We start from the raw sequence: 54,281 nt of genomic DNA on the forward strand, positions 1-54,281 counted from the left end.
GGCCGAGGCCGAGCTGGCCGACGAGGAAGCCGAAGTAGCCCGAGATGCCGATCGCCACCACCGCCACGATCGCGGTGTACTCCAGCAGCAGGTCCCAGCCGATGAACCAGCCGACGATCTCGCCGAGCACGGCATAGCCGTACGTGTACGCCGACCCGGCCTTCGGGATCATGCCGGCGAACTCCGCGTAGGAGAACGCGGCGGCGGCGCTGGCGATGCCCGCGATGAGGAAGGAGATCACGACGGCGGGCCCGGCGGTCTGGTTGGCGACGGCGCCCGCGAGCGCGAAGATGCCCGCGCCGATGATGCCGCCCACCCCGATCGCGGTGAGCTGCCAGAGCCCGAGGACGCGGTTGAGCTCGCCCTCGTGCTCGCTGGCGATCTGTTCTACCGGTTTGCGGCGGAAGATCCCCGACCCGCCGCCGAAGCCTCGCGCTGACATCATGGCGAGGTCCTGCCCTGACAACATGCCCGCCATGCCTGACATGACGGAAGCCAGACGGGCCGGCCCCCAGGTGGACCGGCCCGTCCGCGACCTAACCGGCGCGTCCCACGGTGACCGGGGCGCGGGCCTCGGTGACGTTGCCCGCCCGGTCCACGGCCCGGTACGTGATCGTGTAGACCCGGTCCCGGCCGCCGTCCCGCTCCGCGCGCAGGGCGAAGGAGGTGTCGCCGGTGCCGTACGCGGCGTCGCGCACGTCGTTCGCCATCTCGCCCCGCGAGCTGGTGATCGAGACCAGCGTGACGGTGACGGGACCGGCGTCGGACGCCTTCGGCGTGACCTCGACCGGTACGAACTTGCGGTTCGGCGGCCACAGCCGGCTCTGGTCCGGCGTGACGGTCAGCTCGGGGGCCGTCGTGTCGATCCGGACGGTGACCGTCCTGGGCTCCTCGACGTTGCCCGCGTGGTCGGCGCTGCGGAAGGCCAGCACGCTCTCGCCCTCGGCGTCCACGCGGACCGGGGCGGTGTAGGGCCGCCAGGAGCCCTCGCCGAGCCGGTACTCGGTGCGCGCCACGCCGGAGCCGGCGTCGGCGGTGGTCAGCACCACCTCCACGGGCCCGTCCGACCAGCCGGAGGGCACCCCGGACGCGGTCGTCACGGGCGCCTCGCCGTCCTCGGAGGAGTCGGGGGCGGAGTGGATCTTGAAGCCGTCCACGATGAAGTACGAGCCGTCCTTCTTGACGCCCTTGAGCGTGTGCGGGCCGGGCGGCAGGCCGGTCCTGCTGTAGACGACCTTCTGGTAGACGCGGGTGGGGTTGTTGTTGTCGATCGTGGCGTCGAGCTTGCCGTCCAGGTAGAGGTCGACCTTGCCCTCGTCGGAGTTGACCTGGGCGATGTACTCGACGCCGGTGCCGTGGAAGGACAGCTCGAAGGCGTCCCCGTCGGTCTGGGTGGCGTGCAGGTCGTCCAGGGTCGAGCCCGCGCCGCCGCGCCGGTCGTTCTTCCAGTCCCAGCCGCCGCCGGTGTAGGTGACGCCGGACACGTTGTCGATCGTCTCCACGCCGTACGCCCTGGTCAGGCTCAGGTCGGTGAGCGCCTGGGCGCGCCAGACCTTCAGCGGCACCTGACGTCCGGCGGGGGTGCGGTTGTAGACCTTCCAGAAGCTGTCGCGGTCGGTCACCTTGGTCCCGGCGATCTCCCTGATCACGTCCCCGGTGCGCAGGCCCTGCCCGTGGGCGTACGAACCGGCCGGGACGGCGGCGAGGAACAGGCCGTCGTAGTCGGTGAGCCCCACCGAGGACTTCACCACGTCACTGTGGATCTCGGTGGCGGTCGCCCCCATCAGCGGTTCGGCCAGGTTGCCGATCGTCATGCCGGTCTCCGGCTCACGCCAGGTGAGCGGCGGCGGCGTGGGCGCGCCCGGCTTGCCGAACCCGGTCATCGGGAACGGTTCGAAGCCCAGTGCCAGGGCGGGGGAGCCGGCCTTGAGTGTGTAGTCGAGCTTGGCCGGGTCGGCGTACGGGCTCGGCCCCTCGAACAGCGGGTCGGCCACGACCGAGCGGGTGTCGAGCCCGCGGGCCCGCCAGGCGGCGGAGATGTCGGCGACGGGCCTGCCGTTGTTCCAGAACAGGTTGTCGTCGTAGACCGTGCGGGAGGTGGACGGGTCGCTCTGGATGAAGTCGTAGGGGTCGTCGGTGACGAAGATGTTCTTCTCGACGACGTCGTCGTTGTTCTCGTAGGAGACGTGGAAGTGGCCGCCGCCGTTGACGAAGATGTTGCCGCGCACGGTTCTGTGGAAGCCCTCGCGCAGCTTCACCCCGCCGTTGAGCAGCAGGTTGCCGGTGATCTCGTAGTTGGAGGAGCCGTCGTCGAGGTCGATGTCCCATTGCGAGGAGTGCCGGATCCGGTTGTGCCGGATCTTCGTGGTCTCCGTCGCGTCGAGCTTGGCGTACGCCTTCTTCTGGGCGTCGCCGGCCGACAGCGGCCAGAACCGGTCCCGGCCCCAGGAGTTGATCGGCCCGTGGTCGGAGGTCTCCTTGACGCAGTCGAAGATGTCGTTGTCCTCGATGACGTGCCCGCCCCACGTGCCGTCGTTGATGTTGACGCACGCGCGCGGGCCGTCGTGCACGGTGTTGCCGGAGACCGTGACCCGGCGGCTCATCGAGATCTGCACGCCTGAGCTCTGCTTCTCGAACCGCCCGTTGCGGGTCATGTGGTTGCCGCTGATGGTGATGTCGCGCGGGTAGTCCTCGGTCTTCGGGCCCGGCATGGTGTCGGTGATCGTCCGCCGCATGTCGTCCCAGGTGGAGGGCTCGCGGACGGCGGCGGAGGAGCCGACCACCGCGACGTCGCTGGCCCCGGACTCGCGGAACTCGCCGCCGGTGACGACGTTGCCCTCGGCGTAGCCGTCCATGAACACGGCGTTGCCGCCGACCTGGTCGAACCGGGCGTCGCGGATGGTGACGCGCTTGCTGTTCTTCAGGTAGACCGCGCCGGCGCGGACGATCGCCCAGTCGCCGAGCTGCAGTTTCTCGTACGGGCGGCTGAACAGCGTGCGGTGGGTCTGGGTGAAGGTGAACCCGGTGAAGGTGAGGTCCTGCACCGGCGCGGACGGCGCGTCGCCGACGACGCGGACGAGCTCCTCGCGTTCGGCGGTCTCGACGCGGGCCCCGGCCAGGTCGAGCCCGGCGGGCGGCTGGAGGTACAGGCGGCCCGCGTCCTTGTCGTAGAACCACTCGCCGGGCGCGTCCAGCTCCTCCAGGACGTTCTCCACCATGCGCTTCTCGGGGTGCAGCCCGTCGCCCCGGTTGTTGTCGCCCACCCATCGCAGCGTCGGCTCGCCGCCGGCGCCGACGCCGGTCACCCTGAAGGAGTTCCCGCCCCATTCGCCCTGGTGGAGGCCGCGGACCAGCGCGGTCGTGGGGTTCTTCCAGCGGGCCACGCGGGCGGGGGAGATCGCGTCGGCGGCGTACCCGTCGAGCACCGTGACGTTGGGGTCGACGTTGGGGTAGCGGGCCAGGACCTGCCGCGTGCCGTCGAGGAAGAGCTCGTCGAAGTCGAGTCCGGCGCCGATGTCGGCGACCAGGGTGGCGCCCTGGTAGGGGCTCCAGGCGGGGGTCAGCTGCCGGCCGCCGCTGAGCACGACCCGCTCCCCGGCGGCGGCCTCGTAGACGGCGCCGGAGTCGGCGGGGGTGAAGGTGAGGGGCTCGGCGAGGTGGTAGACGCCGCCGCGCACCCGTACCCGGGGCGGCTCGGACGCGCCGGGCAGGGCCGCGCGCACGGCGCGCTGGGCACGCGCGATCGTCCTGAACGGCGCCGTCTCGGTGCCGGCGGCCTCGTCGTCACCGCCGGGGGAGACGTGGAAGACGGTGCCGGCCGCGTGGGCGGAGGCGGGGGTGAGAGCGGTCAGTCCGCTCGCGGCGAGGCATGCCGCGAGGAGCAGCCGCCAGGGCTTGCCATGGCGCACAAGGGCCTCCAGTCGGGGGATGGCCCTCATTGTGGCCGCACCCCTCTTGTGAAGGCGATCACGTCATGGTTACGTTTCATCCGATCAATCAATGACTGGAGTCTCCGCATGAGGCGAAAACTGCTCTTAAGTCCCCTTTCTGGTCTCCTGATGGTCGGATCTCTTCTGGTCGCTCAGCCGACCGCGTACGCCGAGACGCCGCCCGCGTACGAGCCCACCACCGAGTCGCTGAACAGCCACCCCGTGCCGCGCTGGTTCGACAACGACAAGTTCGGCATCTTCATCCACTGGGGCGCGTACTCGGTGCCCGCGTGGGGGCCGCGGGGCAGCTACGCCGAGTGGTACTGGAACTACATGAACTCCCCCGGGAGCCCGACCAACGCCCACCACAAGGCCACCTACGGCCAGGACGCCGGCTACGACGACTTCCTGCGGCAGTGGAAGGCGGACAAGTTCGACCCGGACGACTGGGTCAAGCTCTTCAAGGACGCCGGCGCCAAGTACTTCGTGCTCACCTCCAAGCACCACGAGGGCATGGCCCTGTGGGACAGCAAGGTCAGCGGGCGCGACACCGTCGATCTCGGCCCCGGCCGCGACCTGGCCAAGGAGCTGTTCGCTGCGGCCCGCAAGGGCGAGGACAAGCTGAAGGCCGGCTTCTACTACTCGCTCTACGAGTGGTACAACCCCTCCTACACCGGACGCCAGCCGACCAACCCGTACACCGGGGCGCAGGTTCCGTACGCGGGGGCGCCGGTCGTCGGCGACTACGTCAAGGACTACATGCTCCCGCAGATGCGCGAGCTGATCGACGGCTACGACCCCGACATCATCTGGTGCGACGGCCAGTGGGAGAAGCCCGCCTCCTACTGGAAGACCGCCGGCGTGATCGCCGACTACTACAACAAGGCGCTCAGGAACGGCAAGGAGGTCGCGGTCGCCAACCGGTGCAAGATCGAGACCGGCAACCTCGACAGCCCCGAACTGGACTTCCAGACCCCCGAGTACGCCGTCAAGCCGGACATCGACCCGGTCAAGTGGGAGTCCAGCCGCGGCATCGCCCACTCCTACGGCTACAACCAGAACGAGCCGGAGGAGGACCACCTGACCTCCGACCAGCTCGTGGACTCCCTCGTCGACATCGTCAGCAAGAACGGCAACCTGCTGCTCGACATCGGCCCGAAGGCCGACGGCACGATCCCCGAGCTCCAGCGGCAGCGCCTGCTCGACATGGGCGCCTGGCTCAAGGTCAACGGCGAGGCCATCTACGGCACCACGTACTGGAACCGGGCCGAGGAGAAGGGCGGCCCGGACGACGTGCGCTACACGGTCAAGGACGGCACCCTGTACGCCACGGCGCTCAAGTGGCCCGGCGAGCAGCTCACGCTCGGCGCCGACCTGCCCGTGGACCACAGCACCCGCATCACCATGCTCGGCTCCGGCGCCCCCCTGACGTGGAGCCGCGACGAGCAGGGCCGCGTGGTGGTGAACACCCCGCCGGAGACCGGCCGGCACGCGTACGTCTTCAAGATCGAGACGCCCGGCGTGCGCGAACTGCTGCGCACCACCTCCAGCCTGGCCAAGGAGGTCGCCCCCGGCGGGACCGTCAGCGGCGAGCTGACCGTGACCAACCCCGGCACCCGGCAGGCCCCGGCCACCGCGCTCACCCTCACCGCGCCGCAGGGCTGGACGGCCACGCTCGGCGCCTCCCGGGTGCGCCCGCTCGGCCCCGGCGAGAGCGTACGGGTGCCGATCACCGTGACCGCCCCCGCGGACGTCACGCCGGACCCGTACACGCTCGGCCTGGGCATGCGCACCGGCCGCATGACGACCACGACCGCCCTGCCGCTGCGGGTCAACCTGCCCAACCTCTCGCTCGGCCGGCCCGCCACCCAGAAGAGCACCGGCTACGACGCCCCGGCCTCCCGCGCCGTGGACGGCAACACCGACGGCAACTGGGGCGCGGGGACGACCACGCACACCGCCGAGCCCGAGCGGCAGGCGTGGTGGCAGGTCGACCTCGGCGCCTCCGCCCCGCTCGATGGCGTGGACGTCTGGAACCGGCTCGACTGCTGCGCCGACCGGCTGAAGGACTTCTGGGTGATGGCCTCCGAGCAGCCGTTCACCGACGACGACCTGGACCGGGCCCGTACCGCGCCCGGCGTGACCGCCGTGCACGTGGAGGACCAGGCCGGCTCGCCCGGCACGGTCAAGTTCCCCGCGGGCACCACGGGCCGGTACGTCAGGATCCAGCTCGCCTCGCCGTCCAACCCGCTGTCGCTGGCCGAGGTGCAGGTCAGAGGGCGGCAATAGCGGAACGTACCTTGCCGCTTCGGGCCCTACGGTAAAGGAGGACCCACCGAGGAGGAATCTGTGATCGAACTGTCGTGGCCGCAGGTCAGCGCGAGGCGTCTGGAGCGCGCGCACCTGGCCGCCCCCGCCGGGGACAAGAGCCAGGCCGCCGTCGTGGCCGCCATGTGCGGGGCCCACGCGCAGGTCATGTCGGCGGCCGAGCTCTCGATCGGCCTGCGGCTCGACGGTGTCACCCGCGCCCACGTGCGCGAGGCGTTGTGGGGCGAGGGCGCCCTGGTCAAGACGCACGGGCCGCGCGGCACCGTGCATCTGCTCCCGGCGGGCGACCTGCCGATGTGGCTGGGCGCCCTGTCGTCGATGCCCGCCGGGCCCGGCCAGCCCGACGGCATCAGGCTGACGGCCGAGCAGACCGACCAGGTCGTCCAGGCCGTCCGCGACGTGCTGTCCGTGGCCGACATGACGATCGACGAGCTGAGCGACGCGGTCGTCGCGGCCACCGGGCCGTGGGCGGGCGACCTGGTCATGCCCGCGTTCCAGACGATGTGGCCGCGCTGGCGGCAGGTGATGCACGTCGCGGCCCATCGCGGCGCGTTCGTGTTCGGGCCGGTCAGGGGGCGCAAGGTCACCTACCGGGCCGCGCCCGCCGCGCCGCTGCCGCCGGGCGGGCGGGCCGGCCTGGTCAGGAGCTACCTGACGGCGTACGGGCCGGCGACGCCCGCGCAGTTCGCCCAGTGGATCGGGGCGCCGGTGCGGTGGGCGGCCGAGGCGTTCGCGTCGGTGGAGACCGAGGAGGTGCTGTTCGACGGCTCGCCGGCCCGCGTGCTGGCCGGGGACACGGCGGTGCCGGACGGGCCGCCGCGCGGCGTGCGGCTGCTGCCGTACTTCGACGCCTACCTGGTGGCGGGCCGGCCGCGCGAGCTGCTCTACCCGGGCCCCGCCTGGCAGCGGGCGCTGTCCGGCGGGCAGGCGGGCAACTTCCCGGTGCTGCTCGTGGACGGCGTCGTACGCGGGGTGTGGCACCAGCGGCGCTCCGGCAGCCGGATCGACGTCACCGTGGAACCGCTGGCCGGCCTGACCGCCGCGCAGCTCCGCGAGCTCGACGACCAGGTGGAACGGGTCGGGGAGATCCTTGAGGGCAGGCCGCGCCTGACCATCGGGCCGGTCACCGTGGGCGCGCACGCCTGACCTGGATTGGACGAAGTGTCCGGATTGGACGTAACATCCGGTACGTGACGGAGACAGATCACCGCGTACGGCTGTGGTCGCCGGTGTGCGAGGCGGCGGCGGCGCTGCTGGCGCCGTACGCCGAGGTCGTCCTGCACGACGTGCGCGACGACCGGGTCCTCGCCGTGTGGAACCCGATGTCCAGCCGGGGCCCCGGCAGCCCGTCGCTGCTCGGCGAGCTCGACCGGCTCGACCCCGCGCCCGGCGGCGTCTACGGCCCGTACGAGAAGGTGCTGGCCGACGGCCGCCGGCTGTCGTCGGTGAGCGCGGTGCTGCGCGACCCCGGCGGCGAGCCGTCCGCCCTGCTCTGCGTGAACCTCGACCGCACCCCGCTGGAGCAGGCGGCGGCGCTGCTGGCCGCCTTCGCCGCGCCGTCGGCCCCCCGCCCCGAGGCCCTGTTCGAGCAGGACTGGACCGAGCGCGTGCAGCAGATCGTCGGCGCCTTCGTCCGCGAGCAGGGCCGGCCGGTCGAGCGGCTGACCCGCGACGACCGCCTGGCCGTGCTGGCCGAGCTCGCCGGGGCCGGGATCTTCGCCGTCCGGCGCGCGACCGGCGTCGTCGCGGGTGTCCTGCAGATCTCCCGATCCACTCTGTACGCCCTGCTCGCCGAGCTCAGGAGGAGCCGACCGTGACCCGACTGCCCGACTTCCGGCTGGAGGTCTACTTCTCCCGCTGGGAGTTCACCGCCCGGTACCACCTGGCCGCCTCCGACGCCCAGACCATGACCATGGCCGAGCTGCTCGCCCTGGCCGACGACGAGGACAGGCACGCCTGGGAGACGTTGTCGCTCGGCTACACCGAGACCTTCGGCGACCCCGGGCTGCGCCGGGCCGTCGCCGCCACGTACGAGCACGTCGAGGCGGACGACGTGCTCGTCTTCGCCGGCGCGCAGGAGGCCCTGTACCTGGCCATGCAGGTGCTGCTCGGCCCCGGCGACCACGCCGTGGTGGTCACGCCCTGCTACCAGTCCGCCGAGACCGTGCCGATGGCGTTGTGCGAGGTCACCGGCGTCGCGCTCGACCCCGCGAACGACTGGGCGCTCGACCTCGACGCCGTGGCCGCCGCGATCCGGCCGAACACGCGCGTGGTGTCGGTCAACTTCCCCAGCAACCCGACGGGCAAGGTCATCGCGGCCGCCGACCTGGCCCGGCTGGCCGCGCTGTGCGAGGAACGCGGCATCCACCTGTTCAGCGACGAGGTCTACCGCGGCCTGGAGCTCGACCCCGCCCGTACGCTGCCGCAGGCCGCCGACCTGTCGCCCACGGCGCTGTCGCTGAACGTCACCTCCAAGTCCCTGGGCATGCCCGGCCTGCGGATCGGCTGGATCGCCTGCCGCGACCGCGAGCTGCGGTCCCGGCTGGAACGCGCCAAGCACTACACGACGATCTGCAACTCCGCGCCGAGCGAGATCCTCGCCCGGATCGCGATCAAGGCGCGGGAGCACATCCTGGCCCGCAACCGCGGGATCATCGCCGCGAACCTGCCGCGGTTCGAGGCGTTCTTCGGCGCGTACGGCGACCTGTTCGAGTGGCGGGCGCCCGACGGCGGCTGCGTGACCTTCCCGCGTTACCTGGGGGCCGACGGCGTCGAGGCGTTCTGCGCGGAGCTGGTCGAGCGGGCCGGCGTGCTGCTGCTGCCGGGGAGCGTCTACCGGTCGGAGCTCACGTCCACGCCGGACGACCGGTTCCGCCTCGGCGTGGGCCGCGCCGACCCCGGTCCCGCCCTGGAGGCCTGGGCCTCCTTCCTCGACGGGCGCTGACAGCCCGGACCGGCGGGGGTGTCAGGCGTCCCGTACGGCGGCCTCCACGCCGTCGAGCAGCACGGTCAGCCCGATCGTGAACGCCTCGTCCACCTTGTGCTCCAGGTACGGCTCGCCCTCGCCGGGCACGCCGGCCTCGCTCTCCACCCAGGCCACCATGGGGAAGCGGGCCGCGAAGCCCGGCGCGACCTCCTCCAGCAGGTGCGAGCGGGTACGCCACCACTCCTCGTCCGACACGCCGGTCGCCGAGGGGGCCTGCCGCGACTCGGTGACCGTCCTGGCCGCGCCGCGGACGAAGTCGAACACCAGCGACACCACCCCACGCAGCCGGCGCGGGCGCAGCCCGGTCTCGCGCAGGATCCCGACCAGGCTCTCCAGCAGCTCGAACTCGTTGGGGCCGAGCACCGGGCGCGCCTGCGAGACCTGGAGCACCCAGGGGTGGCGCTGGTAGAACTCCCACAGGTCCTCGGCCCACGCGGTGACCGCCGCCCGCCAGCCGCGCGACAGGTCGTGGGCGGTGGGCACCTCGCCCAGGGCCTTGTCGTACATGAGGTCCACCAGCTCGCCCTTGCTGGGGACGTAGGTGTAGAGGGCCATGCCGGTGCGGCCCAGCCGTTCGCCGACCTTGCGCATGGACAGCGCGGCCATGCCCTCGGCGTCGGCCACGGCGATGGCGGCGTCGACGATCACGTCGACGCTCAGGCCGGGTTTGGGGCCGGGACGCGACTCGCCCGGCTCCTCGGTCCGCCACAACAGCGCCATCGAACGGCGCGCGTCACCCTGCCCGGCGAAGACGACCACAGTACCGATCTCCCCCTGCCCAGATCTCTTTACGGCATAAGATATCAGCGGCCCGCCCTGAGAGGGGTCGGTGGAGGGGACAACGGTGGAGACGTGACGATCCCGGCACCCGTCAGGCGGGCGCCGGGATCGAGGTGGGTCAGGGAGCCGCCCTAGACGCCGCCTCCCAGGCCGGGACCGGACTCGTGGCCGATCCAGTTGCCGTTGCCGCTACCGGACCAGTCGTTGCGGCCCTTGTGGTCGTGGTCCCTGCCCCACGACTCCCAGGGGGCGAAGCCGTGGTGGTCCTTCTTCTTCTCGCAGGCGTCGGCGTCACGGGTGCCGGCGAACACACCGTCCCTCGTGACGTGGAGGTAGGTCGAGTCGTCGTTCGTTCCGAGGCTGCAGTTGTCCGGGTGCCAGTGCTTCTCGTCGCTCCAGGTGTCGGCGCCGGCCACGCCGGCCATGCCGAACACCGCGGCCGCGACGAGCAGCGCACCGCCAGTGGCGATGAGGCTACCTCTCATGAGCTCCCCCTGTAATCACGAAGTGACATCGGCCATCACTATACGTAGCGATCTTGGACGCCTTCCGCAGCGCCACACCAGGGTTGCCCCAACACCGGGCCCCCGACCGGCAAACTCGCGTGCGCCACCGGCCGGACTCGTGCTGGGGCGGCCGGCCGCGGCTCAGGCGAAGAACCCGGCCAGTACCGGCGCGAGCACACCCGCCTCGACGTCGTGGAACCCGCCCGCCAGGCTGCGCCGCCGCGCCCCCGGCACCGTCCCGGCGACCGCCTCCGTGGACGCCCGCAGCCTCTCGGGGCTGGCCTCGCTGTCGATCAGGAGCGTGGGCACGGTGACGGCGGCGTACCGGGAGAGCGTGTCCGTGCCGGTCACGCGCGCGTCGTAGACCAGCGTGGGCGCCAGGGCCTCCAGCGCGGGCCGGAACGGCGCCCCGGCCATCGAGGCGACCACCTCGGGCGGGATGCCGACCGCGAGCTGGAACGCCTCGACCGCCGCGCCGCGCCGCCCCTCCTCGACCAGCTTGTCCAGCTCGTCGGCCAGGCCGGCGTCGTCGCCGAGCGGCGGCGGCTCGAACAGCGCCAGCCGGGCGATCGGCACCCCGGCCACGGCCGCCTCCAGGGCCAGCACGGCGCCGGAGGAGTGGCCGACGGCGCCCGCGCCGCCGCCCGTACGCCCGATCACGGCGGCCAGGTCGTCCACCTCGCGCGCCACGGAGTAGGCGTCGTTGTCACCGCTGTCGCCGCGCCCGCGCCGGTCGTAGGTGAGGACGGTGAAGCCGCGGGCCAGCTCGGCGGCCAGCGGCGTGTTCGGCCCGGCGCCGCGGTGGCACATGGCGCCGTCCACCAGGACGACGGCGGGCCCCTCGCCCACCTGGTCGTAGGCGATGCGGGTGCCGTCACCGGAGATGACTGTGTTCATCGGTATCCCTTTCCCGAATTGGGTCGATGCCCAACCGACGAACGGGACCCGCGCGGACAGACACCTGCGTTCAATCGTCGTCCAGGACGAGCAGCGACTCGGCGCCCATCGGGAGGTAACCCGCGGCGAGGAAGGCCCGTACGCTGGCGGCGTTGCCCGGCGCGATCTGCGCCCACAGCGGACCGGGCGCCAGGTGCCTGGCCGCTGTGGCCAGCGCCCTGCCGAGCCCGCGCCCGCGATGTCCGGGCTCGACCTCCACCGCCACCTCCCAGCGACCCCCCACGCCCTGGCCCAGCGTGACCAGGCCGGCTTCGTCGCCGGTGACCCACACACGGACGGCGTCGCGGTACCGCCGGGCCCTGGCCACCCTCGGGTGGTCGCCGCCGGTGAGCTCCTCCAGCGGGAGCGGGGGAGGGCCGGGAAGAGGGGCGGCCAGCGCCAGCAGGTCGAGGTTGCCGGCCCGCCGGCCGGTCGCCGCCTCCATCGCGGTCAGGAACGCCGGCAGCAGCGGGGCCGACAGGTCGCCCGCGGGCAGCCGGGCGTGCACCCACGCCGGATCGACGTCGGCGAAGACCACCGTGTGGGCGGTGAAGGCGATGATCCCCGCGTCGCGCTCCGAAGGCTGGGGGAGGACGGTCACGGAGCAGTCGGGGGCGGGCGGGCGGCCCGCCGCCGCGTCCGAGAGAAGGTCGGCCAGGGTCTCCATGCCCCCATTCCAGCAGAACGTTCAGGCCGGGGCCGTGCCCCCGTCGGAGGCGGACCGCACGGCGGCCAGGTAGGCGTGGATGGCGTCCCGGTTGCGGGACAGGCAGTCGATGCGCTGCTGGATGCGGCCCGCCTCCGCCTGCAGCAGCTCGGCCAGCTCGGGCGTCAGGCACTCCGGATGCAGGTGGATCTCGTCCGGCCTGGTCAGGAACGGCAGGATGCGGCGGATGATCTCCGTCGTGAGCCCGGAGTCGAGCAGGCCGCGGATCTGCTGCACCCGGTACACGGCGGACTCGGGGTAGTCGCGGTAGCCGTTGACGGCGCGTTCGGGGTGCAGGAGGTCCTGCTCCTCGTAGTAGCGGAGCATGCGCGTCGGCACGCCCGTACGCTGGGACAACAGTCCGATCTTCATGCTCTCCTCGGGTGATTTGCCTTCACACTGATGTGAAGGTTTCAGCATAGGCGGCATGTCTCCTGTGAAACTCCCGTGGGCGGGACTGCTCGCGCTGTTCACGGCGGCGTTCACGGCCGTGATGACCGAGCTCCTCCCGGCGGGCCTGCTGCCGCAGCTCGGCCGGGCCCTCGACGTGCCCGAGGGAACGGCGGGCTTCCTCGTGACCGCCTACGCGGTCGCCTCCTTCCTGGCCGCGATCCCGATGACGGCGTTGCTGCGCGGGCTGCCCAGGCGGCAGGTGCTGGTGTCCGCGCTGCTCGGGTTCGCCCTGCTCAACGCGGTCACGGCGGTCTCGTCATCGTACGCGCTGACGTTCGCGGCCCGGGTCGGCGCGGGGGTGATGGGCGGGATCCTGTGGGCCATGCTCGTCGGGTACGCGGCCCGCATGGTCCCCGCCGAGCGTCGCGGGAGGGCCATCGCCATCGTCTCCGCCGGGATCACGGTAGCACTGTGCGCGGGCATCCCGGCGGGCGCGCAGCTCGCGGCGGCCGTCGGATGGCGGGCCGCGTTCGGGGCGCTGTCGGCCGTGGCGGTGATCCTCGTGGGCTGGGTCCTGTGGAAGGTGCCGCCGTTCCCGGGCGAGCCGGCCGCGCGGCGGGTGCCGTTGCGGCGGGTCGCGGTCATCCCCGGCGTCCGGATCGTGCTCTCGGTGACGGTGCTGGTGCTGCTGGGGCACCAGGCGATGTACACGTACCTGGCGCTGTTCGCCGAGCACGCGGGGTTCGGGCGGGCGGGGACCGTGCTGCTGGTGTTCGGCGTGGCCACGGTCGCCGGGATCTGGGTGGTCGGCGCGGTGATCGACCGGCGCCCGCGGGCGACCCTGCTCGCGGTGCTGGCCGTGGTGGCGGGGGCCATGCTGGCCCTCGGACTGTACGCCGGGTCGGCCGGGGTGCTGCTGGGCGCGGTCGTGTTGTGGGGCGCGGCGTTCGGGGGCGCGCCGACGTTGTTGCAGACCGCGCTGATCGCCGCCTCCGGACCGGACAACGCCGACGTGGCGACGTCCATGCAGACCACCGTCTACAACGCGGGCATCGCGGCCGGGTCGCTCACGGGCGGGCTGGTGCTGGAGGGCGCGGGGGCGGGCGCGCTGCCGTGGGCCGCGCTCCCGGCGGCGGCCGTCGCCCTGGCGGTCGTGGCCGTGGCCCGCCGGCACGCCTTCCCACCCGCTGGAACCCGTGCCGCTAGAACCCGTGCCTCGACAGCGGCGGCACCAGTTCGTGCTCTTCGTACGACAGATGGGACAGCAGCGCGTCGGTGAGCAGGTCGACGGCGGCGCGCAGGTCGTCGAGCCCGCCGGGGTCGCCGACGAAGGCGACCAGCGTGCGGTCGACCCGTTCGATGATCTTGTGGATCGCCTGGTGCTCCTCCTGGAGGCGGTCGAGCACGGGCGTCAGGCCCGGCTCGGCCCGGCGCAGCCGGGGGAAGAGCATGGTGTCCTCGCCGGTGTGGTGCATGGTGAGGAGCCGGCAGTACGACTCGCAGTACGCTCCCAGCGTCCAGTTGTTCTGCCGCATCGTCATGGTGGCGATCTGCGAACGGGCCGCGCCCGCGTCGATCGTCCCCGCGGCCACCTGCTCGACGAGGTCGCGGAGCTGGGCCAGCTCGGCGCGCAGGTGGTCGTGCACGTCCACGAGGTGCTGCCCGGCGGCCTGCTCCTGCGGGGTGTGGCGGCGGCCGGGATCGGGGTCGGGCGCGGTGGGCCGGGTGGCCTCGTCCCAGACCCCCGTCCCGGTGAGGCGCGCCGGGGCCTGCGGCTCCCGCGGTTGACCGCCCGTGCGCGCGGCGGCCACCAGCTCCCGTACGGCCGGGGCGGTCTCGGCGGCGAAGCGCTGGATCTGGCGCCGATCGCCGGACAGCAGCGTGAAGACGCTCACGCCGTGGACGAGGGCCAGCTCGGCCAGCCGCTCGACCGGCAGCTCCTCTCCCAGGTTGAGCAGCCGCCGGACGTCCGACGGCGACCGCCCGGCCTCCGTCGCGGCCTCGTCGATGACGGCGTTGCCCTCGGCGAGGGCGGCGACGTCCTTGAGGTAGGGCAGGGAGGGCAGCCAGCCGTCGGCCAGCCGCCCGGTGAGGCGGAGCATGCGCGGCTTGTACGCCCCGATCCAGATCCCGATGTCGTGGGCCGGTCGCGGACCGCGCTTGAGCCCGTCCATCCGGTAATGCTCGCCGCGGTGGTGGACGCCGCCGGGCGCGCCGGTGTCCCAGGCCGCGCGGATGATCCGGATGCCCTCCTCCAGCGCGGCCACGGCCTCGCCCGGGGTGCGCCGGGGGCCGCCCATGGCCTCGATGGCGTCCAGGAAGCCGCCCGCGCCGAGCGCCAGCTCGAACCGGCCGTGGCTGAGCAGGTCGAGGCTCGCGGCGGCCTGGGCGAGCATGGCCGGCGGGCGCAGCGGCAGCGGGTGCACGTTGCCCGCCAGCCGGATGCGCTCGGTACGCGCGGCGACGAAGCTGAGCAGGGTCCAGGTGTCGAGGAACGCGGGCTGGTACGGGTGGTCCTGGACGGTCACCAGATCCAGCCCGGCGCGCTCGGCGAGCTGGGCGAGGGCCACGACCTCGTCCGCCCGCGCGGCGGCCGGGACGAGACCGGCGCTGAACATCAGGTCGTGACCGTAGTCGGGCATGGGGGCTCCCCGGGGCGGATTTAGTTGGTATCGCGAACTGTTGGTGTCGTGAAGTAAATTAGTTCGTGGTGCCAACTACTGTCAACTACACTGGCCGCATGGTGGCGACTGAAGCGCCGGGCCTGAGCCTCACCGAGGCGCTCGTCCGCCTGGCGCACCTGGTCCAGCAGGTCTACGGCGACGTCAGCAGGGAGCACGACCTGACCCCGCAGCAGGCCCAGCTCCTGTGCCTGCTGGTCGACGGGCCCATCGGGATGTCCGGGCTGACCCGGGCGCTGCACCTGGAGAAGTCCAGCCTGACCGGGCTGGTGGACCGCGCCGAGAAACGCGGGCTGGTGGCCCGGGTGCGCGACGCGCGCGACCGCCGCGCCTGCCTGATCGAGCTGACCGGCGCGGGCGCGGAGATCGCGACGCGGGCCCACGACGGGGTGGCGGCCCGGCTGGAGAGGCTGGCCGCCGGGCTGCCCGCGCGACAGCGGGAGCTGCTGACCGGGGCCGTCGGGGCGATCCTGGCCGAGGACGCCGCCCGTACGGGCCGGACCTGGTCCCGTCCCGAGCCGGAGGAGCCCGTCAAGGCCGGCGTCAACGGCCGGTGAGGACCCCCGGGCTCACAGGTCGCCGTAGTCGGGGGTCATGACGGCGGCCAGGGTCAGGTGGGTGGCCGCCTCCTCGGGCCGCCCCTGCCGCTGGAGCGTACGGCCGAGCAGGTGGCGGACGTAGGAGTCGTCGGGCACGTCGGCGACCAGCTCCTCCAGGGCCGTACGCGCCCGTCCGAGCTGGGCCGAGGCGAAGTACGCCCGCGCGGCCAGCAGCCGCACTCCGCGGTCGGTGCCGTGCTCGTCGAGCAGCGGCCGCAGCAGCGTCAGCGCGCCGAGCGGGTCGCGCTGGTCGAGCAGCGACTCGGCGTGCCGCAGGCGCTCCACCTCGGCGGGCAGCCGCCTGACCGGCTGACCGGCGGCGTCGGCCAGGAAGTCCCTGATCGCGTCGGGCGGCTCGGCCCTGGCCAGGGCGCGCCCGCCCACCACGATCGTCGGCGACGTGCGCACGCCCTTGGCCTTGCCCATGAGCAGCAACTCGCGCACCAGATCGGCGCCGCGCCCGTCCCACGGCACCCCGGACTCGGCGGCGATCGCCGACAACACGCCCGGGTCGCCGATGTCGAGGGTCTGGACGAAGTGGGCCGTCAGCACCCGCTCGACCACGGCCGACTGCAGCGCCGCGCCGCCCGTCTCGTACGCCAGGGCGATCAGCCGGTGCGCGTCCAGCGTGTTGGGCCGCCAGGTCGCGCCCCACTGCGCCCCCAGCCCTTCGCCGGCGGCGATGCCGGCCGGCGCCGACGGGTCGATCTGGAACGGCCGCCAGACCACCTCGACCGGCTCGCCCTCCCACGACGCGAGGGCCTTCTCCAGCCGCCGCTTGCCGATGTGGGCCCACCCGCAGACCATGTCCGCCCAGATCTCGATTCGCATGACCGGCAATCTATGCGACAACTGTCGATTAGTCAACATGTGTCGTATAGTGGCGGCGTGAACCCGGACGATCCGCGCGCGCGGCGTACGCGCGCCCGCCTCAAGGCCGCCGTGCTGGAGCTGGCCGCCCGGCAGGAGCTGGGCAGCATCACCATGTCCGCCCTCGCCCAGCACGCCGAGGTCAACCGCGCCACCGTCTATCTGCACTATCCCGACGTGGACGCGCTGGTCACCGATGCCATGGAGGACGCCGTCGCCGCCGTGGCGCGCGCGGCGGCCCTGTGCCCGCTCGACGCCCCCCGCGACCGGCCGCCGGCCCCGCTGGCGGAGCTGTTCGACCACGTGGCCGCCAACGCCACCCTCTACGAACGCATGCTGGGCGGCCAGGGCAGCGCCCGCTTCGCCGCCCGGATGCGCGAGCGGCTCACCGTCGAGCTGGCCGGCCGGTTCGCCGCGGGCAACCGTCCGTCCGGGTTCGAGGACGTGCCCGCCGACGTGCACGCCGCCTACCTGGCCGGGGCGCTCATCGGCGTGATCACCCACTGCGTGTGCGACGGACGGCCGGACGCGGGGGCGGCCCTGGCGTTCTGGCGCCTGTTCCGCAGCCCCGGCCCGGCCCGTTGACCCGCCCGTATCCGACCCCTCCCGCCTGGCACGCTCCCGGCGGGACACACCCCCGTTCCAGGACGACACGATGACCTTGCTGCCCGACGACCTCAGGACCGCGCTCGACTCGGCCCTGGCCCGCTACGCGCCCCACGACCTGTCCCGCGCCATGGAACAGCTCGCCGAGCGCTACCGCACCGGCCCGTCCGCCGCCGCCCCCCACCTGCGCACCCCGGCCGACATCGCGGCCTACGCCGCCTACCGCATGCCCGCCACGTACGCCGCCGCGGGCGCGGCCATGCGCCAGGCCGCCGCCAGGACGCCGGGCTTCACGCCGCGGACCCAGCTCGACGTGGGCGGCGGCACCGGGGCGGCGCTCTGGGCTGCCGGGGCCGTCTGGCCCACGCTGGAGCGCGTCACCGTGCTCGAACACGACCCCCAGATCATCGACCTGGGCCGGCGGCTGGCCAGGACCGCGCCCGTGCGCGACGTCACCTGGCGGCACGCCTCGATCGACCCCGGGCTCGACCGGCCCGCGGCCGACCTGGTCACCATGTCGTACGCGCTGAACGAGCTCCCCTCGCGCCGGCACGCCGACGTCGTGCGGTGGCTGGCGAAGGACGCGACCATGGTGCTCGTCGTCGAGCCCGGCACCCCGGCCGGCTGGGCCAACATCGTCACCGCCCGGCAGGCGCTGTCGGAGTCGGGCCTGACCGTCGTCGCCCCCTGTCCGCACGACGGCCCCTGCCCGATCCAGCCGGGGCGCGACTGGTGCCACTTCTCCGTACGCCTGCCGCGCACGTCCCTGCACCGCAAGGTCAAGTCCGGCACGCTCGGCTTCGAGGACGAGAAGTTCTCCTACGTGGCCGCCGTACGGGGGGAGTGGTCGCGGGCCGCGGCGCGGGTGCTGCGCCACCCGCAGAAACGTAAGGGCGTGGTGTCGCTGCGCCTGTGCACCGGCGACGAGGGCGTACGCGACGTGATCGTCTCCAAACGGCAGGGCGAGCTGTACCGGCTGGCCCGCGACGTGGACTGGGGCGACGACTGGCCGGCCGCCGACTGACCCCCGCGCGCCGTGGTCCGCCCGCCGGTAGGGTCGGCGGAATGGATCAGGACGAGGTGCTGGCACTGTTCGACCGGCAGATGCGGCGGGAGGCGCGCCCCCCCGGGCCGGGCGTCAGGGTCGAGCGGGACGGCGACGTCGTCCGCCAGGTCGGGCCCGCACACGCCTGGAACGGCGTGCTCTGGTCCGGCCTCGACGAGGACGGCGCCGACGCGGCCGTCGCCCGCCAGGTGCGCTTCTTCGGCGAACGCGGCCTGGAGTTCGAGTGGAAGCTCTACGCCCACGACCGGCCCGCCGACCTGGCCGACCGGCTCCTCGCGGCCGGGTTCGCCGCCGAGCCCGCCGAGACCGTGATGGTCGCCCGCGTCGCCGACCTCGACGCCGCGGTCGAGCCGCCCGACGCCGAGCGCCTGGTGCAGGTCACCGACGCGGCGGGCGTGGAGTCGCTGGCCGAGGTGCACGAGCTGGCCTTCGGGACCAGCAGCCGCCGCCTCCGCGACCATCTGCTGGACCGGCTGTCCGACGACACCGTCATTCCCGTCCTGGCCGTGGCGGGCGACCGGCCGGTCAGCGCGGCCCGGCTGGACCTGTGCCCCGGCACGAGCTTCGCCGGGCTGTGGGGCGGCGGCACCGTGCCCGGCTGGCGGGGACGCGGCCTCTACCGGGCGCTGATCGCCTGGCGCGCCCGGGTGGCCACCGCCCGCGGCTACGACTACCTCCAGGTCGACGCCACCGACCAGAGCCGGCCGATCCTGCTCGGGCTCGGGTTCGTCCCGCTGACCACGACCACGCCGTACGTCCGGTCCTGACCACGCCGGTACCCTGGGCGTACCCCCGGACGCGAGAAGGAGAGCGTTGCCCGAGAGGACCCCGCGCGAGCTCGGCCTGCTGGCCGACTGCGAGAGCTGCTTCGGCCTGTGCTGCGTCGCCCTGCCCTTCTCCGCCTCGGCCGACTTCGCCGTCGCCAAGGACGCCGGCCGCCCCTGCGTCAACCTCCAGGACGACTTCCGCTGCGGCATCCACACCCAGCTCAGGCAGCGCGGTTTCCCCGGCTGCACGGTCTTCGACTGCTTCGGCGCCGGGCAGAAGGTCTCCCAGGTCACCTTCGAGGGCCGCGACTGGCGCCGGGCGCCCGAGACGTCCGGTCAGATGTTCACGGTGTTCCCGGTCATGCGGCAGCTCCACGAGCTGCTGTGGTACCTCGCCGAGGCGCTGACCCTCGACGCCGCCGCGGAGATCGTCCCCGAGCTGCGCGCGGCGTACGAGTCGACCGAGCGCCTGACCCGCGAGAGCCCCGGCGTGCTGGAGAAGCTCGACGTGGCCGCCTGCCGGGCCGAGGTCAACACGCTGCTGCTGCGCGTGAGCGAGCTGGTCAGGGCCGGTCACCGGGGCAGGGAGCACCGCGGGGCCGACCTGATCGGCGCCCGGCTCAAGGGCGCCGACCTGCGGGCGGCCAACCTGCGGGGCGCCTACCTCATCGGGGCCGACCTGCGCGGGGCCGACCTGCGGCTGGCCGACCTGATCGGCGCCGACCTCAGGGGCGCCGACCTGTCCGGTGCCGACCTCACCGGCTCCGTCTTCCTCACCCAGGCCCAGGTCAACGCCGCCAAGGGCAGCCGCGCCACGCGGCTCCCCGCCTCCCTGACCCACCCCGCCCACTGGACGACCCCCGACAGCACCCCCGACCGTGCTTCCGGCCGGGAGCCGGGGCCGCGGGGGCCCAGGAACAGGGCCGGATCGCGCAAGAGGCCGCCCCGCCGAGGCTGACCCGAACGGGACAGGTAATATCCCCTTTCATGCGCATGGGTGAAGGCGTCGAGTGGGGGCTCCACTGCTGCCTGGTGCTGGCGTGGCTGGAGGAGGAGGCCCCGCTGTCCACCGGGCGGCTGGCGGCGCTGTTCGAGCTGCCGCCCGTCTACCTCAAGAAGCGGCTCCAGGCGCTGGTCCGCGCCGGCATCCTGACCTCGGTGCCCGGCGCTCAGGGCGGGTTCAAGCTGGCCAGGCCACCCGCCCGGATCACGCTCATGGACGTCGTCGCCGCGGTCGAGGGCCCGGACGAGGCGTTCAGGTGCACCGAGATCCGGCGGCGCGGGGCGGGGGCCGAGGCGCCCGCCCGCGAGTTCGCGCACGCCTGCGGGGTGGCGGCGGCCATGCGCCGGGCCGACCTCGCCTGGCGTCGCGAGCTGGCCGCCCAGACCGTGGCCGACCTCATGGCCGCGGCCCCGGCGAACGCCCCCGACCGGGCCCGCCGCCACTACGCGCGCCTTCGCGGCTGAACCTCCGATGACCGCCCGCAGGGCGCACACGTGGAAGGAGAATCGGGATGTTGGATGTCCCGAACAAGACGGAGTCCCGAGGGCTCGCCCCGACGCTGGTGCTGGCGCTGGGGACGTTCGCGGTGGGGACCGACGCGTTCGTGGTGGCCGGGTTCCTGCCCGACCTGGCCGCCTCGCTGGAGGTCACCGAGGGCGCGGCGGGGCAGTCGGTGACGGTGTTCGCCGCGGCGTACGCCGTGTTGTCGCCGGTCCTGGCCACCGTCGCCGCCCGGGTGCCGCGGCGGGCCCTGCTGGTGGCGGCGCTCGTCGTGCTCGGGCTGGCCAACCTGGGGTCGGCGCTGGCGCCGTCCTTCCCGGTGCTGATCGCCACCAGGGTGCTGGCCGCGGCGGGGGCGGCGGCGTACACGCCGGGCGCGGGCGCGGTGGCGGCCGCCCTGGTACGGCCCGAGCTGCGGGCACGGGCGCTGGCCGTCGTGGTGGGCGGGCTGACGGTCGCCACGGCGCTCGGTGTGCCGCTCGGCGACCTGGCCGGCGAACGGCTCGGCTGGCGGTACGCCCTCGGCGCGGTGGCCGCGGCCTGCCTGGCGGTCGCGGCCGGCGTGTACGCGATCATGCCGGTGCTGCCGGGCGCGCCGCGGGTGCCGCTACGTACCCGGCTGGGCGTGTTGAGGCGGCCCGCGGTGATGGCCATCCTGCCGCTCACGGTGCTCGGGATGGGCGCCAGTTACACGGTCTACGCCTACAGCGTCCCCGCCCTGCGCGCAGTGGGCGTCGAGGGCACGGCGGGCATGTTGTTCCTGTACGGGCTCGGCGCCGTCCTCGGCAACCTGGCCGCCGGTTACGCCACCGACCGGTGGGGCGCCGGGCGGGTGCTCCCGGCCGCGTACCTGGTCATGGCCGTGAGCCTGGGCCTGCTCGCCTGGACGGCGGCCGGCGGCGCGGCGATCGGCGGCGCGGCGATCGGCGTGCTGGTGCTCGGGTGGGGCGCGAGCAGCTGGTGCCAGACGCCGCCGCAGCAACACCGGCTGATCGCCGCCGCGCCCCGGGAGGCGCCGCTGGTCGTCTCGCTCAACTCCTCGGCGATCTACGCGGGCATCGGCGCGGGCACGCTGCTCGGCGGCCTCACCCTGCCGTCGGGGGCGGCGTTCACGTACGGGACCGGCGCCGCGCTGGCGGTCGTGGCCCTGGTGTTCGCGCTGGTCACCCGGTCAGCCGGTGGTGTCGCCGAGTGATTCGAGCAGCTCGCGCAGCGTGGCGGCCAGCTTCTCGCGCCGCTGCCCGCTGAGCGCCGACAACAACCGCTGCTCGGTGGCCAGGTGGTCGGGCAGCACGCGGCCGATCAGCGCGAGGCCCTCGTCCGTGAGCGTCACGTGCACGGCCCGGCCGTCGGAGTCGCTGGGCGTGCGCCGGACCAGCCCCCGCGACTCCAGCCGGTCGAGCCGCTGGGTGACCGCCCCCGAGGTGACCATCGAGGCGCGCATCAGGGCGGCGGGGGTCAGCCGGTGGGGCGGGTCGCTGCGCCGCAGGGTCGCCAGCACGTCGAACGAGGCCCGGTCGAGCCCGTGCCTGGCGAACGTGCGCGTCAGCTCCGCGTCGATCAGCCGGGACAGCCGGGACAGCCGCCCGATCACCGCCATGGGGGAAACGTCCAGGTCAGGGCGCTGCGCATGCCACTGCCTGAGGATGTTGTCGACCTGGTCAGCCACCCTGGCAGCCTACAAGTGTCTTAGTGGTGAGGAAAATCACCTGGCAGCACGGCCCGGCGCTGAGCTAATTTGTCTTAGTGCTAAGTAATCGAACGGGAATCGTCCTGCTGACCGCCCTCACCCCCGCCATCTGGGGGACCACCTATCTGATCACCACCGAACTGCTGCCGCCCGGCCGGCCCCTCCTGGCCGCGTTGATCCGGGCCCTGCCCGCGGGACTGATCCTGATCGCGCTCACGCGCAAGCTGCCCCAGGGGAACTGGTGGTGGCGTGCCCTGGTGCTCGGAGCGCTCAACATCGGGTTCTTCTTCGCGTTGTTGTTCGTGGGCGCGTACCGGCTCGCCGGCGGGGTGGCCGCGACCGTCGGCGCCATCCAGCCGCTGCTGGTCGCCCTGTTGTCGTCGGGACTGCTGGGTGAACGGCTGACCTGGCGGGTCGCGGTCGCCGCGGCGGCGGGCGTGGCCGGGGTGAGCCTGCTGGTGTTGCGCGCCGACGCCCGGCTCGACCTGCTGGGCGTGGCCGCCGCGCTGGGCGGCGCGGTGGTGATGGCGTTCGGGGTCGTGCTCAGCAAGCGCTGGAGGTCGCCCGCGCCCCTGCTGGCCACCACCGGCTGGCAGCTCACCGCCGGCGGCCTGCTGCTGGCCCCGGTCACCTTCCTCGTCGAGGGCCCGCCGCCCGCCCACCTGACCGGCGAGAACCTCGCCGGGTACGCCTACCTCGCGATCATCGGCTCGGCCCTGGCCTACACCCTGTGGTTCCGCGGCATCCGCGAGCTGTCGGCCACCAAGGTCACCTTCCTCGGGCTGCTCAGCCCCGTGGTCGCCACCGCGCTCGGCTGGCTGGTGCTCGGCCAGCGGCTCACGCTCGCCCAGGTGATCGGCGCGGTCGTCGTGCTGGCCGCCCTCGTCGCGGCGCAGGTCCAGCCCGTACGGCGTCGCGCCGAGCCGCAGCCGCAGCCGCTGCGCGGCGTGCCCGCCGGAGATGACCTGACCGCGCGCCGATAAGATCGCGACGAGGAGGCCGGTATGAACATCGTCGCGCACCCCGTGACCGAGCCCGTCGCTGAGCACGGCGAAGGGCCCGTGTGGTCCGGCCGCTGGGGCGGGCTGCGCTGGGTGGACATGCTCGCGGGCGACGTGCTCGCGCTCGACGCCTCCGGCCGGGTGCGCCGGCGGCACGCGGGCGCGGTCGCGGCGGCCCTGCGCCCTCGCGCGTCCGGCGGCTACGTGGTCGCCGGCGAACGCGAGCTGCTGCTGGCCGACTCCGACGACCTCGACGCGCCGCTGCGCTCGCTCGGCCAGGCGTGGAACGACCCCACCGTACGCATGAACGACGGCGGTTGCGACCCCGAGGGCCGCTTCTACATCGGCAGCATGGCCTACGACGGGGCCCACGGACGCGGCTCCCTCTACGTGGCCGGGCCCGGCGGCGCCCTGAGCCCGGTGCTGACCGGCGTGACCGTCTCCAACGGCCTCGACTTCAGCCCCGACGGGAGCCTGGCCTACTACGCCGACACCGACACCGGCCGGGTGGACGTCCTCGACCACCACCCTGTGCGCGGGCTCACCGGGCGCAGGCCGTTCGTGACGATCGAGCCGGAGCGGGGCGCGCCCGACGGGCTGACGGTCGACGCGGAGGGCGGGGTGTGGGTGGCGCTCTGGCAGGGCTTCGCCGTCCACAGGTACACCCCGGACGGGCGGCTGGACGCCGTCGTCAGGCTGCCGGTCGGCAAGGTCACCGCGGTCACCTTCGGCGGCGCGGACCTCGACCGGCTGTACGTCACGACGTCGAGGCTCGACGTGGACCCGCGGGAGCAGCCGCAGGCGGGAGCGCTGTTCGCGGCCGACCCCGGCGTACGCGGACGCCCCGTGCTGCCCACCACGCTCTGACCGGACGCCCCTCCGGCCCGGTCGGTGGTCAGCGGGGGTGGTCGCCGGTGGCGCCGTCGATCAGCTCGCGCAGGATGTCCATGTGGCCGGCGTGGCGCACGGTGTCCTCGATCATGTGGATGAGCACCCAGCGCAGGGTGACCCGCTCGCCCGCCCATGAGGTGCCGGGCTCGTCGAGACCCAGGTCGGAGATCACCTCGTCGGCGGCGGCGCGGGCGCGGCCGTAGAAGGCGGTGATCTGCTCGGTGGTCTCCTCCGCGCCGATCTCGAAGTCGTCCTCCGGGGCGAACCACAGCGGCTCGCCCGCCCGGCCGAACGTCGTGCGGAACCAGCCGTACTCGACGGCGGCCAGGTGTTTGACGATGCCGAGCAGGGAAGTGCCCGACGGCGTCATCGGGCGCCTGACCTCCTCCTCGCCGAGGCCCTGGAGCTTCCACAGGATGACGTCGCGGTGACGGTCGAGGCTGGCGCGCAGGCTCTCCTTCTCGCCGCCGGACGGCGGAACCCTTCTTCCCATGCCCGCGACCGTAACAGCCGGGACCGACACATTGCCGCGCCCCGACGGGGACCGCGATACTCCCTGCATGATCGGTCATATCGGCATCAACGTCCCCGACATGCGGGCGGCCAAGGACTACTACGACGCCCTCCTGCCCTACCTCGGTTTCAAGGAGTTCTTCAACAGCGAGGAGGAGATCGGCTACATGCCGGCGGACGACAAGCCCGGCACGTACCTGTTCCTCTACCCCTCGCAGGAGCCCGGCGGCTACTCGCGGCACCGTACGGGGCTGCAGCACCTCGCGTTCGCGGTGCGCGGCCGGTCCGCGGTCGAGCAGGTCCACGCCCAGGCGGTCGCGCTCGGCTCGGAGGTGCTGCACGAGCCCAAGGAGTTCCCCGAGTACCCGCCGCCCTACTACGCCGCGTTCTGGCTGGACCCTCACGGCGTCATGCTGGAGGCCGTCTGCCACTACGACCGCGACTGACCCGCCGATCCCGGTCCCGCGCCCGGGGGCTGGACGGCCTCCGAGGGGGAAGGCTCCTTGTCGGTGCCGCCGTATAACGTGCGGGCGTGGACCGGTGTGCGATCTTCAGGTGCGAGGGGGCGAGGGCTAGCCTGGAGCGTGTCGTCCCGCGCGGGCGCGGCGGCGGGCGCGGCGCTTACGACGCGCGGCCCGATGTCATGATGTCCCCGACGCTCGACCGGGAGGAAACGATCGTGGGGCCTTTCGCGGGCGGTGGGCTTCCCCCGGACGACGTCGTCGTCGCGGCGTTGCGGGCCGGGGACGAGTCGATGTTCGCGGCGCTCCTCGACACCTGGTCGCGCGGGATGTTGCGGGCGGCCAGGTCCTACGTGTCCACCGACGACTCGGCCGAGGAGGTCGTGCAGGACACGTGGCTGGCGGTCATCGGCGCCATCGACGCGTTCGAGGGGCGTTCCTCGGTCAAGACGTGGATCTACCGCATCCTGGTCAACACCGCCAAGAAACGCGGCCTGCGCGAGAGCCGTACGCTGCCGTGGAGCGCGTTCGAGCCGCCCGCCGAGCCCGTGCAGAAGGAGCACGGCGCGACGCCGGAGGGCGCGGTGCTCGCCTCGGAGGCCCGCGGGCTCATCGGCGAGGCGCTGGCCGGGCTGCCGGCCCGGCAGCGGATCGTGATCACCCTGCGTGACGTGGAGGGATGCACGTCGGAGGAGGTTTGCGAGATCCTGGAGATCTCCGCCGCCAACCAGCGGGTTCTTCTCCATCGTGCCAGGGCGACGGTACGCGACCGGCTCGAAGGCTACTACCAGTCCGTCAAGCGGTCAGAATAGGTTAAACGGTTCAACGTGCAGAGGTAAGGCGGTCAACGTCGTGAAGCGGTTCACCTGCGACGAACTGGTGGAACTCATCACCGCCTACCTCGACGGCGCCCTCGACCGGGCCGAACGCGAGGGGTTCGAGGCGCATGCGGGCTCCTGTCCCGACTGCGGGCGGCAGCTCGACCAGTTCCGCGAGACGGTCCGGGCCCTCGGCGAGCTGCCGCCGGAGCGCAAGTTGTCCGACGGCACACGCGACCGCCTGATGTCCGCCTTCCGCGCCCGCCACCGCCACTGACCCGCCACACCGCCACCGCCACTGACCCGCCACACCGCCACCGCCACCCGCACCGGTCCGCCGCACTGACCCGCCGCCGCTGATCCGCGCCCCCCGGGGGCGGCCCGGTCCGGGGGAGGGGGCGAAAGGGGCAAATTTCAACAAGTCCCCAGATTTCGTGTAACGCTCTCGGGGCTCGCGGGTCTGTAAGACCATGCGCCACGCGATGACCGGCCAGACGGCCGGCGGGTCCGGCGCCTCGCGAGCGGCCGGCGAGCCGCTCAGGGGCGTGCCGGAGGTGGAGGAGTTCGCACGCCGGTGCTTCGCCCCCGCCCCGGGGGACCAGGTGGGAGCGGAGCTGGAGTTCCTGATCTTCGACCGGGCGGACCCGGCGCGGCAGGTGCCGATGGACCGGGTCGGGCGGGCCGTCCCGGCGCTGACCGGCGGGAGCCGGGTGACGTACGAGCCGGGCGGGCAGATCGAGTTGTCGGGCCCGGCCGGGCCGCCGGCCGAGGCGATCGACCGGCTGGCCGCCGACGTGGCCGCCGTGCGTACGGCGTTCGCGGAGGACGGGCTGGTGCTGGGCGGGGTGGGGCTCGACCCGCTGCGCCCGGCCAGGCGGCAACTCCGCCAGCCCCGCTACGACGCCATGGCCGAGTTCCTGGGCCGCCCGTACGGGCCGCTGATGATGTGCTCGACCGCGTCCGTCCAGGTCAACGTGGACTTCGGGGAGCGACCCGGGGTCCGGTGGGAGCGGGCGCGGCTGCTCGGCCCCGTCCTGACCGCGGCCTTCGCCAACTCGCCGCTGAGCCGCGGCCGTCCGTGCGGCTGGATGTCGGGCCGCCAGGCGGTCTGGGAGAACCTCGACCCGACACGCACCGCCTCCGTGCCCGCCTCGGGCGATCCGGCGGCGGCCTGGGCGGCGTACCTGCTCGACGCCCGGCTCATGCTCGTCCGCGAGGACGAGCACCACTACCGCGCGGTCGGCGACGGCTCGACCTTCCGCGACTGGCTCGGCGGCGCGGGTGAGCGCCCGCCCACCCCCGACGACCTGGCCTACCACGCCACCACCGTCTTCCCTCCGGTCCGGCCGCGCGGCTGGCTGGAGATCCGCTACCTCGACGCCCAGCACCCCGACGACTGGCCGGTGTGCGTCGCCGTCACCCACGCGCTGATCGCCGACGACCGCGCCGCCGACGCCGCCCTGTCGGCCGCCGAGCCCGTCGCGGGCCTGGCCGAGGTGGCCGCCAGGTGCGGCCTGACCGACCCGCGCCTGGCCCGTGCCGCCGAGGCGTGCTTCCGCGCCGCCGTCGAGGCGCTGCCCCGGCTCGGCGCGTCCCCCGCCCTGGTCGCCGCCGTGTCCGGCTTCGCCGCCCGGTACGTGAGCGCGGGCCTCTCCCCGGCCGCCGACCTGATGGACCTGATGGCCGACCCGGGACGGCGCCTGCCGGCCTGGCTGAGCGGAGAAGGACGGGCATGAACGACATCAAGGAACGCATCGCCGCCGAGCTGATCGCGGTGCGCGACCGTTCGCTGACCTATACGGAGGCCGAGGACGACCTGCTGCTGCGTCAGCACTCCCCGCTGATGTCCCCGCTGGTGTGGGACCTCGCGCATGTCGGCAACTACGAGGAGTTGTGGGTGCTGCGCGAGGCCGCCGGAATCACCCCGCTGCGCCCCGAGATCGACGACATCTACGACGCCTTCAAGCACCCCCGCAAGGACCGTCCCACCCTGCCGATCCTCGGCCCGGACGAGGCCAGGACGTACATCGGCGGCGTACGGGGCCGCGTGCTCGACGTGCTGGCCGCGATCGACCTGGAGGCCGCCGCGCCGCTGCACCGCGACGGGTTCGTGTTCGGCCTGGTCATCCAGCACGAGCACCAGCACGACGAGACGATGCTGGCCACCTGGCAGCTCTCCCGCAGCCCCGGCCTGGTCCGCGACGGCGACCTGCCGCCGGGCCGCGCCACGGGCCCCGCCGAGGTGTACGTCCCCGCCGGCCCCTTCCAGATGGGCACCGCGACGCTGCCCTGGGCCTACGACAACGAGCGCCCCGCGCACCGGGTCGAACTGCCCGCCTACTGGATCGACCGCCTGCCCGTCGGCAACGCCGCCTACGCCGCGTTCATCGAGTCCGGCGGCTACGACGACCAGCGCTGGTGGCATCCGGCCGGCTGGCGCTGGCGGCAGGAGAGCGGCGCCGTCGCGCCGCTGTTCTGGACGCGGGAGGGCGACACCTGGTGGCGCACCCGCTTCGGCCGGACCGAGCCGGTCCCGATGGACGAGCCGGTCCAGCACGTGAGCTGGTACGAGGCCGACGCCTACGCCCGCTGGGCGGGCCGGCGGCTGCCGACCGAGGCCGAATGGGAGAAGGCCTGCGGCTGGGACCCGGCGGCCGGGCGGACCCGCAAATACCCGTGGGGCGACGAGGATCCCCGTCCCGACCTGGCCAACCTCGGTCACCGGGCGGCCCGGCCTGCCCCGCTGGGCGCGTACCCGGCCGGGGCCAGCGCGTACGGGGCCGAGCAGATGGTCGGGGACGTGTGGGAGTGGACCGGGTCGTGGTTCCAGCCCTATCCCGGCTTCCGCAGCTTCCCGTACAAGGAGTACAGCGAGGTCTTCTTCGGGCAGGAGTACCGGGTGCTGCGCGGCGGCTCGTGGGCGGCCGACCCGGCGGCGGTGCGCACGACGTTCCGGAACTGGGACTATCCGATCCGGCGGCAGATCTTCACCGGCTTCCGCTGCGCCCGCGACGCCGAGCGGGCCTAGATGTGCCGGCACGCCGCCTGGCTGGGCGCTCCCCGCGCGCTGACCACGCTGATCCACGAGCCGGCGTACGGCCTGCTCACCCAGTCGTACGCGCCCAGGCGGCAGCGCCACGGCACGGTCAACGCCGACGGCTTCGGCATGGCCTGGTACGACCCCGCCCGTCCAGAACCGGTGCGCTACCGCCGCGCGATCCCCATCTGGGCCGATGCCAACCTGCCCGCGCTCGCCGAGGTCGCCCGCTCCGGCTGCCTGATCGCGGCCGTACGCTGCGCCACGACCGGCATGCCGGTCGAGGAGAGCGCCACCGCGCCGTTCGCGGGCGGCGGCTGGCTGCTCAGCCACAACGGCCGGGTCGAGCGCGACGCGGTCCGGGACCTGGCCGACGACCTGCCCGAGAGCCCGTGTGACTCGGCCTGGCTGGCCGCCGCCGTGTTCGCCCGCGGGCGCGCCGGGCTCGGCCTGGCCGCGGCGCTGGCCGACGTCGTCGTCCGCGCGGGGGAGAAGGACCCCGCCGCCCGCCTGAACCTGCTCGCCTGCGACGGCACGGCGCTCGCCGCGACCGTCTGGGGCGACACCCTTTCCTTCCGTACCGACCGGGACGGCGTGTACGTGGCCAGCGAGCCGCTCGACGACCGGCCGGGCTGGCGGGCCGTGCCCGACCGCAGCCTGCTCCCCGCCGCGCCCGGCGACGTACGCGTCCAGCCGTTGTGATCTTCAGGAGGACCCTGTGCCCGTCACCCAGCCGACCGTCCATGTGATCAACCATCTTGACCCCGGCTACCTGCGCCAGGCGCTCGAACACGACGTCAGGACAGGGCTGACGGCCACGCCGAAGTGGCTGCCGCCCAAATGGTTCTACGACGAGGTGGGCAGCGAGCTGTTCTCGCGCATCACCCGGTTGCCCGAGTACTACCCGACCCGCCGCGAGCTGACGATCCTGCGGGCGCGGGCGGCCGAGATCGCCGCGGCCTCCGGCGCGGACACGCTGGTCGAGCTGGGGTCGGGCACGAGCGAGAAGACCGTGCTGCTGCTCGACGCGCTCACCGGGGCGGGCACGCTGCGCGCGTACACGCCGGTGGACGTGGACGCCGTCACCCTGGAGGTGGCGGCGCGCCGGCTGGCCGGGCGCTACCCCGGGCTGGAGGTGCTGGCGGTGTGCGCCGACTTCGAGCGGCACCTGCGGCTGCTGCCCCGCTCGGGCCGGCGCATGGTGGCCTTCCTCGGCGGCACGATCGGCAATCTCGACCCGGCCGCCCGCCAGGTGTTCCTGAAGGAGGTGCGCGCCACGCTGCGGCCCGGCGACACGTTCCTGCTCGGCGCCGACCTGGTGAAGGACACCGGGCGGCTGGTCGCCGCCTACGACGCCGCCGCCGGGGTGACGGCCGCGTTCAACCGGAACGTCCTGCGCGTGGTGAACCGGGAGCTGCGGGCCGGGTTCGAGCCGGAGGCGTTCGAGCACGTCGCCCTGTACGACCAGCGCAACGAGTGGATCGAGATGCGGCTGCGCGCCACGCGGGACATGCGGGTGCCGGTCGGCGCGCTCGGGCTGGTCGTGGACTTCGCCGCGGGGGAGGAGATGCGGACCGAGATCAGCGCCAAGTTCCGGCTTGGGCCGCTGGGGGCGGAGCTGGCCGGCGCGGGCTTCACCGTCCTGCGGACGTGGACCGACCCCGACGGCGACTTCGGGCTGCTGCTGGCCGGGGTGTGATCGCCGAGCGCTGGCGGGCCTCGCGCTCGTCCGTCCCGCCCGGCCACCTGGACGCGGCCGGCTGCAACGTGCCCAGCGACCGCGTGCTGGACGCGATGGTCGCGCACCTGAGGCGGGAACGCGAGCGCGGCGGGTACGCCGCCGTGCCCGGCTTCACCGCGCCCAGGTCCGCGCTGGCCGCCCTGACCGGGGCCGGCGCGGCCGACGTCGCGTTCCTGGAGAGCGGCACGGCCGCCATGGCGGCGCTGCTCGGCGGCTGGCGCCTGCGGCCGGGCGCCCGCGTCGGCTTCACCCGCGCCGAGTACGGCAGCACCCTCATGCTGCTGCGCCGCCTGGCCGGCGAACGCGGCTGGACCCTCGCCGAACTGCCCGCCGACGACCACGCCCGCCTCGACCTCGACGCCCTGTCCGCCGCCCTGCGCCACGGCCTGGACCTGGTCACGCTCCCGCACCTCCCCTCCCACCGGGGCACCGCCCAGCCGGTACGGGAGATCGGCCGGCTGTGCCGGGAGGCCGGCGTGCCGCTGGTCCTGGACGTGTGCCAGTCGCTCGGCCACGTGGACGTCACCGGCGCCGGCGCCACCGCCTACGTCGGCACCTCCCGCAAGTGGCTGGCCGGGCCGCGCGGCGTCGGCTTCCTGATCGTGCCCGGCCTGACCGGAGACATGGACGCCCCGGCGCCCACGCTCGGCGGCCACGTCTGGCTGCCCGACCCGCCACCGGGGATGCCGCCGGGGTTGCCGCCGGGTCCCGTCACCAGGCCGCTGCCCGGCGCCGCGCGCTACGAGAGCTCCGAGTCGGCCGTCGCGGCCCGGGTCGGCCTCGGCGTCGCCGTCCTGGAGCACCACGCGCTGGGCCCGGCCGAGGTCCGCGCCCACCTCGCCGGGCTGGGCGCGGCGGCCCGGCACACCCTCGACGGCAGGGGCGGCTGGCGGGTGGTGGAGCCGTACGAGGAGCCCTCGGCCGTCGTCACCCTCCGCCCGCCGCCCGGCGCGGACGCCGTCCGGACGGCCGCGGCGGCGGCCGGGGCGGGCCTGCTGGTGAGCGTCGCGCCGGTCGCCCGAGCCCCGCTCGACCTGCGTGAGCCGGTGCTGCGCGTCTCCCCGCCCCCGGGCACGCCGCAGGAGACCCTGGACGCGCTGGCCCGCTTCCTCGACGGGCGTTAGAGCAGCCGGTCGAGGGGCGTCAGAGCGGCCGGCCGGCGGGCGTCAGAGCAGCCGGTCGAAGCCCACCACGAGACGTTCGGGCCCGCGCAACGACGCGCTGTGCCGGTACGGCGGCGGATCGGCGGCCAGCTCCGGCCCGACCAGCCTGCCGACCAGCGCGCCCAGCGCGGCCCGCGCCTCGATCCTGGCCAGCGGCGCCCCCACGCAGTAGTGGACGCCCCCGCCGAACCCCAGGTGCTGGTTGTCCCGGCGGCCCGGGTCGAAGCGGTCCGCACCGGGGAAGCGGGCCGGGTCACGGCTGCCCGAGGCCAGCAGCAGCGCCACGTCCGCCCCCTGGGGGATGGTGACGCCCGCGATCTCGATGTCGGCCAGCGTCGTACGGGTGCGGAACTGCACCGGCGGGTCGTAGCGCAGCACCTCCTCGACGGCGGGCACGATCAGCCCGGGGTCGGCGCGCAGCCGCGCCAGCGCGTCCGGGTTGCGGAGGAACGTCAGCATGCCGTTGGCGATCAGGTTGACGGTCGTCTCGTGGCCGGCGATGAGCAGCAGGGCCATCGTCGCGATGATCTCCGGCCCGTCCATCCGCTCGGCCGCGCGGTCGGTGAGCAGCGCCGACAGCAGGTCGTCCGCCGGGCGGGCGTGGCGCTCGCCGGCCAGGTCGACCAGGTAGGCGTGCAGCTCCGGCGCGGCGGCCTCGGCCTGCCGCACCTCCTCGGCCGACAACCCCTCCGGCGGGTCCAGCGTACGGGCCAGCGCCGACGCCCAGCCGTGGAAGCGCGGCTCGTCCTCCTTGGGCACCCCGAGCAGCTCGCAGATCACCGTGACCGGCAGCGGGTAGGCCAGGTCGTCCACCACGTCCATGGAGTCGTGGCCGGCGCGCCGGTCGAGCAGCTCGGCCACCAGGGACGACATGTGCCGGCCGAGCCGGTCGACCCGTTCCGGGGTGAAGTGCCGCATCACGATCCGCCGCAGCCGGTCGTGGTCGGGCGGGTCGAGGAAGATGAACGCCGGTTTGCGGGCGTTCTGGCCGTCCTCGCCGCCCATGAGCCTGCCGGAGGCGCCGAAGGAGCCCGAGCCGCTCCTGCTCTTGCGCTCGTCGGAGCTGATGCGCGGGTCGTAGAGCAGCGAGACGATCTCGGCGTACGTGCTGACCGCGTACAGGTCGTTCCCCTGGCGCGCGACGGGCGTCTCGCGCAGCAGCGCGTACAGCGGGTACGGGTCGGGGCGGCTCGCCTCGTCCAGGACCTGCGCGAACAGGTTCCGCGTCACCTGGTGGGCCATGGTCGTCCTCCAGCTCTCATTCCAGGGGCGGCGCGGTCAGCGGCGAGCGGGGGTCGCGCTCGCGCGGCGCCTCGCGCGCGGTCGGGCCCTGACCGGTCACCGCGGCCGTCGGGCTGTGCGTGGACTGGCCGTCCACGGCAAGTCCCGCGGGCACCGGCAGCGGCGTGCGCGGCCCGTCGGCGGCCCGCAGGTCGGGCGGGAAGGGCGCGGCCGACTCGATGAGCGCGGCGTAGGCGGGCTGCGAGCGCGGCGCGTCCACCGCGACCGCCGCCACGCACCGGCCCCGCCGGCCGAAACAGGCCACGAAGCGGCGTTCGGCCACCGAACCCTGCGTGACCACCACCTCGTCGGCGATCGTCGGCAGCCCGACGGATTTGATGCTCACCCCGAACTGGTAGGACCAGAACGCCGGCAGCCCCCGGTGCGGGCGCGGCCGGTCGGCGAGCATGTTGTGCGCGGCGGTGGCCGCCTGGCGCACCGCGTTGTCCCAGTGCTCCACGGCCAGCAGCAGGCCGTCGTAGTGCGGGTGCGGCCAGCGGGCCACGTCCCCCGCGACGACCACGTCGGAGGTGACGACCGCGTCGGCGTCGAAGGCCCGGCACCCGGCGTCGCACACCACCCCGCGCGCGTCGGCGGCCAGGCCGGACCCGGCCAGCCATTCGGTGTTGCGGGTGGCGCCGAGCGCGATCACCGCGACCTCGACGGGCAGGACGTCGCCGTCGGACAGGTGCGCCGCGCGCAGGCGGCCCGCCGCGTCGCCCTCAAGGGCCATCACCGTGGTGTTCACGCGCAGGTCCACGCCGTGCTCGCGGTGCAGCCGCGCGGCCACGCTCCCGGCCGCCGTGCCCAGGGCGCCGGCGAGCGGGGCCGGGCCGCGTTCCACGACCGTCACGGCCAGGCCCTTCTCGCGGCAGACGGAGGCGATCTCCGAGCCGGTGAACCCGCCGCCGATCACCAGTACGCGGCCCGGCCCGGCGGCCAGGGCGGCCCGCAGGCGCGCGGCGTCGTCGCGGCCGCGCAGCGTGAACACGCCGTCCAGGGCCGCCTCGGCGGGGGCGGGCCAGGGGCGCGCCCGAGTGCCGGTGGCGATCAGCACCCGGTCGAAGCCGACCTCGCGCCCGCCGGCCAGGCGTACCTGCCGGGTCCGCAGGTCGAGGGCGGTGGCGGGCTCGCCGAGCAGCCAGCGTGCCTGCAACCCCTCGGCCGCGACGAGCGTGGTGTCCGCGGGCGAGGCGCGTCCGGCCAGCACCTGCTTGGACAGCGGCGGCCGGTCGTAGGGTTCGTACGGCTCGTCGCCGATCAGGGTCAGCTCCCCGGTGAAGCCCTCCGCGCGCAGCGTCTCGGCGGCCCGCAGCCCGGCCAGCGAGGCGCCCACGATCACCGCGCTACGCATGGTCGCCCGGCGAGAACGTGATCGCCTGGACCGGGCAGGCGGCGGCGGCCTCCCGTACCTGGTCGCGCAGGGCGCCGTCGGGGGCGTAGTCGTACTCGAGGGATTCGGCGCCGTGGAAGCGGAAGACCGACGGCGCCGCGAACACGCACTGCCCGTAGCTCAGGCAGCGGTTCAGGTCGACGAGCACTCTCATGTCCGCCACGTTACGAACGGCCGCTCCAGCCGCGTTCCAACCTGATCCCAAGTTTTCCTGATATGAGGTCCGGACGGCGGCCGTTGGAGGGGGCGGCGTCCACCTCGCGCCGCCGGGTGGGAAGGGCCACCCGCGGCGTCGGCCGGTCCGTCTGCGCCACCGGGACAGCAGTCCGGCGTCCCGGGCGCCCGACGCCGGCGCGGAACGTCGCCCTTGACTTGGACCCGCGCGACGGCCGCCCGGTTCCCCTCATCCGGCAACCGGTACGGCTTTTCCGGATCGTCAGTCTCTCCGGATCGTCAGTCCTCGGGGCGACGGGGCGGGGACGCGGCGAGGATCGAGGCCAGCAGCCCGGGGAAACGGCGTTCCAGGTCGTCCTTGCGCAGCCGGCTCGGCCGGGCCGTGCCGTCCAGGCGGGTGGAGACGATGCCGCTGTGCCGCAGGACGTGGACGTGATGGGACACCGTCGAGACCTTCACCGGCAGGTCGAGCGCGGTGCAGGTGGACTCCTCCACCTGGTCGAGCAGGCGGACGATGCGCAGCCGCACCGGGTCGGCCAGCGCCTGGAGCACGGTGGACACGTCGATCTCACCGAGGTCCGGCTGGGCCATCCAGGTCTCCACCACGCCGCTCCTTCCGACCGTCATCCCTCTTTACGATACCCGTCGAAACAGTATTACGATGAAGGTCGTAATTAACGATGTCCATCGGAGGATGATCGTGGTCTCGACGTCGTACACCGACCTGCCTCTCGCGCGCTGGCGGCCGCATGCCGCCGTCCTGGCCTTCGGGGCGTTCGCCGTCGGCACCGACGGGTTCGTGGTCGCCGGTCTGCTGCCGGCCATCGCCGCGTCCCTGCACGTCACCGTGGCGGCGGCCGGGCAGCTCGTGACCGTGTTCGCGATCGCGTACGCGGTGTCCGCGCCCGTGCTCGCCGCCCTGACGACGTCGTGGCCGCGGCGCCGGGTCCTCGTGACGGCGCTCGCGCTCTTCGCCGCCGGCAACGCCGTCACGGCGCTGGCGTCCGGCTACGGCCTGGTCCTGGCCTCCCGGGTGATCGCCGGGGCGGGCGCCGCGATGTTCACCGCCACCGCGACCGCCACGGCGGCCCTGCTGGCGGGCGAGCGTCAGCGCGGGCGGGCGATCTCGACCGTGATACTCGGGGCGACGTCCTCGCTGGTCCTGGGCGCCCCCCTCGGCACGGTGGTCGGCGGCCTGCTGGACTGGCGCGTCACGATGTGGGCGGTCACCGCCCTGGGGCTGCTCGCGGCGCCGGCCATCGCGCTGCGCCTCCCGCCGGTGCACGGCGGCGGGAAGGGTGGCCTGCAAGCCTTCCTGGCCCCGCTGCGCGATCGGCGGATCGTCGCCGTGCTGGCGACGACGGTCGTGGCGTTCGTGGCCGTCTACATCCCGTACGCCTACATCAGCCAGATCTTCGCCCCCGCCGCTCCCGACGGCTCCACACTGGCGGTCCTGCTGCTGGTCTTCGGCCTGTCAGGTACGGCGGGCAACCTCACCGCCGGCCGGCTGGCCGACCGGTACGGGCCCCGGCGCGTGGTCGTGACCGTGATGCTCGCCCTGGCCGTCGCGCTCGTCCTCACCCCGCTGGGCCGCGACTCGTTCGCGGCGGCCGTGGCGGCCGTCGTGGTGATCGGCTTCCTGTCGTTCTCCGTCACCGCGCCGCAGCAGCACCTGGTGATCACCATGGCGGGGCCCGGCGCCGGAACCGTCACCGCGCTCTACCAGTCGGCGCTCTACCTCGCCGTGTCGCTGTCGGGCGCCGCCGGGGCGCTCGGCCTCGAATGGCAGGGCCCGGCCAGCCTGCCGTGGCTGGCCGCGCCGCTGGCGGCGGCCGCCGCGGCGTTCACGGCCGTCGCGTCGCGCAGGCTTCCGAGGTGACCTTGGACAGCTATGGCGTCATTGTGGCGTCACTTCGAATTGCCATGACGTCATAGCCCGTGCCATGATGGCGTCATGGACCTTGCGCCGTATGTCGATCAACTCCGCCGCGAGCTCATGCTCGCCGCCGGGACCGGCGGTGAGGAGGCTCGGGCGCTGGCCGAACGCTTCGCCGCGACGCTCGCGTCGGCCACCCGGCTCGCCCTGCTGGAGGCCCTGTCGGCCGCCGCGGACGAGATCACCCAGGACCTCGCGCCGGGCTCGGTCGAGGTGCGCCTGCGCGGGCGCGACCCGGCCTTCGTCGTGACGCCACCGCCGGCCGCCCGCCCGTTCCCCGAGGAGACCGTCCTCGCCGAGGCGGCCGGCGAGCGGGCCCCGCTGCCGCCCCCCGAGGCCGACGAGGGCGGCACGTCCCGGATCTCGCTCCGGGTTCCCGAGACGCTCAAACCGCGCATCGAGGAGGCGGCCGCCCGCGACGGGCTGTCGGTCAACGCCTGGCTGGTCCGGGCCGTCTCCGCCGCGCTCGACCCCGGCGACGCCGACCGCCGGTCCACCCGTCGCCCGCCCCCGCAGACCGGCAAACGCTACAGCGGATGGGTGCGCTGATGATCTCGCCGACCAATGACGACAGGGAGACCGGAATGCCGGCGTTCGACACGCCCCGACCGATCGTCGCGAGCCTCGACCTGGCCACCGCCACCGTACGGGTGATCGCGGGCGACCGCGCCGACACCGTCGTCGAGGTGCTCCCGAGCGACGAGCACAACGACGCCGACGTCCAGGCCGCCCGGCGGATCGAGGTCCAGTACGCCGACGGCAGGCTCATGGTCCGGCCCGACAAGGAGCACGCGGGACCGGCCGCCTCCTGGGGGCTCTCGCTCGGCAAGCTCGTCGAGTCGCCCGCCGACTGGGCGCGCTCGCTGCTGCTCGGACCGGGCTCGGTCGACGTGACGATCGAGCTGCCCGCCGGGTCCCGCCTCGACGCCAGGACGGCCGGGACCGTGTTGTGCCGCGGCCCGCTCGGCGAGGTGACGCTCACCACCACCTACGGCGACATCCGCGTCGAGCAGGCCGCCCGCGTACGGCTGAAGAGCACCTACGGCGACATCTCGGTCACCCACGCCGGCGGCCACGCCGAGATCACCACGGACCACGGCGGCATCCGCGCCGGCGAGATCGACGGCACCGCCGCCATCAAGACCGCCCACGGCGACGTACGGATCGGCGAGGTGACCGGCGAGCTGCGGCTCAACAGCGCCCACGGCGACATCACCGTGGAGCGCGCCCTGGCCGGCGTGGTCGCCAAGACCGCGTACGCCGGGGTGGAGATCGAGGAGGCGGTGTCCGGCAAGGTCGTCATGGAGACCACCGGCGGCGGCCTCGACGTCGGCGTGCCGGAGGGCACCGCCGCGTGGCTGGACGTCAGCTCCGAGTACGGCACCGTGACCGTCTCCCTCGAACCCGGCGACGACCCCGGCGCGGCCGAGCGCGTCGTCGAGGTCCGGGCCCACACCACCCACGGCGACATCGTCGTCCACCGTTCCTGACAACCGAGGAGGTTCTCATGCCTGACGCGATCGTGGCCGAGGGGCTGGTCAAGAGGTACGGCGAGATCGCCGCCCTCGACGGCATCGACCTGACCGTCCCCGAAGGGACGGTGCTGGGGCTGCTCGGCCCCAACGGCGCGGGGAAGACCACGACGGCGCGGATCCTCACCACGCTGCTCAAACCGGACGCCGGGCGCGCCACCGTGGCCGGGTTCGACGTCGTGCGCGACGCGCGCCGGCTGCGGGCCCACATCGGCGCCTCCGGCCAGTACGCCGCCGTCGACGACCACCTCACCGGCGCCGAGAACCTGGAGATGGTCGGCCGCCTCTACCACCTGGGCCCGCGACGCAGTCGCGAGCGCGCCCGCGAGCTGCTGGAGCGCTTCGACCTGACCGACGCCGCCGACCGCCCGGTGCGGGGCTACTCCGGCGGCATGCGCCGCCGGCTCGACCTGGCCGGCGCGCTGGTCGCCGCCCCGCCCGTGTTGTTCCTCGACGAGCCCACCACCGGCCTCGACCCCCGCGCCAGGATCGGCCTGTGGGACGTCATCGCCGAGCTGGTTGGGGAGGGCGCCACCGTGCTGCTCACCACCCAGTACCTGGAGGAAGCCGACCGGCTCGCCGACCGCATCGTCGTGGTCGACCAGGGCCGCGTGATCGCGCGCGGCACGGCCGAGGAGCTGAAGGACCAGGTCGGCGGCGACCGCATCCAGCTCTCGGTGACCGGCGCGGCCGGCCTGGAGAGCGCCGCCCGGATCCTCGCGCCGCTGGCCCTCGGTGACGTCCAGGTCGATCCCACCGCCCTGCGGGTGACGCTCCCGGTGGCGGGCGGCGCGGCCGCGCTCACCGAGGCGCTCGGCCGCCTGGCCGCCGAGCGCGTCGCCGTACGCGACGCCGGCCTGCGCCGGCCCACCCTGGACGACGTGTTCCTCAGCCTGACGGGACGCCAGGCCGACGAGAAGACCGCCGACGAGAAGACCAAGGAGACCGTCCGATGAACGCCCTGCGCCTGGCCGCCGCCGACGGCATGACGATCGCCAGGCGGAACGCCCTGAAGATCCGCAGAGCCCCCGACCTGCTGGGCGGCGTGGTGATGTTGCCCATCGTGTTCGTGTTGTTGTTCACCTACGTCTTCGGCAGCATGATCGAGCTGCCCGGCATGTCCTACGGCGAGTACCTGCTGCCCGGGATCTTCGTCATGACGATCGTCACCAGCGCCCAGATCACCGGCTACACGCTGACCCAGGATCTCCAGAAGGGCATCTTCGACCGGTTCCGCACGCTGCCGATGTCCCCGTCTGCGGTGCTCACCGGCCAGACCGTCAGCGACGTGATCATGAACGTGACCAGCATCGTCACGATGGCGCTGGTCGGCCTGCTGGTCGGATGGCGGATCAACAGCTCCCCGCCGGAGGCCGCGCTCGGCTTCCTGATGCTGCTGCTGTTCGCCTACGCCTTCTCCTGGGTGACGGCCACGGTCGCGCTGGCCCTGCGCACCCCCGAGGTGTTCAACAACATCGCCACCATCGCCTCGCTGCCGCTGGTGTTCCTGTCCAACGCGTTCGCCGACAGCGCGCGCCTGCCCGGCCCGCTGCGGCCGATCGCCGAGTGGAACCCGGTCTCCACGCTCGTGCAGGCCGCGCGCGAGCTGTTCGGCAACACCAGCGCGGCCCTGCCCGAGCCCACCGCGTGGCCGCTGCGGCACGCCGTGCCGGTGTCGTTGTTGTGGTCGGTCGTGCTCCTGGTCGTGTTCGTGCCGCTGGCCACGCGCCTGTACAAGAGAGCCGTCAGCCGGTGAACGGCGTCACGGGGCCGGACCGCGAACGCGCGGTCGAGCTGGTCCAGCAGGCGTACGCGGACGGCCGGCTCGACCCCGCCGAGCTGGAGCGGCGGCTCGAACTGGCGCTCACCGCCACCTCCTCCGGCGAGCTGGAGCCGATCGTCGCCGACCTGCCGGACGAGGTGGTGCACCTCACCTCCACCGGCGGGAGTGTCACGCGGTCCGGCGACTGGGACGTCCCGCGCCGGCTGCGCGTCGACTCCGCGTACGGCAGCGTGCGGCTCGACCTGTCGCGGGCGTACGTGCCGTACGCGCGGATCGACATCGAGCTGCGGCTGGCGTACGGCGGCGCCACGATCATCGTGCCCGCCGGCGCGAGCGCCAACGTCGACGGGGTGCGCTCCGAGTGGGGCCGGGTGAGCTGCAAGGCACCCGGCCGCCCCCGTCCCGGCAGGCCCCACGTCCACGTCACCGGCGCCCTTCCCTACGGCCGCCTCCGCATCCGCGCCGCGCGCGGATGAGCCGGCGCCGATGACCGGTGCGGATGATCCGGCGCGGGACGGTCCCCTCGTCCCGCGCCGGCGTCGCGACCCTGCCCCTCCCGTACGGGCAGGGGCGCGTCAGCCGTAGAAGTCCGCCGGGCAGATACGCACGCCGGGGATGGCCTGGTAGTCGCCGCCGTAGGAGACGGACGTCGCCGGGATCCACCCCCAGCCGCCGTGGATCCTGCTGGTGTCACCCTGGGTGTAGAGCCAGTAGTTGTTCCGCCCGCCGCCGTACTGCGGGTTCTCGCCGCTCTTGCGCTGGCAGACCATCCAGTTGTCGCCCGGGAACAGCACCCCCGTCGTCTCGGCGCCGGGCAGGGACGCCTGGTCGAGCACGGAGGTCTGGATCCAGGTCGGGCAGGTGCTGGTGGAGAACGTACGGCCCTTGTAGTCCGTCACGGTCGGACCGCCCCAGCAGGACGCGGACGCCTGCCGCGCCTCCGCGGGCGTGGCGAGCGCCAGCGACGCGGCCAGGACGGCGCCCGCGGCGAGCGCGTGGCGAAGGTTCATGACCGCTCCTGTCACGGGAATCGGGGGTTGGTGCCGGTGCACCACGGCACGCCGGGGATGGCCTGGTAGTCGCCGCCGTAGGAGACGGACGTCGCGGGGATCCAGCCCCAGCCGTTGTACTCGTTCTGCGTGGTGTCGCCCTCGGTGTAGAGCCAGATGTTGTTCCGGCCGCCGCCGAGCTGGTCGTTCTCGCCGCCCGACCGCTGGCAGACCACCCAGTTGTTCGCCGGGAACAGGTAGCCGGTCGTCTCGCCGTTCTGCGCCGGCAGTTCCCTGACGCGGGTCTGCGTCCAGGTCGGGCAGACCTTGGTCGAGTAGGTCTTGCCGTTCGGGATGGTGACCGTGGGGCCGCCCCAGCAGGACGCGCTCTGCGTGGTCGCCCCGGACGGCGCGCCGAGACAGCCCAGCGCCAGCACGGCGGCGCCGAGCGGGATGAAGACACGACGGGTCATGCGTGATCCTCTCCATGAGGTGTGGGTTCGGGACCAAGTCCACCCCGCGCCGGTCGTGTACGTCACCCTGTTCCTGCCTGAGCCGGAACACCCAGGTCGCGGGCCGGCAATCGGGTGATGATCGTGCTGCCAGCCGGTCGCCGGAGAATGCGGGCATGACCGGGGGAACCTTGAAGATCGTCTTTACCGGCGAGGACCTGGCCCGGGTGCGTATCGCCTCCCGCGTGGACGAGCTGTGGGAGATGGCGATGAGCCTGCACGTGCTGCAGAGGCCCGGCGGGGGCGACGACATGGCGAGCTGGCGCCGGCGGGCCCGCTCAGACCTGGCCGGATCGGGCCTGCTGCGGCCGGTACGCGAGACGCTGGCGCCGCTGATGCCGATCAAGGCGTACTTCCCCGACTTCCTGACCCCGTACGAGGCCCAGGCCGGGCCGGCGAACGGCCTGGACGCGCTCGCCCTCACCCCGGCCGTCCGCGTACGCCACGAGATCGACCGGCTACGCCGGCACGTCACCCTGCCCGGCACCCTCGACGAGCTGGCCCGGGGCCTCCGGCGTCCGCTGCGCCAACTGGCCCGGCTGGCGGGCCGCTACTGCCAGGTCGCCTTCGACCCCAACCGCGCCACGATGGAGCACGCGCTCGGCCGCGAACGCGCCAGGCTCACCCGCCTGCTCACCGACCAGGGCGTGGAGGCCATGTTGTCGGCCCTGACGCCGCGTACCCGCTGGCGGCCTCCGGTCCTGGAGACCGACTACGCCCCCGGCCGGTACGAGATCCACCTGCGCGGCCGCGGCCTGACCCTGATCCCCTCCTACTTCTGCCGCTTCACGCCGGTCGCCCTGGCCGACGCCAGCCTGCCGCCCGTCCTGATCTTCCCGGCCCCCCGCCGCGCCCCCGAACCCGGACCCGGGCCGGGCGACGTGCTGTCCGACCTGCTCGGGGCGAACCGGGCCCGGGTCCTGCGCTGCGTCGCGGCCACCGACGGGTGCACCACCAGCGAGCTCGCCCGGCGTACCGGGACGTCGTTGTCGTCGGCCAGCGCCCACGCCCAGGTGCTACGCCGGACCGGCCTGATCACCAGCACCCGCCACGCCAACATGGTCATCCACCAGGTCAGCCGCCTCGGCGCCACCCTCCTCGCCCACCGGCCCCGCCCCTGAGGGACGGGGTGACGACAACGCGCTGAGGACGCGGTGGCGCAGCAGCTCGTACTCCTCACGGCACCGGCGGGGCGCGTCCGGCGGCCGGTGTTGCACGACGCCGCCCGCGACGACCTCGCCCGGACGGAACTGGTCGTCAGTGAGGTCGATCTCGGTGCCGTCGGGCAGCCGGTTCCAGTAGTGATGCCCCACCTTGACCCCGTCGACGTGGACCTCGGCCAGGATCAGGTCGCCGCCGAGCAGGTCATGGACGACCAGGGCGGTCGTGCCGCACTGCCCTCTCGCCGGATTGTCGGGCCGCCACTCCTCCCGCGCGGCGACGTCGCAGGTGTCAGGGCCCCACGCGGCTCGTACGGCCGGTTTCAACACGTCCAGATTCACCATCCCGCGAGCCTCGCAGACGGGTACGACAATCCCCGAGGTGCCTGCGCAGGAAGTCGAGCTGGTGGAGCAGCATGCCCTCGAACACGTCCTCGTCGGAGGTCGGCGCGTGGGCGGCGCCGGCCAGCGGCAGCACCTCGTGCGGGCGGCCTGCGGCCAGCAGCGCCGACGACAGGCGCAACGTGCCCGCCGGGAACACGTTGTCGTCGGACAGGCCGTGGATGAGCAGCAGCGGCCTGGACAGGGTCGCCGCCCCGGTCAGCGTCGAGCAGGCGTCGTAGCGTTCGGGGTGGCGGTCGGGGTGGCCGAGGAAACGTTCCCGCCAATGGGTGTCGTACAGGCGCTGGTCGCTGGTCCCGGCGCCGGGGACGGCGGCGTGGAAGACGCCGGGGTGGCGCAGCACCGCCATGACGGCCAGCGTGCCGCCGAACGACCAGCCGCGCATCGCGACCCGGCCCAGGTCCAGCTCCGGACGGCGGGCCGCGACCGCGTGCAGGGCGGCCACCTGGTCGGCCAGCACCGGGCCGAACATGTCGCCGTGCACCTCGCGCTCCCAGTCGGGGCCGCGGCCGGGCGTGCCGGCCCCGTCGGTGACCAGGACGGCGAACCCCTGCTCGGCGAACCACTGCGAGACGAACATCATCGGCGCCTGCTCGGCGGTGACCCGGCGCGCGGCCGGCCCCGCGTACGGGTCCAGCAGCACGGGCAGGGCCGGGTCGCCGGGGCGGTGCCAGGAGGGCAGGTGCAGGTCGCTGCGCAGCTCGCGCGCGGTGGTGACCAGCGACAACCGCCGCAACGGCGACACCGGGCGCTGCGCCAGGGACACGATCTCGGCCCCGGGCCGCCCGCCGCGTTCCACGTGCACGCGCGTTCCCGGGTGTTCGGCGGTGCGGCTGAGGCGGACGAGCGTGCCCGCCCGGCGCGTCCCGCCGTGCACGCCCGGTGTGACGCTGATCCGGCGGGCGCCCGACGACGGGGTGTGGAGCCACAGGTGCGTCTGCGCCGGGTCGTCGGAGGCGGTGAACAGGATCTCCTCGCCGTCCACGCCGAGGACCTCCTCCAGGTGCAGGCCGGGCGGTGTGAGCGGGACGCCGTCGAGGGTGAGCCGCCGGGTGCCGTCCAGGTCGGCGTGCGCCACCAGGCGGCCCGATCCCGTACGGGCGGGCGTGCCGGGGACGAGCTGCACCCAGCACCTGTCGTACTGCTCGGCCAGCAGCCGCGTCCTGCCGGAGCCGGGGTCGGCGGCCAGCACCCGGACCGTCCGCTGGTCCCGGCTCTGCACCGACATGTACGGGCCGTGGGCGTCCCAGCCCGCCGCCGTGACGTACTCGAAGGCGGCCCGGTCCCAGGCGACCTCGACGTGCCGGCCGCGCAGGTCGGCGATCCGCAGGGTGACGTCGGCGTTGGACGTGCCGGCCGCCGGGTAGCGCACTGCGCGGGGCGGGCGCGCGGGCTCGGCGGGGTCGCCGATGTGCCAGAGGGCGACGCGGGTCTCGTCCACGCGGGCGGTCAGCAGGCGGGTGCCGTCCGGCGACCACCAGTAGCCGCGGGTACGGCCCATCGAGCCGGAGGCGGCGTACTCGGCGGCGCCGAACCGTACGTCCGGCCCGTCGGGCTCGGCCACGGCGCGGTCGTCCGTACCGTCGGCGCCGATCACCCGCAGGGCGCCGCCGGAGAGGTAGGCGACCAGCCGTCCCGACGGGTCGGGGCGCGGGTCGCGGGGCGTGCCGGTCACCGGCAGCCCGCGGACGCGGCCGGTGGCGACGTCCACCGCCCACAACGCGCCCGCCAGCACGAACACCGCCAGCGCCCCCGCCTCGTCGGCGGCATAGGCGCCGATCCCGGGGACGCCGCCGTCGGCGGGGGCCGTGAGCAGGGCGGCGGGGTCGGCGAGCAGGCGCTCCTCGCCGGTGCCGGCGTCCACCGCCCACAGGCAGGAGACCGGGTCGTCCCCGGCACGGCTGCGCAGGAACAACACCGAGGAGCCGTCCCCGGAGACGGTGAAGGCCGAGGGGGCTCCCAGGGTGAACCGCCGGGTGCGGGCGAACTGCCTGGGCAGGCTGATCCTGTCGTCGTCGTGGTGCGGCATGCGTGCCTGTTTCCTCTCACTGGTCCGGCTTCCGGGCACAGCAAAAAGCGCACACCGTAACGGTGTGCGCTTCGTCTGTGTCAGATGATCGGCGGGACTGTCTCGCGCGGCTCCCGCTGCCGCTCCTCGCTCGCCGGGCGCTGTCTGCGGCCGAGCTTCCGACATTTTACTACATGATCACCTTCGCGTCGCCGCCGGTGGCCGCCCCCGGCGGGCCGTACGTGCTCTGGTACTGTGACGGTCTCTGACCGAGTCGTTCCTGGGAGGTGAGACCCATTACCGCTGTGTCAGTCCGGGGCTCCCTTCCGGCAGCCGTGCGGCCCACCGAAGCCAGGTGACCGCGGGGAGCGCCCACAGGCATTCCGAAAGGCTCCCCATGTCGGTCTTCTCCACTCAGGTCTCCATGTCCGCCGTCGTCACCCGGCTGCGCGCCGCCGGGTGCGTCTTCGCCGAGGACGAGGCCGAACTCCTCGTCTCCACCGCCCGTACCCCGTCCGAGCTGGCCGGGATGGTCGAACGCCGGGCCGGCGGCCTGCCCCTTGAGCACGTCCTGGGCTGGGCGCGGTTCTGCGGGCTGCGCGTCGTCGTCGAGCCCGGGGTGTTCGTGCCCAGGCCCCGTACCGAGTTCCTCATCCGGCAGGCCGTCGAGCTGGCCGGAAGGGCCGCCCGGCCGCCGGTCGTCCTCGACCTGTGCTGCGGCACGGGCGCGATGGCCGCCGCGGTCGCGGCGGCGCTCGGGGAGGCCGAGGTGCACGCCGCCGACCTCGATCCTGCCGCCGTGCGCTGCGCCCGGCGCAACCTCCCCGGCGGCCACGTCCACCAGGGCGACCTGTACGACGCCCTGCCCGCCTCGCTCCGCGGCCGCGTCGGCATCCTGATCGCCAGCCCGCCCTACGTGCCCACCGAGTCGGTCGGCCTGCTGCCTCCCGAGGCCCGCCTGCACGAGCCGCTGGTGGCGCTCGACGGCGGCGACGACGGGCTCGACGTGGTGCGCAGGGTGATCGCCGGGGCGTCCGGGTGGCTCGCGCCGGGCGGCCACCTGCTGGTGGAGACCAGCGAACGGCAGGCGGCGGCCACCGTCGAGGCCGCTGTCGCCGCGGGCCTGTCCGCGCGGGCCACCGTGTCGGAGGAACTGGACGCCACCGCCGTCATCGGCACCCTTCCCGCCTGAGCGGGCTTAGGGTGGTCGGGCTATGACACGGAAGGGACTGGCGCGCGAGGGCGTCGTACGCGCCGCGCTCGAACTGCTCGACGAGGTGGGGCTCGACGGCCTGTCCGTACGCCGCCTGGCCGCCGCGCTCGGCGTGCAGAACCCGGCGCTCTACTGGCACTTCCGCAACAAGAGGGAGCTGCTGGACGAGATGACCCGCGCCCTGCTGGCCCCGGACATGGGCGGCCCGGAGGACGGCGAGCCCTGGCAGGACTGGCTCGCCCGCCGGGCCCACCGCTACCGGCGCGTCCTGCTGAGCCACCGCGACGGGGCCCGCCTGGTCGCCGGGAGCGATCCCGGGGCGGGTGTCGCGCGCGCGTTCGAGGAGGAGTTGCGGGTGCTCACCGGGCTCGGCTTCACGCCGGGCCAGGCGCTGCACACGATCGCCTCGGTCAGCCACTACACCACCGGTTTCGTGCTCAGCGAGCAGGCCGGGGGCGAGCGGGAGAGCGGGCTGGACCTGGCGGAGTTCCCGCTGCTGGTGGCGGGGGTGCGCGAGGGCGGGACGCCCGGGGGCGACGAGGCGTTCACGTTCGGGCTGCGGGCCCTCATCGCGGGGGTGAGCGCCACCCTGCCGGACCGGCGGCCCTGACGGAAAGGTGGGGGGCAGTGTGGTGCCCGGCGCGCCGGAGCGTGCCGGGCACCGTCCGCGTCCTGTCTACGGACGCTGCGGACGGGTGGGGTTGGCGGTGGTCCCCGTCGTCGTGGTCCCGGTCGTGCCGGTGCCTGTGGTGCCGGTGGTGCGGGTGGTGGTGGACATGTGCTCAGCCGTCCCTACCGGGTTGCGGCCCTTGCGCAGGCCAGCCAGGCCCAGCAGTCCGAGCAGCCCCAGCAGGCCCCACAGACCGCCGTTGCCGCCGCCCCCTTCGTGTTTGGTCTCGGTCGGTTGCGGGCTCGGCGTCGCCTGACTCTGGGCGACGGGCGTGTCCGCGACAGCGGTGGCGGCCGGGGCCAGCACCAAGCAGAATGCCAGCCCCAGGCCGGTGAGCGTCTTGCGCATGTGAGTTCCCCCGGATCCGGCGGCTCTCAAGGCGGAGAGGCCGCCTGTCGCGCCTTCCGGGCAAGGGCCCGGAAGGTTCCCCCGAAATGGAGCGAGACTCCATACTCGCTGGTAGACATACCCTCGCCCGCCAAAACAATCCCCCCATACCTGGACATACCACCGCGCTACGGACAGGCAGGGTGAAGGCGCACCGACCCCGGGGGAGCGGTCAGAGGGCGGTGGCCAGCTGGGCGGTCAGGGCGTCGGCCTGGGCCAGGCCGCTGGCCGCGGCGATCTCGTCGAGGGTCTGCGCCGGGCGCACCTCGCTCAGCCGCACCTCGCCGTCCGCCGTGACGGTGAAGCCGTGCACGGCCGGGTACGGCAGGCTGTTGTAGGCCCAGGGGGTGGAGAAGTAGTAGGCGCCGGTGTCGTGCAGCACGACGATGTCGCCCTCGGCCAGCTCCGGCAGCTCCCTGGCGTGCGCGACCACGTCGCCGGCGAAGCAGCACGGGCCCGCGACGTCCTGGGCCAGGCGGGGGCCGTCCTTGGGGTCGCCCGCCGGTCCGTACGCGCCGATCCGCAGCGGCCAGGCGTCCGGCATGAGCACCGTACGGGTGGCGACCTGCGCGCCCGCGTGGGTGATCGCGATCCGCCGCCCGCCCGCGTCCTTGGTGTACTCCACCAGCGCGGCGATGAAGCCGTTCTTGGCCAGCAGCGACCGGCCGAACTCGGTGACCAGCGCGTACCGGCCGTCGAACAGCCCGGGGACGGCCGCGCGCAGCGTCGCGACGTAGTCGGCGTAGGTGGGGGCCACCTCGTCGCCGTCGAAGTTCACCGGCAGGCCGCCGCCGATGTCGATGCTGGTGATCCGCCGGGTGCCGAGCCTGGCGTTGATCTCCTCGGCCAGCTCGTACGTCTCCGCGATGCCCGCCGCGATCAGCTCCAGCGGGCACCCCTGGGAGCCGACGTGCGCGTGCAGGCGGGTCAGCCAGGGCCGCTCGGCGAAGGCGCGGACGACGGCCTCGCGCGCACCGGGGTCGCGCAGCGCGACGCCGAACTTCGAGGTCGCGGTCGCGGTGCTCATCGCGCCGATCGAGCCGGTGCCGACCTGCGGGTTGACCCGCAGTCCCAGCACGGAGGCGGAGTCCGGCGCGCGCAGCTCGTCGATGCGGCGCAGCTCGCCGAGGCTGTCGGCGTTCACCGCGACGCCCAGCGACAGGGCCTGGCGCAGCTCCTCGCGGGTCTTGGCGGGGGAGTCGAAGACGATCGTGCCCGGCGCGAACCCGGCGTCCAGGGCGATGCGCAGCTCGCCGGGGCTGGCCACCTCGCACCCCATGCCCGACGCGGCGAGCAGCCGCAGGACGGGGATCAGGGACGCGGCCTTGGCCGCGAAGGTGTGCAGCACGTCCGGTACGTCCCCGAACGCCTCATGCAGGGCCCTGACCGAGTCGCGCACGCCGGCGGTGTCGATGAAACCGGCGACCGGCTCGCCCGGCCCGAGCGCGCCGCCGCGTACGGCGTGGCGCAGCACGTGGGCGGCGCGTTCGGCGGTGGTGCCGCGGGCAGGGGCGGGCGCGAGCGTGGAACTGCTCTGGATCACGTCCAAGGCTCCTGGATGCATCGGGAAAGAGAGAGTTTCGGAGGGGGGCTACCTGAGATTCGGGCATGACCGCATGCCGAGTCTTCATCCGATGGGCCAAAGCCCGCCTCCGGCTTTGTCCACCCGGCTAAGGAAACTCTGGAGCCCCAGGTCAGGTGGCCAGGCGGACGGCGAGGGTGAGCAGAAGGCGGGTGTCGGGGTCGTCCAGGTCGACGCCGAAGCGTTCGCGGGCGCGGCGCAGCCGGTAGCGCAGGGTGTTCGGGTGCAGGACCAGGCGGCGGGCGGCGCGGCCGACGTCCACGGCCCCGGCGAGGTAGGCGGCGATCGAACGGACCAGCTCGCCGCCCGCCGCCAGGTCGGTGCGGACCAGGTCGTACACCGGGCCGCTGCCCCGCTCCCACACCGGGCGTACGGCGTCCAGCACGCGCAGCACGTCGAGGGCCGGGCCGAGGTCGGCCGCGAGGGCGTGGCGGGGGCCGCCGTCCCGGGCGCGCAGGACCCGTACGACGAGGTCGGCCTCCTCCCGCGAGCCGGACGCGGCCGCCGGCGAGGGGGCCACCGCCCCCGCCCCCACCCACACCGGAGCCGCGCCCGGCGTGGCGGCGGCCAGCGCGTCCAGCTCGCGGGCCAGTCCGAGCACGTCCCGCTCGTCGCCGCCGCGTACCGGCACCAGCGCCGCGACCCGCCCGGTCTCCCGCAGCACCAGCACCCCGGGACGGTAGGAGGCGGCGTGCAGCGCGAGCACCTCCAGCACCCGCTCGGCGGCCGACCCGCGGGCCGCCGCGCCCTCGCCCGGCGCGGGCGCGTCGGGGCCGGTCTCGGCCAGCACGACCGCGCAGCGCAGGTCGGGCGGCAGGCCGAGGGTCCAGGCGTGGGTGCTCAGGTCGCCCTCCCCGGCCAGCAGCCCGCGCAGCGCGTGCTCCTCGCGCCGCCGCGCGCCGCTCTCTCGCAGCCGGTGCTGCACCAGGTACGGCACCGCCACCTCGGCGGCCCGGCTCAGCGCGCTCGCGGCGTTGGGCGTGAGGCTGCGGCCGTCGGCGGCGGCCCAGATCGAGCCGAGCATCTCCCGCCCGCTCCGGATGGCGATGATCAGCCGTTCGGGGGTGCTCTCGTCGGCGGGCCGGTGGATCACCTCGCCGGAGGACCACAGGGTGCGCAGCAGGCCGCTGCGCCGCAGCTCCTCCACCCGCCAGTCCGGCACCCGGCCGCCCAGGATGGTGGAGCGGCGCAGCTCGTCGGCCTCCGGCCCGGTCGCCGAGTGCGCCAGCACGCGGAACTGGGTGTCCTCGATGGTGATCGAGCCGCCGGTGAACTCGGCGACCACCGAGGCCAGCGCGGCGAGCCCACCGCCCGCCGTGGCCTCGGCCATCCGGTCGCCGCGTCCGGCCTCGCCGTAGGCGGCGGCCGAGCGCAGCATGGTCGCGACGTCGTCCCAGTCGGCCCACTCGGCGCGGGCCAGCAGCGCGATGCCGCCCTGCTCGGCCACGTCGAGCGCGTCGGCGGCCAGGTCCTCGCCCGCCCGCACGACGACCGCCGCGGCGCCGCGCCGCGCCGCCTCGCGGATGGAGGCCGTGGCGGCACCGGTGGAGTGGAACAGCCCGGCGGCCAGGACGATCCGGCCCGCGTAGGAGCGGGCGGGCCCTTCGTCGCCGATGATCATCCCGGTCACGCGGACGTCCTGGCCCGAGGGCGCCAGCAGCAGCCGCAGGTCGCCGCCCTCGTCGAAGGCGAGCAGCTCGCGGAGGGTGATTTGCCCCCGTTTGGTCATGCTGGCGAGCATACGCAGGTCGCGCCGCCTGGCAGGCTGGGGGCCATGCGATTCGGCGTACGAGAGTTCGAGCTGGCCCTGATGCACCGCATGCGCGACCTCAACCCGCTCCGCGTCGAGCAGGCGCTGGCCGACCTGGACGCCACCCGCGCCGAACTGCGCGCCGCCCACACCCACTGGACCCGGCTGGCCCACTCCGCGACGGCGCCCAAGGGCCGGGCCGCGCTGCGGATGGCACTCGGCCCGCCCCCGTACGCGGGCACGACCACGTTCGGCAGCCTGACCTGCGACGTGGCGCGCTGGCGGCTGCCGTCCTGGCCGGAGCTGGAGTTCGAGGCGCTGACCGGTCCGGGCGGCGAGGTGTGGAACCTGTGGTTCGTGCGGCCGGGCGGCGGCCGGACGGTGTCGTTCGCGGACCTGACGCCGTGGGGATGCGTCGTGGCCGACGTCGCCGCCGGCTTCCCGGTCAGCGCCCAGGGCGAGGGCTCGGCCCCGCATCACTGGGCGGTCGACTTCACCCACGACGGCACGCCCCGCCGCGCCCTGTTCGTGTACGGCCTCTACCAGCGCCTGGCCTGACGCCTCCCGCATACGGCCGATACCGGCGCCCGGCCTGATCCCCTCCGCGCCACCCGGCCCCCGCCGTACCGGGTGGCACGTTCCAGGGAGGGCCGGAGGTCAGGCGGTGACGAAGTCGGCGACCACGATCGTGGAGTCGTCCTTGGGCGCGGCGGCGGAGATCTCGTCGTACAGCCGGTCCAGGCAGGCGGCGGCGGACGGGCCGACGGCCAGCAGCTCGGTCAGGCGGTGGATGCCCAGAGCCTTGACCACGCCGTCGGTGACGACGGCCACGCGGTCCCCCGGCCGCAGCGGCACGCTGCCGATCTCGGGGTTCAGCGTGGAGGCCAGGCCGATCCCGCGCAGCAGCGGGCCGTCGTCGAAGGAGTGCGAGGTGGTGAGCTGCCGCGGCTTGCCGCCCTTGGAGCAGTGCCAGATCACGCCGTTGCCCACGTGGGCATAGCGCAGGCACGGCGTCTCACCCGCGTCGAGCACCAGCAGGTCCAGCGTCGTGACCAGGCCCGGCCGGGACGGCGCGCGCAGCGCCGCCCGCCGCAGGGCCCGATGGGCGGACTGGGCGCACTCGTCCATGTCCTCGTCGCGGCGGGCCGCGTGCTGCGGGCGGGCGGAGACCACGGCGCCCAGGGCCAGGGCGGCGGCCGTGTGCGCGACCTCCGTGCCGCCCTGGCCGTCGGCCAGCGCGATCAGCCGTTCCTGGACGACGTAGGCGTCGGAAGGGTGGCCGTGCGAGCCGTCGTACGTGCCGCCCGCGGTCACCAGGCGGGGCCGCGCCGCGGGCATGCCCGGCGGCCAGCCCCCGCGGCGGCCGCGGACCGCCATCACGGAGAGGCAGCCGAGGAGAATCGAGATCGAGAAAAAGGTCATGATCGTCCCTCCCGTCGCGCGCGACGACACCTGCCCAGTACATCCCTCTTGCGTGGGATGCGACTGACGGCTGATCGGCCGTCGTGGCGGCACGACGGCCGATCAGCCGTCATGCCGCGCCGGGCCCGGTCGGCCCACAGTGGGGCAGGGCGGCGCACGCGCCACCGGAGAGCCGCCGGTCCGAGGAAAGAGCCATGGAAACCGCCGTGCTGCCGACCGTCATATCAGGAACAAGCCTGTTCATAACCGATATCGTGAGATCCGTCCTGTGCTCTCTTCGCGGGCGGACCGCGCATGGCTCACCCCGGCTCCACCGGACTCGACAAGAGATCCGACACGAGATACGACTCCGCGACCTGGCAGCTGGAGAAGGCCGTCGCGCGTACCGCCGCCAGCGCGCGCGGCGCGGTCGGCCTGGTGTCGGTGGTCGCGGCGGCGCTCGGCGCGGTCCCGCCGGTCTCGCTCGCGTGGCTGGCGCCCGTACTGGCGGCCGGTCTGGTGTGGACCGGGCTGTACCTGCGCCGGCTGCGGCGCGAGGAGCCGCTGCCGAACTGGCTGGTGGCCGGTGACACGGCGACCACCGTGGCGGCCTGCCTGGCCCAGCGCCACCTCGTGGCCGTCGAGGCGCTCGACGCCGGATCGAGCTGGATCGCGGGGCTGGTCACCATGACGATCATCGTCGCCGGGGTCACCTGGCGGCCCCGGGTGGCGGTGCCCGCCGGACTGGCCGTGGCCGGGGCGTACCTGGCCGGGGTGCGGCTCGCGGCGCCGTCCCAGGACGTGGCCGGCACACTGGGGATCCACGCCGTCCAGCTGCTCGCGATCGTGATGCTGATGACGCTGCTGCGCCGCTCGGCCGCCTCCGCCGACGCGTTCCTGCGGGAGAGCGCGCGGGCCGAGATCGCCCTCATGGTCGAACGGCTGCGCCGCGAGGACGAGTTACGCCAGGTCGCCAGCATCCACGAGACCGCCCTGCACACCCTGACCATGGTCGGCCTCGGCACCTACGACGAGCACTCGGCCACCCTGCGCTCCCAGGTGCGCACCGACCTCGCGGCGCTGGAGAAACTGCGCGACCGGCCGCGCCCCGGCGCCGCGCCCATCGCCCTGGACGCCCTGCTCGACGAGGTCGCCGGCCGCGTGCCCGGCCTGGACGTCCGCCGCCGCCTGACCCCGCAGACCGTCCCCGGCGACGTCGCCGAGCACTTCGCCCGCGCCGTCACCGAGGCCCTGGCCAACGTCGCGCTGCACGCCGGGGTGGCCGAGGCCGTCCTCGTCTCCAGCAGGCACGACGGCGAGATCCGGGTGGAGGTCGCCGACGCCGGGCATGGGTTCGACCAGGACCGCCTGCCGCCCGACCGGTTCGGCGTACGCGGCTCGATCCTCGACACGATGAACGCGCTGCGTGGCGGCGGTGCCCGGATCTCCTCCGGCGACACCGGCACCCGGGTGAGCCTGTGGTGGCGGCCGTGACCGACGACATCGAGCAGGTCGCCCAGCGCTACGCCCGCTACACCGCGCTCGGCGCGGCCGTCATCGCCGGCTTCTGGCACACCGGCTACGACCTCACCGTCACCGTCACCGGCTGGAGCTCCTTCCGCTGGCCGCTGCTCGCCGCCGCGGCCTGGATCCTCTACACGGCCGTCGGCGTGGTCGCCGGCCTGTCGCTCTCGCGCACCTCGCGCGGTCCAGGCCGGATCCTCTGGCTCGCCGTCGCGGCGCTGGCCGCCGACGTCGCGGTGATCGTGGCCAGCCGCCCGCAGGACCTGCTCGGCATCAGCGACTGGGGGTGGGGGTCGGTCGGCTGGCTGGGCGTCATGCTGGCCTGGAACCGGCCGCGCTGGCGGACGGAGCTGGCCGCGTTCCTGGCCGTCAACGCCGTCGTCATGCTGGCCGCGATGACCGTGGCGGGGACGCTCGACCGCGTCTCGGTCGCCAAGTACCTGGTGGTCATCGTCGGCGGGATCACCATGCAGCTCGGCTACACGGCCGGCTGCGCCCTGCTGCGCGCCCGCGCCGAGGACGCCGTGCTGCTGGCCCGCACGCTCACCGCCGACGACGCCTGGCGCGAGTCGGCCAGGAGCATCCACGCCGACCGCATCCGCAGGTACGCCG

At 74.1% G+C, this 54,281-nt stretch carries 57 protein-coding genes (2 of these 57 cut by a window edge); 34 read left to right on the top strand and 23 right to left on the bottom strand.

The features are described 5' to 3' along the window. Both DMB42_RS26780 and DMB42_RS26785 read right to left on the bottom strand, forming a co-directional pair. Positions 1 to 445 carry the beginning of an amino acid permease gene (locus tag DMB42_RS26780; RefSeq protein WP_125637800.1) on the bottom strand. The gene continues 971 nt to the left of window position 1, outside the view, so 445 of the gene's 1,416 nt are visible here — the first part of the coding sequence; its start codon is at positions 443 to 445; its stop codon lies off the left edge, out of view. A 91-nt stretch (positions 446 to 536) separates the two neighbouring features. Continuing rightward, positions 537 to 3,908 (bottom strand): PDZ domain-containing protein, encoded by a 3,372-nt coding sequence (locus DMB42_RS26785; protein ID WP_125637801.1) that lies wholly within the window; start codon positions 3,906 to 3,908, stop codon positions 537 to 539. A 150-nt stretch (positions 3,909 to 4,058) separates the two neighbouring features. Between DMB42_RS26785 and DMB42_RS26790 the strand changes: the two genes are divergently transcribed. Genes DMB42_RS26790 through DMB42_RS26805 form a run of 4 tightly spaced genes read left to right on the top strand, consistent with a single transcriptional unit; the run spans position 4,059 to position 9,201 of the window. Continuing rightward, the gene (locus tag DMB42_RS26790; protein WP_125637802.1) at positions 4,059 to 6,218 is read left to right on the top strand and encodes an alpha-L-fucosidase; all 2,160 of its coding nucleotides are present in this window, start codon (positions 4,059 to 4,061) and stop codon (positions 6,216 to 6,218) included. Between the two features lie 60 nt (positions 6,219 to 6,278). Then, entirely contained in the window at positions 6,279 to 7,403 is a 1,125-nt protein-coding gene (locus DMB42_RS26795) for a winged helix DNA-binding domain-containing protein (RefSeq protein WP_125637803.1), read from the top strand. A gap of 44 nt (positions 7,404 to 7,447) precedes the next feature. Continuing rightward, on the top strand, positions 7,448 to 8,074 hold the full coding sequence (locus DMB42_RS26800; RefSeq protein ID WP_221762356.1) for a transcriptional regulator: 627 nt from the start codon (positions 7,448 to 7,450) through the stop codon (positions 8,072 to 8,074). Further along, on the top strand, positions 8,071 to 9,201 hold the full coding sequence (locus DMB42_RS26805; RefSeq protein ID WP_125637804.1) for an aminotransferase class I/II-fold pyridoxal phosphate-dependent enzyme: 1,131 nt from the start codon (positions 8,071 to 8,073) through the stop codon (positions 9,199 to 9,201). The genes DMB42_RS26800 and DMB42_RS26805 overlap by 4 nt, the downstream gene beginning before the upstream one ends. A 21-nt stretch (positions 9,202 to 9,222) precedes the next feature. On the opposite strand, the gene DMB42_RS26810 is transcribed toward DMB42_RS26805, so the two are convergent. The 5 genes from DMB42_RS26810 to DMB42_RS26830 form a co-directional block, all read right to left on the bottom strand. Continuing rightward, on the bottom strand, positions 9,223 to 10,002 hold the full coding sequence (locus DMB42_RS26810) for a TetR/AcrR family transcriptional regulator C-terminal domain-containing protein (protein WP_125637805.1): 780 nt from the start codon (positions 10,000 to 10,002) through the stop codon (positions 9,223 to 9,225). 152 nt (positions 10,003 to 10,154) lie between these two features. After that, positions 10,155 to 10,508: a hypothetical protein gene (locus DMB42_RS26815; RefSeq protein WP_125637806.1), complete on the bottom strand. Its 354-nt coding sequence runs from the start codon at positions 10,506 to 10,508 to the stop codon at positions 10,155 to 10,157. 162 nt (positions 10,509 to 10,670) lie between these two features. Beyond that, a complete protein-coding gene (locus tag DMB42_RS26820; protein ID WP_125637807.1) occupies positions 10,671 to 11,426 on the bottom strand; it encodes an alpha/beta fold hydrolase in 756 nt (251 codons plus the stop codon). Between the two features lie 70 nt (positions 11,427 to 11,496). Further along, positions 11,497 to 12,132: a GNAT family N-acetyltransferase gene (locus DMB42_RS26825; protein WP_125637808.1), complete on the bottom strand. Its 636-nt coding sequence runs from the start codon at positions 12,130 to 12,132 to the stop codon at positions 11,497 to 11,499. A 21-nt stretch (positions 12,133 to 12,153) separates the two neighbouring features. Then, positions 12,154 to 12,543: a MerR family transcriptional regulator gene (locus DMB42_RS26830; protein ID WP_125637809.1), complete on the bottom strand. Its 390-nt coding sequence runs from the start codon at positions 12,541 to 12,543 to the stop codon at positions 12,154 to 12,156. A gap of 55 nt (positions 12,544 to 12,598) precedes the next feature. Between DMB42_RS26830 and DMB42_RS26835 the strand changes: the two genes are divergently transcribed. Further along, on the top strand, positions 12,599 to 13,843 hold the full coding sequence (locus DMB42_RS26835; RefSeq protein ID WP_125637810.1) for an MFS transporter: 1,245 nt from the start codon (positions 12,599 to 12,601) through the stop codon (positions 13,841 to 13,843). Here DMB42_RS26835 and DMB42_RS56055 read toward each other — a convergent pair. Further along, positions 13,767 to 15,206 (bottom strand): LLM class flavin-dependent oxidoreductase, encoded by a 1,440-nt coding sequence (locus tag DMB42_RS56055; protein ID WP_125637811.1) that lies wholly within the window; start codon positions 15,204 to 15,206, stop codon positions 13,767 to 13,769. The two genes, DMB42_RS26835 and DMB42_RS56055, sit on opposite strands and share 77 nt — an antisense overlap. Positions 15,207 to 15,304: 98 nt before the next feature. Here DMB42_RS56055 and DMB42_RS26845 point away from each other — a divergent pair, with 98 nt between their 5' ends. Beyond that, positions 15,305 to 15,802 carry a MarR family winged helix-turn-helix transcriptional regulator gene (locus tag DMB42_RS26845; RefSeq protein ID WP_125637812.1) on the top strand — a complete coding sequence of 166 codons (498 nt, stop codon included), beginning with the start codon at positions 15,305 to 15,307 and terminating at the stop codon, positions 15,800 to 15,802. A 12-nt stretch (positions 15,803 to 15,814) separates the two neighbouring features. Here DMB42_RS26845 and DMB42_RS26850 read toward each other — a convergent pair whose 3' ends face one another. Next, a complete protein-coding gene (locus DMB42_RS26850) occupies positions 15,815 to 16,675 on the bottom strand; it encodes a DsbA family protein (RefSeq protein ID WP_125637813.1) in 861 nt (286 codons plus the stop codon). Between the two features lie 57 nt (positions 16,676 to 16,732). Here DMB42_RS26850 and DMB42_RS26855 point away from each other — a divergent pair, with 57 nt between their 5' ends. The 6 genes from DMB42_RS26855 to DMB42_RS26880 all read left to right on the top strand — a co-directional run bounded on the left by DMB42_RS26855 (position 16,733) and on the right by DMB42_RS26880 (position 21,852). Further along, positions 16,733 to 17,299 (top strand): TetR/AcrR family transcriptional regulator, encoded by a 567-nt coding sequence (locus DMB42_RS26855; RefSeq protein WP_125637814.1) that lies wholly within the window; start codon positions 16,733 to 16,735, stop codon positions 17,297 to 17,299. A 70-nt stretch (positions 17,300 to 17,369) separates the two neighbouring features. Continuing rightward, positions 17,370 to 18,344, top strand: coding sequence for a small ribosomal subunit Rsm22 family protein (locus DMB42_RS26860; protein WP_125637815.1), 975 nt, complete (start codon positions 17,370 to 17,372; stop codon positions 18,342 to 18,344). 41 nt (positions 18,345 to 18,385) lie between these two features. Further along, positions 18,386 to 19,153, top strand: a complete 768-nt coding sequence (locus DMB42_RS26865; RefSeq protein ID WP_125637816.1) for a GNAT family N-acetyltransferase — start codon at positions 18,386 to 18,388, stop codon at positions 19,151 to 19,153. A gap of 46 nt (positions 19,154 to 19,199) precedes the next feature. Then, a complete protein-coding gene (locus DMB42_RS26870; RefSeq protein WP_125637817.1) occupies positions 19,200 to 20,111 on the top strand; it encodes a pentapeptide repeat-containing protein in 912 nt (303 codons plus the stop codon). Between the two features lie 29 nt (positions 20,112 to 20,140). Beyond that, complete coding sequence (locus DMB42_RS26875) at positions 20,141 to 20,620, top strand: Rrf2 family transcriptional regulator (RefSeq protein WP_125637818.1); 480 nt, start codon at positions 20,141 to 20,143, stop codon at positions 20,618 to 20,620. Positions 20,621 to 20,667: 47 nt separating this feature from the next. Next, positions 20,668 to 21,852 carry an MFS transporter gene (locus DMB42_RS26880; protein WP_125637819.1) on the top strand — a complete coding sequence of 395 codons (1,185 nt, stop codon included), beginning with the start codon at positions 20,668 to 20,670 and terminating at the stop codon, positions 21,850 to 21,852. Here the strand turns inward: DMB42_RS26880 and DMB42_RS26885 are convergent. After that, on the bottom strand, positions 21,829 to 22,326 hold the full coding sequence (locus DMB42_RS26885; RefSeq protein WP_125637820.1) for a MarR family winged helix-turn-helix transcriptional regulator: 498 nt from the start codon (positions 22,324 to 22,326) through the stop codon (positions 21,829 to 21,831). The genes DMB42_RS26880 and DMB42_RS26885 overlap by 24 nt on opposite strands. A gap of 77 nt (positions 22,327 to 22,403) precedes the next feature. Here DMB42_RS26885 and DMB42_RS26890 point away from each other — a divergent pair, with 77 nt between their 5' ends. Then, on the top strand, positions 22,404 to 23,330 hold the full coding sequence (locus DMB42_RS26890) for an EamA family transporter (protein ID WP_125637821.1): 927 nt from the start codon (positions 22,404 to 22,406) through the stop codon (positions 23,328 to 23,330). Between the two features lie 21 nt (positions 23,331 to 23,351). Next, on the top strand, positions 23,352 to 24,215 hold the full coding sequence (locus DMB42_RS26895) for an SMP-30/gluconolactonase/LRE family protein (RefSeq protein WP_125637822.1): 864 nt from the start codon (positions 23,352 to 23,354) through the stop codon (positions 24,213 to 24,215). Between the two features lie 28 nt (positions 24,216 to 24,243). On the opposite strand, the gene DMB42_RS26900 is transcribed toward DMB42_RS26895, so the two are convergent. After that, positions 24,244 to 24,732, bottom strand: coding sequence for a DinB family protein (locus DMB42_RS26900; RefSeq protein ID WP_125637823.1), 489 nt, complete (start codon positions 24,730 to 24,732; stop codon positions 24,244 to 24,246). A 67-nt stretch (positions 24,733 to 24,799) separates the two neighbouring features. Between DMB42_RS26900 and DMB42_RS26905 the strand changes: the two genes are divergently transcribed. The 8 genes from DMB42_RS26905 to egtE all read left to right on the top strand — a co-directional run bounded on the left by DMB42_RS26905 (position 24,800) and on the right by egtE (position 31,933). After that, complete coding sequence (locus tag DMB42_RS26905) at positions 24,800 to 25,198, top strand: VOC family protein (RefSeq protein ID WP_125637824.1); 399 nt, start codon at positions 24,800 to 24,802, stop codon at positions 25,196 to 25,198. Between the two features lie 233 nt (positions 25,199 to 25,431). Next, complete coding sequence (locus DMB42_RS26910; RefSeq protein WP_229824416.1) at positions 25,432 to 26,025, top strand: RNA polymerase sigma factor; 594 nt, start codon at positions 25,432 to 25,434, stop codon at positions 26,023 to 26,025. Positions 26,026 to 26,065: 40 nt separating this feature from the next. Beyond that, entirely contained in the window at positions 26,066 to 26,308 is a 243-nt protein-coding gene (locus DMB42_RS26915) for an anti-sigma factor (protein ID WP_125637825.1), read from the top strand. A 205-nt stretch (positions 26,309 to 26,513) separates the two neighbouring features. Continuing rightward, on the top strand, positions 26,514 to 27,767 hold the full coding sequence (gene egtA / locus DMB42_RS26920; protein WP_125637826.1) for an ergothioneine biosynthesis glutamate--cysteine ligase EgtA: 1,254 nt from the start codon (positions 26,514 to 26,516) through the stop codon (positions 27,765 to 27,767). Next, positions 27,764 to 29,059 carry an ergothioneine biosynthesis protein EgtB gene (gene egtB / locus DMB42_RS26925; protein ID WP_125637827.1) on the top strand — a complete coding sequence of 432 codons (1,296 nt, stop codon included), beginning with the start codon at positions 27,764 to 27,766 and terminating at the stop codon, positions 29,057 to 29,059. The genes egtA and egtB overlap by 4 nt, the downstream gene beginning before the upstream one ends. Continuing rightward, on the top strand, positions 29,060 to 29,770 hold the full coding sequence (egtC, locus tag DMB42_RS26930) for an ergothioneine biosynthesis protein EgtC (protein ID WP_125637828.1): 711 nt from the start codon (positions 29,060 to 29,062) through the stop codon (positions 29,768 to 29,770). A 16-nt stretch (positions 29,771 to 29,786) separates the two neighbouring features. Beyond that, entirely contained in the window at positions 29,787 to 30,767 is a 981-nt protein-coding gene (gene egtD, locus DMB42_RS26935) for an L-histidine N(alpha)-methyltransferase (RefSeq protein WP_125637829.1), read from the top strand. Then, on the top strand, positions 30,719 to 31,933 hold the full coding sequence (egtE, locus tag DMB42_RS26940; RefSeq protein WP_260477966.1) for an ergothioneine biosynthesis PLP-dependent enzyme EgtE: 1,215 nt from the start codon (positions 30,719 to 30,721) through the stop codon (positions 31,931 to 31,933). Before egtD ends, egtE begins: the two co-directional genes overlap by 49 nt. 42 nt (positions 31,934 to 31,975) lie before the next feature. Here egtE and DMB42_RS26945 read toward each other — a convergent pair whose 3' ends face one another. The 4 genes from DMB42_RS26945 to DMB42_RS26960 form a co-directional block, all read right to left on the bottom strand. Further along, a complete protein-coding gene (locus DMB42_RS26945) occupies positions 31,976 to 33,214 on the bottom strand; it encodes a cytochrome P450 (RefSeq protein WP_125637830.1) in 1,239 nt (412 codons plus the stop codon). Between the two features lie 16 nt (positions 33,215 to 33,230). Beyond that, entirely contained in the window at positions 33,231 to 34,607 is a 1,377-nt protein-coding gene (locus tag DMB42_RS26950) for an NAD(P)/FAD-dependent oxidoreductase (protein ID WP_125637831.1), read from the bottom strand. Further along, complete coding sequence (locus DMB42_RS26955) at positions 34,600 to 34,800, bottom strand: ferredoxin (RefSeq protein ID WP_125637832.1); 201 nt, start codon at positions 34,798 to 34,800, stop codon at positions 34,600 to 34,602. The genes DMB42_RS26950 and DMB42_RS26955 overlap by 8 nt, the downstream gene beginning before the upstream one ends. Before the next feature lie 299 nt (positions 34,801 to 35,099). Continuing rightward, positions 35,100 to 35,447 carry a helix-turn-helix transcriptional regulator gene (locus DMB42_RS26960; protein WP_221762358.1) on the bottom strand — a complete coding sequence of 116 codons (348 nt, stop codon included), beginning with the start codon at positions 35,445 to 35,447 and terminating at the stop codon, positions 35,100 to 35,102. A gap of 67 nt (positions 35,448 to 35,514) precedes the next feature. Between DMB42_RS26960 and DMB42_RS26965 the strand changes: the two genes are divergently transcribed. The 6 genes from DMB42_RS26965 to DMB42_RS26990 all read left to right on the top strand — a co-directional run bounded on the left by DMB42_RS26965 (position 35,515) and on the right by DMB42_RS26990 (position 40,547). Then, on the top strand, positions 35,515 to 36,699 hold the full coding sequence (locus DMB42_RS26965; protein ID WP_125637833.1) for an MFS transporter: 1,185 nt from the start codon (positions 35,515 to 35,517) through the stop codon (positions 36,697 to 36,699). A 75-nt stretch (positions 36,700 to 36,774) separates the two neighbouring features. Continuing rightward, positions 36,775 to 37,305 (top strand): toxin-antitoxin system HicB family antitoxin, encoded by a 531-nt coding sequence (locus DMB42_RS26970; protein ID WP_125637834.1) that lies wholly within the window; start codon positions 36,775 to 36,777, stop codon positions 37,303 to 37,305. A gap of 35 nt (positions 37,306 to 37,340) precedes the next feature. Further along, the gene (locus DMB42_RS26975) at positions 37,341 to 38,246 is read left to right on the top strand and encodes a DUF4097 family beta strand repeat-containing protein (protein WP_125637835.1); all 906 of its coding nucleotides are present in this window, start codon (positions 37,341 to 37,343) and stop codon (positions 38,244 to 38,246) included. Between the two features lie 17 nt (positions 38,247 to 38,263). Then, the gene (locus DMB42_RS26980) at positions 38,264 to 39,244 is read left to right on the top strand and encodes an ATP-binding cassette domain-containing protein (protein ID WP_125637836.1); all 981 of its coding nucleotides are present in this window, start codon (positions 38,264 to 38,266) and stop codon (positions 39,242 to 39,244) included. Further along, complete coding sequence (locus DMB42_RS26985; protein ID WP_125637837.1) at positions 39,241 to 40,044, top strand: ABC transporter permease; 804 nt, start codon at positions 39,241 to 39,243, stop codon at positions 40,042 to 40,044. The genes DMB42_RS26980 and DMB42_RS26985 overlap by 4 nt, the downstream gene beginning before the upstream one ends. After that, entirely contained in the window at positions 40,041 to 40,547 is a 507-nt protein-coding gene (locus DMB42_RS26990) for a DUF1707 domain-containing protein (RefSeq protein WP_125637838.1), read from the top strand. The genes DMB42_RS26985 and DMB42_RS26990 overlap by 4 nt, the downstream gene beginning before the upstream one ends. Positions 40,548 to 40,646: 99 nt before the next feature. On the opposite strand, the gene DMB42_RS26995 is transcribed toward DMB42_RS26990, so the two are convergent. Next, the gene (locus DMB42_RS26995; protein WP_125637839.1) at positions 40,647 to 41,081 is read right to left on the bottom strand and encodes a hypothetical protein; all 435 of its coding nucleotides are present in this window, start codon (positions 41,079 to 41,081) and stop codon (positions 40,647 to 40,649) included. Positions 41,082 to 41,092: 11 nt separating this feature from the next. Beyond that, entirely contained in the window at positions 41,093 to 41,533 is a 441-nt protein-coding gene (locus DMB42_RS27000; RefSeq protein WP_125637840.1) for a hypothetical protein, read from the bottom strand. 155 nt (positions 41,534 to 41,688) lie between these two features. Here DMB42_RS27000 and DMB42_RS27005 point away from each other — a divergent pair, with 155 nt between their 5' ends. Then, positions 41,689 to 42,693 carry a helix-turn-helix transcriptional regulator gene (locus DMB42_RS27005; RefSeq protein WP_125637841.1) on the top strand — a complete coding sequence of 335 codons (1,005 nt, stop codon included), beginning with the start codon at positions 41,689 to 41,691 and terminating at the stop codon, positions 42,691 to 42,693. On the opposite strand, the gene DMB42_RS27010 is transcribed toward DMB42_RS27005, so the two are convergent. Together DMB42_RS27010 and DMB42_RS27015 are read right to left on the bottom strand one after the other, a co-directional pair. Beyond that, positions 42,589 to 43,077 carry a hypothetical protein gene (locus DMB42_RS27010; protein WP_185844877.1) on the bottom strand — a complete coding sequence of 163 codons (489 nt, stop codon included), beginning with the start codon at positions 43,075 to 43,077 and terminating at the stop codon, positions 42,589 to 42,591. The genes DMB42_RS27005 and DMB42_RS27010 overlap by 105 nt on opposite strands. Further along, positions 43,025 to 45,163 (bottom strand): prolyl oligopeptidase family serine peptidase, encoded by a 2,139-nt coding sequence (locus DMB42_RS27015; RefSeq protein ID WP_125637842.1) that lies wholly within the window; start codon positions 45,161 to 45,163, stop codon positions 43,025 to 43,027. The genes DMB42_RS27010 and DMB42_RS27015 overlap by 53 nt, the downstream gene beginning before the upstream one ends. A gap of 403 nt (positions 45,164 to 45,566) precedes the next feature. Here DMB42_RS27015 and DMB42_RS27020 point away from each other — a divergent pair, with 403 nt between their 5' ends. Together DMB42_RS27020 and DMB42_RS27025 are read left to right on the top strand one after the other, a co-directional pair. Further along, the gene (locus DMB42_RS27020; protein ID WP_396983673.1) at positions 45,567 to 46,334 is read left to right on the top strand and encodes a putative protein N(5)-glutamine methyltransferase; all 768 of its coding nucleotides are present in this window, start codon (positions 45,567 to 45,569) and stop codon (positions 46,332 to 46,334) included. A gap of 22 nt (positions 46,335 to 46,356) precedes the next feature. Continuing rightward, complete coding sequence (locus DMB42_RS27025) at positions 46,357 to 46,965, top strand: TetR/AcrR family transcriptional regulator C-terminal domain-containing protein (protein ID WP_125637844.1); 609 nt, start codon at positions 46,357 to 46,359, stop codon at positions 46,963 to 46,965. 66 nt (positions 46,966 to 47,031) lie between these two features. On the opposite strand, the gene DMB42_RS27030 is transcribed toward DMB42_RS27025, so the two are convergent. From DMB42_RS27030 to DMB42_RS27040, 3 genes are all read right to left on the bottom strand, one after another. After that, complete coding sequence (locus DMB42_RS27030) at positions 47,032 to 47,373, bottom strand: WGxxGxxG family protein (protein ID WP_125637845.1); 342 nt, start codon at positions 47,371 to 47,373, stop codon at positions 47,032 to 47,034. A gap of 211 nt (positions 47,374 to 47,584) precedes the next feature. Beyond that, positions 47,585 to 48,955 carry a diaminopimelate decarboxylase gene (locus DMB42_RS27035; protein WP_260477967.1) on the bottom strand — a complete coding sequence of 457 codons (1,371 nt, stop codon included), beginning with the start codon at positions 48,953 to 48,955 and terminating at the stop codon, positions 47,585 to 47,587. A gap of 151 nt (positions 48,956 to 49,106) precedes the next feature. Next, positions 49,107 to 50,723, bottom strand: a complete 1,617-nt coding sequence (locus DMB42_RS27040; RefSeq protein WP_260477968.1) for a CdaR family transcriptional regulator — start codon at positions 50,721 to 50,723, stop codon at positions 49,107 to 49,109. Between the two features lie 45 nt (positions 50,724 to 50,768). Between DMB42_RS27040 and DMB42_RS27045 the strand changes: the two genes are divergently transcribed. Continuing rightward, complete coding sequence (locus tag DMB42_RS27045) at positions 50,769 to 51,302, top strand: hypothetical protein (protein ID WP_125637848.1); 534 nt, start codon at positions 50,769 to 50,771, stop codon at positions 51,300 to 51,302. 99 nt (positions 51,303 to 51,401) lie between these two features. Here the strand turns inward: DMB42_RS27045 and DMB42_RS27050 are convergent, their stop codons facing one another. Next, a complete protein-coding gene (locus DMB42_RS27050) occupies positions 51,402 to 52,166 on the bottom strand; it encodes a SpoIIE family protein phosphatase (protein ID WP_125637849.1) in 765 nt (254 codons plus the stop codon). Between the two features lie 294 nt (positions 52,167 to 52,460). Here DMB42_RS27050 and DMB42_RS27055 point away from each other — a divergent pair, with 294 nt between their 5' ends. Together DMB42_RS27055 and DMB42_RS27060 are read left to right on the top strand one after the other, a co-directional pair. Beyond that, entirely contained in the window at positions 52,461 to 53,639 is a 1,179-nt protein-coding gene (locus DMB42_RS27055; RefSeq protein WP_125637850.1) for a sensor histidine kinase, read from the top strand. Beyond that, positions 53,636 to 54,281: the 5' portion of a hypothetical protein gene (locus tag DMB42_RS27060; protein WP_125637851.1), read on the top strand. The gene runs 473 nt beyond the window's last position; the window shows 646 of its 1,119 coding nt (coding positions 1-646); the start codon lies at positions 53,636 to 53,638; the stop codon falls past the right edge of the window. The genes DMB42_RS27055 and DMB42_RS27060 overlap by 4 nt, the downstream gene beginning before the upstream one ends.

This window comes from Nonomuraea sp. WAC 01424 (assembly GCF_003947315.1).
Lineage (GTDB): Bacteria > Actinomycetota > Actinomycetes > Streptosporangiales > Streptosporangiaceae > Nonomuraea > Nonomuraea spiralis.

What these genes read in the sequence shown, in the direction of transcription:
- DMB42_RS26790 (WP_125637802.1), top strand. Translation starts at nt 4,059, where the DNA reads ATGGTCGGATCTCTTCTGGTCGCTCAGCCGACCGCGTACGCCGAGACG.
- DMB42_RS26815 (WP_125637806.1), bottom strand. Translation starts at nt 10,508, where the DNA reads ATGAGAGGTAGCCTCATCGCCACTGGCGGTGCGCTGCTCGTCGCGGCC.
- DMB42_RS26820 (WP_125637807.1), bottom strand. Translation starts at nt 11,426, where the DNA reads ATGAACACAGTCATCTCCGGTGACGGCACCCGCATCGCCTACGACCAG.
- DMB42_RS26825 (WP_125637808.1), bottom strand. Translation starts at nt 12,132, where the DNA reads ATGGAGACCCTGGCCGACCTTCTCTCGGACGCGGCGGCGGGCCGCCCG.
- DMB42_RS26830 (WP_125637809.1), bottom strand. Translation starts at nt 12,543, where the DNA reads ATGAAGATCGGACTGTTGTCCCAGCGTACGGGCGTGCCGACGCGCATG.
- DMB42_RS26835 (WP_125637810.1), top strand. Translation starts at nt 12,599, where the DNA reads ATGTCTCCTGTGAAACTCCCGTGGGCGGGACTGCTCGCGCTGTTCACG.
- DMB42_RS56055 (WP_125637811.1), bottom strand. Translation starts at nt 15,206, where the DNA reads ATGCCCGACTACGGTCACGACCTGATGTTCAGCGCCGGTCTCGTCCCG.
- DMB42_RS26845 (WP_125637812.1), top strand. Translation starts at nt 15,305, where the DNA reads ATGGTGGCGACTGAAGCGCCGGGCCTGAGCCTCACCGAGGCGCTCGTC.
- DMB42_RS26850 (WP_125637813.1), bottom strand. Translation starts at nt 16,675, where the DNA reads ATGCGAATCGAGATCTGGGCGGACATGGTCTGCGGGTGGGCCCACATC.
- DMB42_RS26860 (WP_125637815.1), top strand. Translation starts at nt 17,370, where the DNA reads ATGACCTTGCTGCCCGACGACCTCAGGACCGCGCTCGACTCGGCCCTG.
- DMB42_RS26865 (WP_125637816.1), top strand. Translation starts at nt 18,386, where the DNA reads ATGGATCAGGACGAGGTGCTGGCACTGTTCGACCGGCAGATGCGGCGG.
- DMB42_RS26875 (WP_125637818.1), top strand. Translation starts at nt 20,141, where the DNA reads ATGCGCATGGGTGAAGGCGTCGAGTGGGGGCTCCACTGCTGCCTGGTG.
- DMB42_RS26880 (WP_125637819.1), top strand. Translation starts at nt 20,668, where the DNA reads ATGTTGGATGTCCCGAACAAGACGGAGTCCCGAGGGCTCGCCCCGACG.
- DMB42_RS26895 (WP_125637822.1), top strand. Translation starts at nt 23,352, where the DNA reads ATGAACATCGTCGCGCACCCCGTGACCGAGCCCGTCGCTGAGCACGGC.
- DMB42_RS26900 (WP_125637823.1), bottom strand. Translation starts at nt 24,732, where the DNA reads ATGGGAAGAAGGGTTCCGCCGTCCGGCGGCGAGAAGGAGAGCCTGCGC.
- DMB42_RS26905 (WP_125637824.1), top strand. Translation starts at nt 24,800, where the DNA reads ATGATCGGTCATATCGGCATCAACGTCCCCGACATGCGGGCGGCCAAG.
- egtA (WP_125637826.1), top strand. Translation starts at nt 26,514, where the DNA reads ATGACCGGCCAGACGGCCGGCGGGTCCGGCGCCTCGCGAGCGGCCGGC.
- egtB (WP_125637827.1), top strand. Translation starts at nt 27,764, where the DNA reads ATGAACGACATCAAGGAACGCATCGCCGCCGAGCTGATCGCGGTGCGC.
- egtC (WP_125637828.1), top strand. Translation starts at nt 29,060, where the DNA reads ATGTGCCGGCACGCCGCCTGGCTGGGCGCTCCCCGCGCGCTGACCACG.
- DMB42_RS26945 (WP_125637830.1), bottom strand. Translation starts at nt 33,214, where the DNA reads ATGGCCCACCAGGTGACGCGGAACCTGTTCGCGCAGGTCCTGGACGAG.
- DMB42_RS26950 (WP_125637831.1), bottom strand. Translation starts at nt 34,607, where the DNA reads ATGCGTAGCGCGGTGATCGTGGGCGCCTCGCTGGCCGGGCTGCGGGCC.
- DMB42_RS26955 (WP_125637832.1), bottom strand. Translation starts at nt 34,800, where the DNA reads ATGAGAGTGCTCGTCGACCTGAACCGCTGCCTGAGCTACGGGCAGTGC.
- DMB42_RS26960 (WP_221762358.1), bottom strand. Translation starts at nt 35,447, where the DNA reads ATGACGGTCGGAAGGAGCGGCGTGGTGGAGACCTGGATGGCCCAGCCG.
- DMB42_RS26965 (WP_125637833.1), top strand. Translation starts at nt 35,515, where the DNA reads ATGATCGTGGTCTCGACGTCGTACACCGACCTGCCTCTCGCGCGCTGG.
- DMB42_RS26970 (WP_125637834.1), top strand. Translation starts at nt 36,775, where the DNA reads ATGGACCTTGCGCCGTATGTCGATCAACTCCGCCGCGAGCTCATGCTC.
- DMB42_RS26975 (WP_125637835.1), top strand. Translation starts at nt 37,341, where the DNA reads ATGCCGGCGTTCGACACGCCCCGACCGATCGTCGCGAGCCTCGACCTG.
- DMB42_RS26980 (WP_125637836.1), top strand. Translation starts at nt 38,264, where the DNA reads ATGCCTGACGCGATCGTGGCCGAGGGGCTGGTCAAGAGGTACGGCGAG.
- DMB42_RS26985 (WP_125637837.1), top strand. Translation starts at nt 39,241, where the DNA reads ATGAACGCCCTGCGCCTGGCCGCCGCCGACGGCATGACGATCGCCAGG.
- DMB42_RS26995 (WP_125637839.1), bottom strand. Translation starts at nt 41,081, where the DNA reads ATGAACCTTCGCCACGCGCTCGCCGCGGGCGCCGTCCTGGCCGCGTCG.
- DMB42_RS27000 (WP_125637840.1), bottom strand. Translation starts at nt 41,533, where the DNA reads ATGACCCGTCGTGTCTTCATCCCGCTCGGCGCCGCCGTGCTGGCGCTG.
- DMB42_RS27005 (WP_125637841.1), top strand. Translation starts at nt 41,689, where the DNA reads ATGACCGGGGGAACCTTGAAGATCGTCTTTACCGGCGAGGACCTGGCC.
- DMB42_RS27010 (WP_185844877.1), bottom strand. Translation starts at nt 43,077, where the DNA reads ATGGTGAATCTGGACGTGTTGAAACCGGCCGTACGAGCCGCGTGGGGC.
- DMB42_RS27015 (WP_125637842.1), bottom strand. Translation starts at nt 45,163, where the DNA reads ATGCCGCACCACGACGACGACAGGATCAGCCTGCCCAGGCAGTTCGCC.
- DMB42_RS27020 (WP_396983673.1), top strand. Translation starts at nt 45,567, where the DNA reads ATGTCCGCCGTCGTCACCCGGCTGCGCGCCGCCGGGTGCGTCTTCGCC.
- DMB42_RS27025 (WP_125637844.1), top strand. Translation starts at nt 46,357, where the DNA reads ATGACACGGAAGGGACTGGCGCGCGAGGGCGTCGTACGCGCCGCGCTC.
- DMB42_RS27030 (WP_125637845.1), bottom strand. Translation starts at nt 47,373, where the DNA reads ATGCGCAAGACGCTCACCGGCCTGGGGCTGGCATTCTGCTTGGTGCTG.
- DMB42_RS27040 (WP_260477968.1), bottom strand. Translation starts at nt 50,723, where the DNA reads ATGACCAAACGGGGGCAAATCACCCTCCGCGAGCTGCTCGCCTTCGAC.
- DMB42_RS27045 (WP_125637848.1), top strand. Translation starts at nt 50,769, where the DNA reads ATGCGATTCGGCGTACGAGAGTTCGAGCTGGCCCTGATGCACCGCATG.
- DMB42_RS27050 (WP_125637849.1), bottom strand. Translation starts at nt 52,166, where the DNA reads ATGACCTTTTTCTCGATCTCGATTCTCCTCGGCTGCCTCTCCGTGATG.
- DMB42_RS27055 (WP_125637850.1), top strand. Translation starts at nt 52,461, where the DNA reads ATGGCTCACCCCGGCTCCACCGGACTCGACAAGAGATCCGACACGAGA.